Source organism: Allomesorhizobium aridi, assembly GCF_043769475.1.
Classification (GTDB): Bacteria; Pseudomonadota; Alphaproteobacteria; order Rhizobiales; family Rhizobiaceae; genus Allomesorhizobium.
Window position 1 is genome coordinate 5,048,081 of sequence record NZ_CP171729.1, and the last position, 57,027, is coordinate 5,105,107.

The following is a 57,027-nucleotide window of genomic DNA, read 5'->3' on the forward strand; positions in this document are numbered from 1 at the left end:
CCGCCCCGGACCGCATTGTTGCTTGAGCCGATCAACCTCGACGAGCAGAATTGCAGCCTCGCCGGCCTGACCGGCCGTTCGTTACTGCGCCCGGCACGGGCATTATGCTTTGGAATTTTCAAAAGGAGAGCGACGATGGAAGACAGTGGCGTGGGTTGGATAGCCGCCATCATCATTGGCGGCATTGCCGGGTGGCTGGCCGAACAGTTCATGAAGAGCAATATGGGGCTCCTCATGAACATCGTTCTGGGCATTGTGGGCGCGATCGTCGCAAACGCGATTCTGGCTGCGGTGGGTGTCAGTCTGGGCGGCTGGATCGGCTATCTGATCGCCGGCTTCATCGGCGCCTGCATACTGATCGCCATCGGGCGTATGTTCAGACGCTGAGAGGCCGTCGAGGCTGATCCCGGAAGATTGCCAATACCGGGGTCATGCTTCCGGTAATCCAGAAAGCTGTGTCACCGCGCAAGCTCCGGGAGGAGGCGGCCGAGGGCTTGCGACGCACGCTCAGGCTGGCGTCTTGTCGCGGGTGGCCATAGCCTTGCGCTTGTCGAACATGCGCACGATGTTATGTCCCAGCCGCTGTGGCGGGTTTTCGGTCACCTGCTGGATGCTGTTGCGCTTGCGCAGTCGCGCGGCGTCTTGCAGCATGCTTCCGGCCCAGCGGTAGATGTTGTTGTCGCGCACGATCTCGCGCATCCGCCGCATGCGCTCGCGCTGCTCGTCCTCGGGCATGGTCAGCGCGCGCAGCATGGCCTCGCCCATGGCGGTCGCGTCGTAAGGATTGACGATGACCGCTTCGAGCAGTTCGCGCGCAGCGCCCGCGAAGGTGCTCAGGATGAGCACGCCGTGCTCGTCGTCCCTCGACGCCACGAATTCCTTGGCTACCAGGTTCATACCGTCATGCAGGCTGCTGACCACGCAGGCGTCGGCGGCGCGATAGACGTTGTAGATTTCCTCCTGGGTGTGGTGCTCAGCCAGCATGATGATCGGCTTGTAGCCGTCGCTTCCGTAGCGCCGGTTGAAGGCGTCGACGAAGTCGAGGCACTCCTGGTGAAGGTGCTGGTAGGCCGGCAGCGTGCCGCGGCTGGGCGCGGCGATCTGCAGGAACACCAGCCGGCCGATCCATTCCGGATGGTTTGTGAACAGCTCCTCGATGGCTTGGAAGCGGTCGACGATACCCTTGGTATAGTCCATGCGCTCGACGCCGACGAACAGCTTGGTGTCCGGCGACAGGCCGAAGCGCTCGAAAACCCTGCGCCGGCACTCTTCCACCGGCGGCTGCGCGGCGAGCGCCGCAGGCGGCCATTCGATGGAGATCGGATAGGAATGCACCAGCGACGTCTGGCCGCCATAGGAAATCGCCGAATGCTCGCGCTCGATCCGGCTTTCCATGAACCGGTCGACGCTTTCCATGAAATTGTTGCAGTGGAATTGGATGTGGAAGCCCACGATCGAACTGCCGAGCAGGCCGTCCAGGATCTGCTCCCGCCACGGGCAGATGCTGAACACCTCCGAATTGGGCCACGGGATGTGCCAGAAGGTGATGATGATCGCTTCCGGAAGTCGTCGGCGGATCATGCGCGGCAGGAGCGCGAAGTGATAGTCCTGTATCAGCACGATCGGCCGCTCGTTGCGGGCCTCCTCGACCACGATGTCGGCGAATTTCTGGTTGACGGCTTCGTAGGTCTCCCAATCCGAAGCCCGGAACAGCGGACGGGTGAATGCGATATGGCAGAGCGGCCACAGGCCGTCATTGGCGAAGCCGTAGTAGTAGCCCTGCAACTCCTCGTCGCTCAGCCACACCCTGCGCAGCGTGTAGGCGGGGTTGCCGGGCGGCACCTGCACGTGATCGTGCTCGTCGACCGTGATCTTGTCGGCCGAGCCGCCGCCATGAGCGATCCAGGTGCCGGCGCAGGCGCGCGTCACCGGCTCCAGAGCTGACACCAGTCCGCTCGCAGGCACGATAAGATCGACCCCTCCGTCCTTCATATTATGGATGTAAGGCTCGCGGTTCGACACGACGATGACCTGCGCGCCGGGCAACTCGGTTCGCAATATCCGGCGCAGCGTGTCCGGCGACCACGAGACGAGCGGGTCGTCGACGGTTCCGCTGTTTTTCTCGAATTCGCGCAGTAACTGGCGCGCCGTCTCGGCCATAGGGCCGGTATCCTGGAAGAGCGGTTCGGACGATCCGTTGAGCGTCGGACGCCATCTCCAAAGCAAGGTTGCGGACAGGGCGATGGCGAGGCCGGAAAGCAGAAGGCTGGTGGCGAGCAGCCCCCACATTCCACCGGGGTATGCTTGCAGAAAACTCGGATCCAGGTCTGTCATAATGGGCGATGGGGTAAGCTTGATGAAAAAGACATGGGTTGATGCTCTCGCGGGGAGAAACAGGTCGCCACGGAGCACCCGGCGCGAACCGGTTCGCGGCATCCTGCAGGACGGGGAACTCCCGGGCAGCCGATCCGTTCCGGAAAAATTTTCTCTCAGGCAGGCCTGCTCAGGTGCGCACAACGAGCGGCGCCAGACCCTCGTGGCGCGTATCGAGATACGCCACCACGCGGTCTCCGACGCGCTGGAACGAAAGGTCCACCTGGTTGGAACCGACACTCAGCCGACGAATGGTGAGATGGTCGATGCCGATCGGCAGGCGCGGCCGGGTGACCTGGATTTCACCGTGCACGCCGTCAATTTCGAGACCTAGGCATGATTGCATCGTCATGAAGACGGAACCCGACGACCAGGCCTGCGGCAGGCAGGCCACGGGATAGGCGATCGGCGCCTCGCTGGGCGCGCGGGTGAAGCCGCAGAAGAGTTCCGGCAGCCGCATGTTGAAATGCACCGCCGCCTCGAAGGTGCCGCTCAACAGCCTGACCAGGCTTTCTCGGACCCCGTAGCGCGCCAGTCCGGCGGCACAGATCGCGGTGTCGTGCGGCCAGATCGAGCCATTGTGATACGACATCGGATTGAAAAGGATCTCGTCGTCGGCCAGCGTCCTCACGCCCCACCCGGAATGGAACGACGCAGACAGGAGTTGATCGCTTACGCGCTGCGCCCGTTCGGGCGACGGCAGGCCGACAAAGAGAAGATGGCCCGCGTTCGACGTCCTGACCCTGCAGGGGCGGCCGTCGCCGTCGAGTGCCAGCGCATAGAACTCCTTGTCCGGCATCCAGAAATGCGTCTCGACCGCTTGGCGCATCTGCTCGGCGCATTGCGTCCAATGCACCGCCCTGCCGACATCCTCTCGCTGCACGGCAAGTTCGGCCAGTCCGCGGTAGGCCGCGAAGACGTAGCCTTGCACCTCGACCAGTGAAATAGGACCCTTGGGTATCGTTCCGTCGGCATGGAAGACCGAATCGAAACTGTCCTTCCAGCCCTGGTTGGCCAGGCCGGATTCAGCGGCCCTCTGATAGGCGACGAAGCCGTTCCCGTTCTGCTGGCCGGCCTCTTCCATCCAGGTGGCCGCCGCGCAAAGCGAAGGCCAGAGAGCGTCGATGAACTCCATGTCGCCGGTTCGGGCCGCATAGGCGCAGGCGAGGTAGATGTAGAGTGGTGTCGTGTCGACGCCGCCATAGTAGCGGCCAAACGGCAGTTCGCGCAGCACGGCCATCTCGCCCTTGCGCGTCTCGTGCATGATCTTTCCCGGCTGCGAGTCGCTGAACGGCGACGTCTCGGTCGCCTGGTGCTGCGCCAGGAACGACAGCACGCCCCGCGCCAGGCCCGGGTTGAGCCACAGCATCTGCAGCGCCGAGATCACGCCGTCGCGGCCGAAGGCGGTCGAAAACCACGGTATACCCGCATAGGGGTAGGGCCCGGTCGGCAGGTCGGTGGTAAGCAGCGCAATATCCGCGCGGGCGCGCGAGAGCCAATCGTTGAACACGCGGCCCGAACTGAATACCGAGGCGCCGTGACGTCTCTTGCCCCGCATGCCGAAGCGCGCCCGGGCGGCGGCGGCGCGGAAACGCTCGCGGCTCGGCGCGGCAGGCCTGTCGGCGCCGACCTCGATGAACAGGGATTCTGCTGCCCCGCTTGGACAGTCGCATCGTGAAATCGGCGCGATCGCCGAGGATCTGCTCCGGCAGCAACGAGAAGGCGATGGTCGAGTGGCGATCGACCTTATCCAGCCCCTCATAGCGCATGCTGACGCTATCTTCGGTGATTTCCACGTCATAGTTCCGACCGCGCTTGCTTCGGATCGAGCCGCGCACCTCGAACATGTCGCGAAAATCGGCGGCGAAGCGCAGCGTCATCGGCACCAGCGCCTCGCGTTCGCTGTAGTTCCAGAGCGTGATGCGCTCGTACATCCGATCCTCCCAGAGGAGGCGCGAGCGCTCGATGTAGATGACGCCTTGCGGGGTGGCGCTGCCGTCCAGCGTGGTCAGCGGCAGGTTCGTCAGGTTGGCGGTGAAAACCATGTTGTCCTGGCTGAGCGAGGCGCCCAGCAGCGAGGGAACGCGCTCGCCGACGAGCAGTCTGAAATGCGACAGCACGCGCGTGTCGTCGCGAAACAGGCCGTCGCCGCTGCCGCGTATATCACCATAGGCGTCGGCCACGATGAAGCAGTCGCCATGCTTCAGCGCGAACTGCCGGTGCGGTTCGCGGGGTGCGGTGTCGTCCAACGACGACAGGGCGATAGCCGGATCGAGTTTGCGCTCGTCGAGCAGGGTCATTGCGCTTCCACCATTTCCATCCGCGCCGCTCTGGCGACTTGCTTGTCTCGGAATCAGACGGCCGCCACGGCCCCAATTCTAGGCCCATCGGACGATCTGTCGAGCAGTCGCGCGTAGATGGCGACATAGTCGCTGGCCATTCGCATGGCCGAGAAGCGCTTTTCGAAAGCCGCACGCACCAGGCTCCGGTCGAGTTTTACCGCCTTGTCCACTGCGGCGACGGCCTCGTCGACCGTATCCACGATGTACCCGGTCACGCCTTGATCGACGATCTCGTGCATTGCGCCGCTGTTCCAGGCCACGACCGGAGTGCCGAACGCCATTGCCTCGATTACCACCAGCCCGAACGGTTCCGGCCAGTCGATCGGAAACAGCAGCGCCGAAGCGTTGCCGAGGAAATCCGCCTTCTGGTCCTCGCCGATCTCGCCCAGATATTCGATCGAGACGCCGTCGATCAGCGGCTCGACCATGTCGTGGAAATAGGCGCGGTCGTCATCTCCTACCTTGGCCGCCATCCTGAGCTTCATGCCGGAGCGGCGGGCGATCTCGATGGCCCGGTCGGGCCGCTTGTCGCGCGAAAGTCGGCCAAGGAATGCGAGATAGCCGCTCTCCGCCTCGCGTCGTGGGATCGGTTTGTAGAGATCGAGCGGCAGGCCGTGATGAACCGTTCCGACCCAGTTGGCTTCCGCCAGCGGCACCCGCTGGCGGTGCGAGATCGAGATCATCGGAAAGCGTGGCCAGCGGCGGTAGGCTCCGGGAAGGTCCTTGTAGTCGAGCCTTCCGTGCGGCGTGGTGACTGTTCTTTCCGGCATATGCTCGAAGAACGGGAAATGCAGGAAATGGCTCAGATGGAAATGGATGATGTCGAATTCGTCGGCCCGCCGGCGAACCTCGTCCAGCATGGCTAGGTGCGCCGCGATCTGCGATTTCAGCGGATACGGATCGAGCCGCAGCGCCTGGTCCCTGACGGGCACGAGCGTCGCGGTGGTCCTTGAATCGCCGCTGGCAAACAGCGTCACCTCGTGTCCGAGTTCCACCAGTCCGTCGATGAGGTATGTGATGATGCGCTCGGTTCCGCCATAATAACGCGGAGGCACGCTTTCAAACAGCGGCGCGACATGCGCAATTCTCATAAAACATTTCCTTTGAAATCCATCCTGTCCGCAGGGCGCGGTTCATCGCCCCACCAGACAGAAAGCCGGTTTCGCGGGGAAAGTTCCATGCCCGGCGCGTCGCATGCGGGCGGGCGACGAGACGCCGCGGGTCGCGACGCGTTGCTGGTTGGGGAGGAAGGCGACCGGCCGCATCTCGTCGGCGCCAAACCAGTGCGGGCGGACTTATGTTCCATCGCAGGCGCGCTCGCATGCCGGGCATTGCGAAAATCCGCGCCAGAAACCAAACTCATTCCATGGCGTTAGGTCATGCGGAGAGCTTGATGGCAGAGACGAAGCTTTCGAAATACCGGTCGAAGCGCGACTTCACCAAGACCGCCGAGCCGAGCGACGCGGCGGACGCGTCTCCGTCTCCGCGTCTCCGCTTCGTCATCCAGAAGCACGCCGCGACGCGGCTGCATTACGATCTGCGCCTCGAACTGGACGGCGTTTTCAAGTCCTGGGCGATCACACGCGGACCGTCGCTTGATCCGCATGACAAGCGCCTTGCGGTCGAGACGGAGGACCATCCGCTCGCCTATGGCGATTTCGAGGGCACTATCCCCAAAGGCCAGTATGGCGGCGGCACGGTGCAACTCTGGGATCGCGGCTACTGGAGCGTCGAAGGCCGCAAGACACCGGAGAAGGCGCTGGAATCCGGCGATCTGAAGTTCACGCTCGAAGGCAAGCGCCTGCATGGAAGCTGGGTTCTGGTGCGAATGAAGAGCGACCGCGACGGCGGTAAGCGCACCAACTGGCTGCTCATCAAGCATCGCGACGCTTTCGCGCGCGAAGGTGACGGCGAAGCGATCCTGAAGGAAGACCGTTCGGTCGCCTCGGGCCGCACCTTGGCGGAAATAGCCAAGGGCAAGGGCAAAGCGCCAAAGCCCTTCATGCTGGCCGGCGATGGCGCCGCGAGCCCGGACGCTGTCTGGAATTCCAACAGGGGCGATGACGAAAAACTTTCGCTCAAGCAGGAATTGCGAAAGCCGGTTACGCGCAAGCGCGGCAAGTCGGCCGCCATGCCCGATTTCATCGCGCCGCAGCTCTGCGAAACCGTAAGCCGCGCGCCGAGCGGGTCCGATTGGCTGCATGAGATAAAATTCGATGGCTATCGCATGCAGTTGCGCGTCGAAGACGGCCGCGCGGTGCTGAAGACGCGCAAGGGCCTCGACTGGAGCGGCAAGTTCGGCGCGATCGCCGCCGAAGGAGATGCGCTTCCCGACTGCATCATCGACGGCGAGATCGTCGCGCTGGACAGCTCCGGCAGGCCGGATTTCAGCGCGCTTCAGGCCGCCCTGTCCGAGCAGGATACAGGCGAACTGGTGTTCTTCGCCTTCGACCTTTTGTTTGAGGGATCGGAAGATTTGCGGCCGCTGCCGCTGACCGAGCGCAAGGCTCGGCTGCAGGAACTCTTGGACGGCAGCGCGGACGAGACGCCGCACATCCGCTTCGTCGAGCATTTCGAAGGCGACGGCGAGGCGGTGCTGCGCTCGGCGAGCAGCCTCGGCCTGGAAGGCATCATCTCCAAGAGGGCGGGCGCGCCTTACCAATCCGGGCGGACTACGAGCTGGACCAAGGCGAAAAGCCGGGAGGGTCAGGAAATCGTGATCGGCGGCTGGACGACGACCAACGGCAAGTTCCGGTCGCTGCTCGCCGGTGTTTTTCACGACGGCCATTTCGTCCATGTCGGCCGCGTCGGAACCGGCTTCGGCCGCGAGAAGGTCGAGAAGCTTTTGCCGAAACTGAAGGCTGTGGCGACGAAGAAATCCCCATTCACCGGCGCCAACGCGCCCGGCAAGGCCCCGAACATCAACTGGGCCAGGCCCGAACTGGTGGCCGAGATCCAGTTCGCAGGATGGACCGATGGTGGCCAGATCAGGCAGGCGGCGTTCAAGGGATTGCGCGAGGACAAGCCCGCCCGCGAGGTGAGGGCCGAAATGCCCGTGCCGGTCGAGCAGACGCAAGCCGCCGAACCGGAGACTAGCGCCAGGCAAGCGGCAAAGCCTGCCGGAGCGCGCGGCAAGGGAGGAAAGCCGATGGTGATGGGTGTCGCGATATCGAACCCGGACAAGGAGATGTGGCCCGACGCTGGCGACGGCGAGCCGGTGACCAAGCTCGACCTCGCCAACTATTTCGAAACTGTCGGGCCCTGGCTGATCGAGCACATCAGGGGGCGGCCGTGCTCCATCATCCGTGCGCCGGACGGGATCGGCGGCGAGCAGTTCTTCCAGCGCCACGCAATGCCCGGCACGTCGAAACTGCTCGAACTGGTCCCGGTCTTCGGTGACAAGAAGCCCTATCTGCAGATCGACCGCGTCGAAGGCCTCGCGGCCGTCGCCCAGATTGGTGCGCTGGAACTGCACCCGTGGAATTGCGAGCCCGGGAAACCCGAAGTGCCGGGCCGGCTGGTTTTCGACCTCGATCCGGGACCGGAGGTCGAATTCGCGGCCATCATAGAGGCGGCTCGCGAGATGCGCGAGCGCCTGGAAGCGCTCGGTATGGTCTCGTTCTGCAAGACCACCGGCGGCAAGGGCCTGCATGTGGTGACGCCGCTGAAGGCGCCGGCCAGGGGCGGCCCCGACTGGAAGGAAGCAAAAGCCTTCGCGCAAGAGGTCTGCAAGCAGATGGCGCGCGACAGCCCCGACCGTTATCTGGTCAACATGGCCAAGAAGCTGCGCACCGGCCGCATCTTCCTCGACTATCTCCGCAACGACCGCATGGCGACGGCTGTCGCGCCGCTGTCGCCGCGCGCGCGGCCCGGCGCCACCGTGTCGATGCCGCTGAACTGGGAGGAGGTGAAGCCGGGCCTCGACCCGAAGCGCTACACGCTACGCACCGCGCCGACGCTGCTCGCCAAGACCGCCGCCTGGAAGGATTACGGCGACGGCGAAAGGCCGCTGAAACCGGCCATCAAGCGGCTCGGCAAGGCGAAGGCGGCCGCATAAGGGCCGGCTGCCGTGCTCTCAGTGGGCGTTGCGTCAACGCCCGCTGGCAAAACCGGTCGTCAATCGCTATTTGCTGGAGAAATGACATCGCTTGCGCGCCGTGCGAAAATTCGGCGGCGCGTCGAAGGAACCGGAAGCATCATGGCAGGCAGGGACACGTTGACGAAAAACCAGTTGCGGGTGCTCGAAAAGCTCGAGGCCGCGACCGGGCCGCTCAGCGCCTATACGCTGCTCGACCAATTGCGCGAAAACGGCTTTCGCGCGCCGCTGCAGGTCTATCGCGCGCTCGACGGGCTGATGAATGCCGGCTTCGTGCACCGCCTCGAAAGCATGAACGCCTTCGTCGCCTGCGCCGAGCCTCACGATCACAGCCATCGCATGATCGCTTTCGCCATCTGCGACAAATGCGGCCAGGTGGCCGAGTTTTCGGACGAGACCGTTGGCAAGAGCCTCGACGCCTGGGTCGGCTCGACCGGCTTCGCCGCCAAGAAGGCGGTGATCGAGTTCCGCGGCACCTGCGCCGCCTGCGCGGCGGTGGCGGCTTAGCAGCTTAGTTCACGCCCAGGGCGCCGAGATTCAGGTCAGGCCGATCCGGAATCGAAGATGGGCACGCCGCGACCATTTGCAGGCCGGCAACCTGAATCCTAGCTAATGCGCCTCGTCCCAATTGTCGGCCGCCCTTGCATCCACCTGCAGCGGCACGGCCAGATTGACGGCCGGCATCGCGGCGCCCGCCATTACCTCGCGCACCACCGGCAGCGTCGCCTCGACCTCTGCCTCCGGCGCCTCGAAGATCAGTTCGTCGTGGACTTGCAGGAGCATGCGGGCCGAGAGCTTTGCTTCGGTGAGGGCGGCGTCCATGCGGATCATGGCGCGGCGGATGATGTCGGCGGCCGAGCCCTGGATCGGCGCGTTGATGGCGGCGCGTTCGTTGAAGGCGCGGTGCTGGGGGTTGGATGAGCGGATTTCCGGGTAGTGCGCCCGCCGCCCGAAGATCGTCTCGACATAGCCTTTTTCGCGGCAGGAGGCCTTCGTCGATTCCATATAGTCCCGGATGCCGGGAAAGCGCTCGAAATAGCGCTTGATGTAATCGCCAGCCTCCTCTCGCGGAATGGAAAGCTGGTTCGCAAGGCCGAAGGCCGAGATGCCGTAGATGATGCCGAAATTGATCGCCTTCGCGCGGCGGCGCACTTCGGAAGGCATACCGGCCACCGGCACGCCAAACATCTCGGAGGCCGTCATCGCGTGGATGTCGACACCGTCGGCAAAAGCCTGCGTGAGTTGCGGGATGTCGGCTATATGGGCGAGTACCCTGAGTTCGATCTGGCTGTAGTCCGCCGAAACCAGCTTGTTGCCCTTTTCGGCGATGAAGGCCGTCCTGATCCGGCGGCCCTCGGCCGTGCGGATCGGGATGTTCTGCAGGTTGGGTTCGGACGAGGAGATGCGCCCGGTCGGCGTCGAGGCCAGAGCATAGGAGGTATGGACGCGCCTGGTGGTGGGGTGGATGTAGTCGGGCAGGGCGTCCGTATAGGTCGACTTCAGCTTGGTCAGTTGCCGCCAGTCGACGATCTTTCGCGGCAGCTCGTAGCCTTCGGCGGCCAGCTCCTCAAGCAGTTGCGCGGTCGTCGACCATTGGCCGGACTTGGTCTTCGAACCGCGCGGCAGGCCCATGCGGCCGAACAGAATGTCGCCGAGCTGCTTTGGCGAGCCGATGGTGAAGCGTTCGCCGGCGACTGCGTATATCTCGTCCTCGAGTGCGGCTGCGCGCTGCGCCAGCTCGCCCGAAAGCCGGCTAAGCATCTGGCGGTCGACGGAAATGCCGCGCTGCTCCATCTTTGCCAGCACCGGCACCAGCGGCCGCTCCAGCCGCTCATAGACCGAGACCAGCCCGTTGGCGACAAGACGCGGCTTCAGCACGCGCCAGAGCCGCATCGCAAGGTCGGAGCCCTCGGTGGCATAGGTTGTCGCGCGCTCGATCTCGACGAAATCGAAGGTGACGAGGTTGCGGCCGGAGCCGACGACGTCCTTGAACGGGATCATGGCATGGCCGAGCCAGCGCTCAGCCAGCGCTTCGATACCGTGGCCGCCATTGCCCGCGTCGAGCACGTAGGAGATCAGCATCGTATCGTCGAAGGGCGCGATGTCGATGCCCAGCCGGTGCATCAGCAGCCAGTCATATTTGACGTTGTGACCGATCTTGAGCACCGACCTGTCGGCCAGCAGCGGATGCAGCGCCGCGAGGGCCTCGTCGAAGGATACCTGGTTCGGCGATCGGCCGCCGCCCAGCAAATCGCCTTCGCTGGAGCGGTGCGCTATCGGCACATAGGCGGCGCGGCCCGGCCGGATGGCGAGCGAGAAGCCGACCAGTCCTGCCTGCATCGGGTCGAGCGACGTGGTTTCCGTGCGAAACGCCGCGGCGCCTGCCTCGCGCGCCTCGGCGATCCAGGCCTGCAAGGTCGCGATGTCGCGGATGCACTCGTATTTCGCCCGGTCGATCTTGGCCGCCATGGCGGCCTCCGCGCGCGATTTGGCGAGCGCGGCGGGGGTAGCGCCCTCCCCCCTTGCGGGGGAGGTGGCGGAGGGGCCTGCCGAAGGTTGCGCGCCCTCGGTGCGCTGCGCAGCCTCCGCCTCCACAGGTAAGAGAACGCCCGCACCCACATCCGGCCCGTGCGCTTCGGCGCCTGTCTGCACGATGATCCGCGCCGCCTCGATCTCGTTCGGCTCCGCTCCTGTCGCCTCGGCAACGCGCCGCGTTAGCGATGAGAATTCCAATGCTTTCAGGAAGGAGATCAGTTTTGGCCCGTTCGGAGGCTGCAGCGCGAAATCGTCCAGCCCGTCGACCAGCGGCACGTCGTTCTTTAGCCGCACCAGTTCGCGCGAGATACGCGCCTTCTCGGCATTGTCGATGATCGACTGGCGGCGCTTGTCCTGCTTGATTTCGCCGGCTCGAGCCAGAAGCGTGTCGAGGTCTCCGAACTGTTCGATGAGCTGGGCGGCCGTCTTGGGACCGATACCCGGCACGCCGGGCACATTGTCGACCGAATCGCCGGTCAGCGCTTGCAGGTCGATCATCTTTGCGGGCGGCACGCCCCATTTCTCGATGACTTCGGGAACGCCGATCTGGCGGTCTTTCATCGGGTCGTACATGGACACGGTCGGGCCGACCAGTTGCATCAGGTCCTTGTCGGAGGAGATGATCGTCGTGTCGGCGCCCACCTCGCAGGCGAGCCGCGCATAGGTAGCGATCAGGTCGTCGGCCTCAAAACCGTCCATCTCGATGCAGGGCAGGTTGAAAGCCCTTGTCGCTTGCCGGATCAGGCCGAATTGCGGGATCAGGTCATCCGGCGGCGCCGTGCGGTTGGCCTTGTACTCGGCGTAAAGCTCGTTGCGGAAGGTTTTGGACGAATAATCGAAGATCACGGCGATATGCGTCGGCACGATGCCTACATCGGTGTTGCGCGCGTCCTGGGTGAGCTTCCAGACCATGTTGCAGAAGCCCAGCACCGCGCCGATCGGCAGCCCGTCCGATTTGCGGTTCAATGGAGGGAGCGCGTGGTAGGCTCGAAAGATGTAGCCGGAGCCGTCTACGAGGAAGAGGTGATCGCCTTTTTGCATGGCGCTAGCCCTAGCGCGGAGGTCCGAAACTGTCCACTTCGAAACATTCGGGCGCATGAATCCGGGTGCACGAAACTGACATTCCGCATCGATCACGCGTTTGTTACGAAACTGTAATGTTGTTGCCCTTGAATCACCACTTTCCGGTTTCCAAATGGTACGCATCGGCGATTTAGCCGAGTCCGGAGTAAGGCCCGTCCCCCGCCTAGACCGGACATAGCGGCAGCCTCATCCCCCTCTCCGGGCTGCCGCTCCATTTTGAAGCAAGCGCCGCCGTGGTTTCCCCCTCCGCCACGGCGGCATTTTTTTTGCCCGCCGGCAACTGCTGCACCAATCTTTCCGGGCTTTTCCTCTCCGTTCCGACACATTAGGGTGCGGCCAGATTCGAAAGGCCCTTGAATGCTGCCGCTATCCCCCGTCCTTGACCGCCTCGACCAGAACCTCCACGAGAGCATTGAACGCCTGTTCGGCCTGCTCCGCATCAAGTCGATCTCCACCGACCCTGCCCTACGCCGCTGAATGCCGCCGCGCCGCCGAATGGCTGGTCGCGGACCTGACTTCGATCGGCTTCGACGCCAGCGTGCGCTCCACGCCCGGCCACCCGATGGTCGTCGCCCATCATGACGGACCGACGCCGGATGCGCCGCATGTGCTTTTCTACGGCCATTACGACGTCCAGCCCGTCGATCCGCTCGAGCTTTGGGAGAGCGACCCCTTCGCCCCCGCGTTGAAGGACATCGGCGGCGGCCGCAAGATCATCACCGGCCGCGGCTCCTCGGACGACAAGGGCCAGCTGATGCTCTTCGTCGAGGCTTGCCGCGCCTACAAGCAGGTCCACGGCAAGCTGCCCTGCAAGGTCTCCATCCTGTTCGAAGGCGAGGAGGAATCGGGCTCGATCTCGCTAAAACCGTTCCTCGAGGCCAATGCGAACGAGCTGAAGGCGGATTTCGCGCTCGTCTGCGACACCGATATGCTGAACGAAGAGACGCCCTCGATCTGCACGTCGCTCCGCGGACTGGTTGGCGAAGAGATCACCGTGAAGGCAGCCAGCCGAGATCTCCATTCGGGAATGTACGGCGGGCCCGCAGCCAACCCGATCCGGGTGCTGGCAAAAATCCTTGCCGACATTCACGACGAGAACGGCAGAATCACCATTCCGGGCTTCTACGACGGGGTCGAAGAGACACCGTCCCAGGTGCTCAAGGCCTGGGAATTGCTGGGGACGACCGCCGAGAATTTCCTCGGGCCCGTCGGCCTGTCGCAACCGGCCGGCGAGAAGGGCCGTTCGGTACTCGAATTGGTGTGGGCGCGACCAACGGCGGAATTCAACGGCATAATCGGCGGCTACACCGGCAAGGGATTCAAGACCGTGATCGCGGCGGAAGCCTCGGCGAAAGTATCCTTCCGCCTCGTCCACAAGCAGGATCCGAAGAAAATACGCGCCGCTTTCAGGGCTTTCGTAGAAGAGCGCATCCCGGCCGACTGCTCGGTCAAATTCCACGAGCATGGCGGCTCGCCGGCGATACAGTTCTCATATGACTCGCCATTCCTGGCCAAAGCCAGGAACGCGCTGTCCGACGAATGGCCCAAGCCTGCCGTGATGATCGGCGGCGGCGGTTCGATCCCGGTGGTCGGCGATTTCCAGAACTATCTCGGCATGGAGTCGCTGCTCGTCGGCTTCGCATTGCCAGACGACCGCATCCACTCGCCCAACGAGAAATACGACCTGTCCTCCTTCCACAAGGGCCAGCGCTCCTGGGCCCGCATCCTCGACGCGCTGACCCAGTGAGGCCTTGATGACCATCCGCTTCCACAGAAACGACCTGCCTGACCTCGCGCATTACAATGTCGACGCCGTAGCCATCGACACCGAAACGCTGGGCCTCAAGCCGCACCGCGACCGGCTCTGCGTCGTGCAGATATCGCCCGGCGACGGTACCGCCGATGTGATCCAGATCGCCCCCGGCCAGACCCAGGCGCCCAATCTGGTCGCCCTCTTGCGCGACGCGAAGGTGACAAAGCTGTTCCACTACGGCCGTTTCGACCTGGCAGTGCTCTATCATGCCTTCGGCGCAATGGCCGAGCCGGTGTTCTGCACCAAGATCGCCTCGCGCCTTACCCGCACCTATACGGATCGGCACGGGCTGAAGGATATCTGCGCCGAACTCATCGGCGTGACCCTTTCCAAGGCGCAGCAATCCTCCGACTGGGCCGCCGAGACGCTGTCCCAGGAGCAGCTCGAATATGCCGCGTCGGACGTGCTCTATTTGCACCGGCTGCGCGACGTGCTGGCGGGAAGGCTCGCGCGGGAAAATCGCATCGAGGAAGCTGACGCCTGCTTCCGCTTCCTGGCGACGCGCGCGAAGCTCGACCTGCTCGGCTGGGACGAGGAAGACATCTTCGCGCACAGTTAGCGGTACGGGCAACCTAGGTTCACCTTAGGTCACGCAGCAATCAAGCAATGTCGACACCATCACCGACTTCACGGTCCTGGACGACACGATCAGGCTGGACGACGCGATCTTCGCCAGCATTGCCGGAACCGGCGTGCTGACCGCGGCGCAGTTCGCCGCCAACGCCACGGGCATGGCACAGGATGCCTCGGACCGCATCATCTACGAGACCGACACCGGCAGTTTGATCTACGACGAGAACAAAAGAGCGGCGCCCACGCGTGCCAAGGAAAAATGCCGTTGTTCATGGGGTTGCCTCGATCTGCCCGCCGCGTGAGCCGTATTGCAGCACCTGGACCTTTTCCAGCGTGATCAGGCCGCTGGTCATCATCGTGTCGAGCGTCGGCAGGAAAGCATTGATCTTGTCCTCGCTGTCGACGATCTCGATCACCAGCGGCAGGTCCTCCGATAGGCGGAGGATCTTTGTCGTGTGCAATCGGCTGGAATGGCCGAAGCCCATGCCTCCCCGCAGCACCGTTGCTCCGGCGAGGTGCATCTCGCGGGCCTTGAGCACGATCGCCTCGTAAAGCGGGCGGCCATCATTCCTGTCGTCCTCGCCGATGAGTATGCGCAGAAGCACCGCCTGCCTTGGTATTTGCATGGGTCAGACTCCTCCCAATCGGTTGAGACGCGACGCGAACATATGGCCGAGCCAGACGGCCCCGAGCCATGTGACGATGGAGACACCGATATTCAGTCCTGCCGCCGGCCAATTGCCGCTCTGCATGAGGAAAAGGGTTTCCAGACTGAACATCGAGAAGGTGGTAAAGCCGCCGAAGATCCCCGTCATGACGAACTGGCGCTGGCGCGTCCCGGCGAAGACGCGTCCGCCTGGTTCTGTAAGGGTGGCATAAAAGCCGATGGCGAAGGAGCCGAGAACGTTCACGAACAAGGTGCCCCAGGGAAAACCCGGGCCAAGATAGGCAAGCGCGGCCATCGAGGCGACAGCCCGCAGGACGCTGCCGATTACGGACCCGATAGAGACGGCCAGATAAAGGATGAAGGTATCGCGGGCCGCCCGCCGTCTGGCCCCGCCTTTCTGCTTCGCCTCCTTGTCAGGCAGCGCCCGCCTGCTAGGCCGCGCTTGGTCCAGTGGCTTCATGGCGCCCCGACCCCCAAAGCGACGAAGCCGGACACATATCCGAGGGCCACCGCGGCCAGGCAGAGGGCAAGGGACAGGATCACGTTTCCACCGGCACGCATGATCTGACCGTCGCGGACGAGCATGAGCGTCTGCAAGCTGAAGGAGGAGACGGTCGTGTAGCTGCCGAGGAACCCGGTGACGGCGAACTGCCATGCGACAGGCATCGGAAAAAAGTCTTCGCCGACCGTACCGGCTGAAATCAAACCGACTGCAAAGGCGCCAGTGATGTTGACGACCATCGTGCCCCAGGGAAAGGTCTCGCCGATGTGGCGACCGACGAAGCCGGACACGAAATAGCGTGCCGGGCCTCCCAGGATGCTGCCGAGCGCGACCCACGCCAAGCCCTGAAGGACGTCCTGCATGCCCGTCTGCCTCCAAGCAATCTTTTAAGGTCATCTTGCCCGAGGGCCGGCGAGGTCCCTTGACCGTATTTCCAAGTCGATGCCTGCGAGCAGCGCATGCACGCGAGCGGCCCCGAGCCGGATGGCCGCAGCCAGCACCATTGCTGCCAGGCTCATCGGGAGTGCCGTGCGCATATAAAGCCCGTCCATCGTCGATCTACCGGTCGCATCCATTCGTTTTGTTGGCGCCGCAATCATTGCTGGCCGTACTGCGACCAGCATGCCCGACAGGCACAGTTGCACCCAGCGCCCCAACGTGACTGGCGTAGTTATCCCGCGTATTTTGGTCGAGTACGGCGACAGGAGCGGCAATAACCAGCCCCGCCGTGGTGCCGGCCGCAGCCGCGACGCCCGCCGTCGCGGTCACGATGTGGTCGCCGAGGCCCAGACGATTGTCGGTCAAAGTCTGGCCGCTCGATAGGCGGGTGCCGATGAGCTGGACGATCTCGGGGGACTCGGCGAATTTGCTATGATGGAGATCGCCGCCCGCCTCGATCTTGGTGAGATCGATGACGGATATGTTGTTGGACGCGAGCTCGGTCTTGTATGGCTCCTGTTCCGGGTCGATTGATCCCAACCGGGCGACATTGCCCCAAACGCGTCGAGACACCGCCAAAGCGCGGTCGTCGCGCGAGACAAAAAGCGTGAATTGCGGGCGAGGTGTTCCCATGTCGGCGATCTGCGATCGGAAGACATCGACATCGACGTCAGGCGCTGCGAGCATCACGTTCTTGAATTTGGGCGGAAGATTGCCGTTGCGAATCGCCATCTGACGCAGCGATTCAAGTGCAAGCCAGTTTCCCATCGAGTGGGCCAGAACCGAAACCTCTTTGACGTCGGGATCACGCGCCAGATACTGAAACAGGTTCTCCAATGCGTTGCGCGTGTAGTTGGTGCTTTCGCGGTCGTAGCCATAGGCGAGCAGACTGCCCCGCGACGGCCAGGTGACCAGCACGGGAACACTGTTCGCTCCTGAATCATGGACAATTTGCGCGAAGCGATAGACCGCGTCCTCGAACCGGTTGTTGAAGCCGTGAACGAAGACGAGCACGCTGCGGCCGGAACTCTTCGCAACGGACTTGCTGAGCCAGCTTTCCGCTCTTTCCCGGCTGACTTCCTCGGCTCTCAGCGTCGCGAAATCGGTCGCCGGATCGGGCGGCAGTTTCCGCGGCCAGGCGACCTCGCCCACCTTGCGAACATTGTCAGGCGGTATCGACACAGTGATTTCAGCGAAGGCCGGCGCGGCCCCGCGTTCGCCGCTGAACATTTCGCCGGGGTTCGACGCACGGCCGCGGGTCGTGGCGACGAGCATTTCGACGCTGCTGGCGGATGGTGACGTATCCGCCACCGGCGACAGCACGCCGGTCGGCCGGCTGGCGCATCCGGCGAGAATGACCAGCGCCGACATGGCGAGAAACCAGAACAAATGCGGCGGCCGTTTTAGGCGAGCGGTAAAGCTTTCAATCGACATAGACGACGACATAGCTGGCCCCCGATGGCTGGTAGTTGTCCCGCCGCATCGCCAGACAAGCGTGCCGTAGACCGTCACCCGCGCGCACCCGGCAGGCAACGCTGAAGCTGGCGCCGTTGAGCGACGGCGCCGTGTCCAGTTTCCGAACTCTACCGAATAACCCCGGCCTTGTCTGCCGATTCGTCGCGAGGCGCTGGATATCCCACGACGCATGATCGCGGCGCGCCCCCGATAATATCGGTATTCGGCAAGGCAACAAATTATGCGGCAGCAGCAAACCAGCTGCAATCCCAAGTGATTGTCAGGCTTGTTGATCTATGCAATGTTTTTGGGGTCTTGAGGCAGACTGGCAGACCCTATTCTCGGTGCCGGAAATCTCAAATAATGCAACCGCCCGCGACGTAGTGTCTGGCCACTCGAGGTGCCTCAATTGGCCACTTGGGAGGAGGATACCGTGATCAAGAAACTTGCTTTCGTTTTGTCATGCGCTGGCGTCTTTTGCGTAGCGTCCGCCTTTGCGCAGGACACCAATCTCGAGAAACTTGGCGGCTTCAAGACTACCGGCACGCCGATGATGGAGCCAATTCCGCAGACCGGCGAAAACGCCGAAGCCCTCAAAGCCATCGCTGCGAAAATCAAGGTTCCGGACGGCTTCAAGATCGGCCTTTATGCCATCGTTCCCGATGCGCGCCATATGGCGGTGGGGCCACAGGGTGTGGTGACGTTCGTCGGCACCCGCAAAGAGCTGGTCTATTCGATGACCGACCGCAACAAGGATCGCGTCGCCGATGATGTGAAGGTTTTCGCGCCTTCGATCAAAATGGCAGTGCCGAACGGCGTTTGTTTCTCGCGAGATGGCCACCTCTATCTCGCCGAACAAAACCGCGTGCTATGGTTCCCGGCCGCCGAATTCTTCTATGAAGGCCCGGATGTCGCGGCGTTCGACATCGTGAAGCAGGGCGAGCTTATCCCGGCATCCGACGAGAGCTTCAATCACACGGCCAGAACCTGCCGCGTTGGGCCGGATGGCCGCATCTATATTACCATCGGCCAGCCCTTCAACGTGCCGGCGCCCGAAATACTCCCTGAATTCGAGAAGCTGGGTATCGGCGGCATCATCAGCATGAAGCAGGACGGTACCGATCGGAAGATCCATTCGCGAGGAATGCGCAACCCGCTCGGTCTCGATTTCAATCCAAAGGACAAGACGCTCTGGGTGAACGACAACCAGGTCGACGGCATGGGCGACACCATCCCGCCGGGCGAAATGAACCGTGTAACCGGGCCGGACCAGAATTTTGGCTTCCCCTGGTATGGCGGCGGCAAGACCCGTACCGTCGAGTACAAGGATGCCACGGTGCCCGAAGGCGTGATCTTCCCTGAGGTCGAGCAGGACGCTCACGCGGCCGACCTCGGCCTGTCGTTCTATACCGGCAAGCAATTCCCCGAGAAATACCGGGGTGGAATCTTCTCGACCCAGCACGGTTCCTGGAATCGCGTGGACCCGGTGGGCGCTCGGGTAATGTTCACCGCGCTCAAGGAGGACGGCACGGCGGCCAAGACGGAAGTGTTCGCAGAAGGCTGGCTGAACGAGAACGGCGAGTATCTCGGCCGTCCCGTCGACGTGCAGATGCTCAATGACGGTTCGTTGCTGGTGTCCGACGATCTGGCTGGGGCGGTCTGGCGTATTTCCTACGGCGATTAAATGGACTTCGCCATGCGGCGGGCTTCTGCCTGCCGCATGCTCATTTCCCTATGGACAAGGAGTTTGAGGTGCGGGGCTTTGTCGTAAGTCTGGCTGCTTTCTTTGCCTGTTCGACCGCTGCGGAAGCGGCAGGTGATGCCGTTTCCGGCAAAAAGGTCATGCTGAAGTGCCAGGTTTGCCATGGCAAGGATGGCCTCGCCAAGCTGCCCGATGCGCCGAACATAGCTGGCCAGAAGGAGGCTTATCTCTTCAAGGCGCTGATGGCCTTCAAGGCCGGCGAGCGCAAGAACGAGCAGATGACGATCGTGGTCAAGGGCCTGAGCGACGAGGATATAGCGAACGTCGCCGCCTACTACTCATCGATCAAGATCACCGTTCAGGTTCCGCCATAAGTCAATCCTTGCCATTGCCTAGACCGCGACCGTATCCCACCGTTCACCCGAAAGTTTCGCGTGACATCGCAAGCGGTGCGCAATCCGAAACGTCGCCATTCCCCGCACGGCTGCGATAAATGCCGCGGGACAGAAATGCTGCGTCCCTGTTTTTAAGCGGGATTTTTCACTGCAACCGCCGTAGCATGGTGCAAGTTGTGGACGAGATGCCCAGACAGCTCTCCCATCCAGGCGCGAGTCGCTAAGTGAATACCGCGGGAGGACGGCATGAGCGCGAATATATTCAGGTTGAAGCTGCCCTTATCCGCGATGCGCTGGATAGCGGCGCTGTCATTGGTCTGGCTGACGGTGCTGGGCGGCGCGTCATTTGCGCAGAGCGAACAGCCCGCGGCGGCTCCGCCCAGCGAGAAGATCCAGGAACTGATCCGGCTTCTGGACGATCCCGAGGTCCGCGCTACGCTGGAAGCCGCACGAGCACCAGCCGCCGCCAATCCGGACGCGCCGGCTGCGGAGGAGATCGCAGCCTGGGAAAGCGGCATACGCAAGCATTTCGTCGACATGCGAAACGCACTTCCGCGCATACCAGTCGAGGTCGCCAACGCGATGCTGATCGTGCGGACGCAGATCAACAACGATGGCTACGGCACCGTCCTCGTCCTGTTCGCCGGTTTGCTTGCGCTCGGCTTCGGCGCGGAATGGCTGTTCAGGCGGACGGTATTGGGAAGGCGGCAAAGCGGCGATGGGAAACCGTACAGGGCGGAGCCGGCGCGCCGTGTAAACCTTGCCGCCAGCCTGCTTTCAGAGATCGCGCCGGTATTCGTGTTCGCCCTCGTCAGCGTCGGCGTCTTCCTGGCCTTCTCCTGGGCTCCCTTGCTGCGCCTCGTCGTTCTTACATTTCTGGTCGCATTCATAATCGCGCGGCTGGTCATCGCGATCGGTCGCATCCTGCTTCGCCCCCATGCCGCTGCCGGCGAGGCAGAGCCCGGCGAGTCCGCCAGACTGATTTCAATGAACGATGCCGAGGCGCACTTCTGGTTCCGGCGCCTTGTTGTCTTCATCGGTTACGTCATGGCTGGCTGGGCCGTACTCAGCCTTCTTCCGATGCTGGGTTTTTCGCCGGATGTGAAAACGCTTCTCTCCTATCTGGCCGGGATCGGCCTGCTGCTGCTTGCGATCGAAGTGGTATGGCGTCGCCCGGGCGGCCTGCCGGCGACACAGGGCGTCCACACGCGAAACTGGCTGCTCAGCATCTACCTGATCGTTCTGTGGGGGCTTTGGGCCGCCGGCCTGAACGGCCTCTTGTGGCTTGGCGTTTACGCCCTGCTGCTGCCCCTCCTGTTGTCCGTGACGGGCCAGGCGGCGCAGTCCGTCGCGGAACGGCAGGGCGCCGCCGGCACGGCGAATTCGTTCCGGACCGTGCTGATGGTGCGCGGCGCGCGTGCGCTGGTGATCCTGCTCGCCGTGCTATGGCTCGGCCTGATCTGGCGCCTTAACCCCAATGCCCTGACCGAAGGCGATTCGCCCACCAGCCGGATCCTGCGCGGCCTGCTGCACGGCGTCGTGATCCTCCTCGTCGCCGATCTCCTCTGGCACCTTGCAAAAGCCTATATCGCCCGAAAGCTCGAAGGGGCGACCGTGGACGGAACGGTCAGCCCGGAGGAGGCGGCGCGCCGGGGCCGCCTGCGCACATTACTGCCCATCTTCCGCAACCTTCTGGGAGCCGTGCTCGGAACTGTGGCGGTGCTCACCGTCCTGTCCGGGCTCGGGGTGCAGATAGGGCCGCTGATCGCCGGCGCCGGTATATTCGGCGTGGCGCTCGGATTCGGCTCGCAGACGTTGGTCAAGGACGTTCTCAGCGGCGTATTCTACATGCTGGACGATGCGTTCCGCGTCGGAGAATACATCGAAAGCGGCAGCTACAAGGGGACAGTGGAATCGTTCAGCCTGCGCTCTGTCAAGCTGCGCCACCACCGCGGTCCGGTGTTCACGGTGCCGTTCGGCTCGCTCGGCGCGGTGCAGAACATGAGCCGCGACTGGGTCATCGACAAGTTCAGGATACGCGTGCCGTTCGACACCGACATCGCCAAGGTGAAAAAGCTGCTCAAGGGCATCGGGGCCGAGTTGAAGGCGGATCCGGAACTGGGGCCCGAAATCCTCGAGACGGTGAAGATGAAGGGCGTCGAGGAGATCGGCGATTTCGGCATCCAGCTGAGCTTCGCCTTCATGGCCAAGCCCGGGCACCAGTCAGTCGTGCGGCGGCGTGCTTACACCATGATCCAGCAGGCATTCGCTGCGAACGGCATCCAGTTCGCACAGCCGACCGTCCAGGTGGGAGGCGACGACAAGCAGGCCGCCGCTGCCGCGGCGACCGCCAGCGCGCTGGCGCGCAAACCCCCGGTCGAGGTCGTGGCGGATAGGTGATGCGGCGACCGATACCGGCGCCTGCGGGGATGGCCCAGCATGCCCGCGCCAGCAGGGCGCGGGTATCTTCGGCGGGCTAGAAGTCCATGCCGCCGCCGGCAGGCATCGGCGGAGCCGAGGCTTCCTTCTTCGGCTTCTCGGCGACCATCGCCTCCGTGGTCACCAGCAGGCCGGCGATGGAAGCCGCATCCTGCAGCGCCGTGCGGACCACCTTGGCCGGATCGATGACGCCCTGGCTATAGAGGTCTCCGAACTCATTGGTCTGCGCATTCCAGCCGTAAGAGAACTCGGCGTTCTCGCGCAGTTTGCCGACGATGATAGAGCCTTCGGCCCCGGCATTCTCGGCGATCTGGCGGACAGGCGATTCGATCGCCTTCCGCACGATCTCGACGCCGGTCTTCTGGTCGGGATTGTCCACAGTCACGCTGTCCAGTGCTTTGGCCGCGCGCAGCAGCGCCACGCCGCCGCCAGGCAGCACGCCTTCCTCGACGGCCGCGCGGGTGGCATGCAGCGCGTCGTCGACACGGTCCTTTCGCTCCTTGACCTCAATCTCGGTCGAGCCGCCCACGCGGATCACGGCAACGCCGCCCGCAAGCTTGGCGAGCCGCTCCTGCAGCTTTTCGCGGTCGTAATCCGAGGTCGTCTCCTCGACCTGCGCCCTGATCTGGCTAACCCGGCCCTGGATTTCGGTCTTGGAGCCGGCGCCGTCGACGATCGTGGTGTTTTCCTTCTCGACGACGACTTTCTTGGCGCGGCCGAGCATCTCCAGCGTCACGTTCTCGAGCTTGATGCCCAAATCCTCGCTGATCGCCGTGCCGCCGGTGAGGATGGCAATGTCCTCGAGCATGGCCTTGCGACGGTCACCGAAGCCCGGCGCCTTGACGGCCGCGACCTTGAGGCCGCCGCGCAGCTTGTTGACGACCAGCGTGGCCAGAGCCTCGCCCTCGACATCCTCGGCGATGATCAGCAGCGGCTTGCTGGACTGGACCACCGCCTCCAGCACGGGAAGCAGCGCCTGCAAATTCGACAATTTCTTCTCATGGATCAGCACATATGGCTCTTCCAGATCGACGCGCATCTTGTCCTGGTTGGTGATGAAGTAGGGCGAGAGGTAGCCGCGGTCGAACTGCATGCCTTCCACGATTTCGAGCTCGGTCTCGGCGGTCTTGGCTTCCTCGACGGTGATGACGCCTTCATTGCCGACCTTCTGCATCGCCTCGGCAAGGAACCGGCCGATTTCGGTATCGCCATTGGCCGAAATGGTGCCGACCTGCGCGATCTCGTCATTCTTGGTGACTTTGCGGGCGTTGGCCTTGAGCTCGGCGACCACGGCCTCCACGGCCTTGTCGATGCCGCGTTTCAGATCCATAGGGTTCATGCCGGCGGCAACGGCCTTCGCGCCTTCCCTGACGATCGCTTGAGCCAGTATGGTCGCGGTGGTCGTTCCGTCGCCGGCGATGTCGCTGGTCTTTGAAGCGACTTCGCGGACCAGTTGCGCGCCCATGTTCTCGAACTTGTCCTCAAGCTCGATTTCCTTGGCGACGGTGACGCCGTCCTTGGTGATGCGCGGGGCGCCGAACGACTTGTCCATGACGACATTGCGGCCCTTCGGGCCAAGCGTCACCTTGACGGCGTTGGCAAGAATGTCGACGCCGCGCAGCATTTTCTCGCGCGCGTCGGTGTGGAATTTCACTTCCTTGGCAGCCATTGGATCACTCCTTCAATTAGGCAGCTTTCATTGACTGGTTGGTTCGCCGTCAGAGACCGTCAGGCGGCGCTCTTCATTTCAGCTGTCTTTTCGATCACCCCCATCACGTCGCTTTCCTTCATGATGAGCAGATCCTCGCCATTCAGCTTGATCTCGGTGCCGGACCATTTGCCGAACAGGATACGGTCTCCGACCTTCACATCGAGCGGCTGAAGCTGCCCAGCTTCGTTGCGCGCGCCGGGTCCGGCGGCGATGACTTCGCCTTCCTGCGGCTTTTCCTTGGCGGTGTCGGGAATGATGATGCCTCCAGCCGTCTTTTCGTCGACCTCGACGCGGCGGACCAGGATACGGTCATGCAATGGACGGAACGTCATGTTGTTCTCCTCATGGACAAACAGACCGAGATTCCTGCGCCAGACCGGCAATATCGGTCGGCGCGAGGAGCTGCGACCCTTATTCAGGCATCGCGCAAATATCGAATTAGTTTGGAAATTTTCAGGTTCAATAGGGACAAACAGAAATTTTGGCACTCGCACCGTGCGAGTGCCAACGCACCATCGCAGCGCCCCGAAATCAAAGGGAGCCGGTTAGCCATTGCGGGGCCAACCGCTTCCGCACCGGCGGAATTCAACGGACTTATTCGGCCTTATTCGGCGGCCTCGCGCACGGGGATCAGGCGCCGCCCAACCTGCTGCAGATGCAAGCGCATGGCCGCGGCCGCGCCGCCGAGGTCGCGGTCGGCGATAGCCTCTACGATGCGCTCATGGTCGGCGAAGCTGTGGTGGTCGGCCGGCGGCCGCGCGCCATCGGAGCGAAGCCGGCCCCACACGACGGTGCGGCGCACTGCGTTCAGGACGTCGAACAGGCCGAGCAGCACATTGTTGCGGCTCGCCTGCGCGATCTGCCGGTGGAGCAGGTTGTCGAAATTCTCGTACTGCCGCCAGGTGGCGGCTTCGCGCGTCTGCGCCAGCGATTGCCGCATCGCGGCGATATCGGAGAGCGTGGCGTGAAGTGCGGCCTCGCGCGCGATCTCCGGCTCGATGATCAGGCGCGCGCGCATCACGTCGGCCGGGTTGGTGCGGCCGGCGATCTCGGAAATGCCGATCGTCTCCTCGACCGGGCCGCTGCCGACGAAGGTGCCTTTGCCGACGTGGCGCCAGATGCGGCCGTCCTTCTCCAGCACTGCCAGCGCCTTGCGCAGATCGCCGCGCGACACGCCGAGGCTCTCGCACAGTTCCCGCTCCGAAGGCAGCCGGCTTTCGCCCGAAAGGTCCATCTGCGCGAGATAAGCCTGAAGCTGCACCAACGCGGCATGGCCGCCATTCCCGCCAACATCCATCGATTTAACCAATTCGCGCATTGATTCCCATTGCTGGTGTTAAGACGATTGGTCCAAGGCGTCAATATCCAGAACTTGCGTTGTTGCAGGCGGATTACGACAGATTCATCCTTGACCAATTCCCGCCGGAGGCTTAACCAATACCAATATTGGTTACAAAACGGGAGGAATAAAAATGGCCAGCCTGTCCAGACGTACCATCCTTGCAACGGTCTTCGCCGCGGCCCTGGGAAGCGCGGCGCCGCTGTCGGCGGCAAGCGCCGGCGACATGCGCATCGCGTTCGGCGATCTGCCCGGCATAGAATCCATCCAGACGCTGGCCGCGATCGAGCGCGCCAAGGAGCGCGGCGTCAACGTCGAACTGATCATCCTCAACGACGAAGATCTGGCGACCCAGGCGATCGTTGGCGGCCAAGCCGATGTCGGCATCGGTGCGCCCTATACGCTGATCCAGAAGGTCGGCGTTCCGATCCGCATCTTCGCGCAGATTTCCACGCAGCGCTTCTTCCCGGTGGTCAACGCCGAATTCTACAAGACGTGGAAGGACCTGGACGGACAGGAAGTCGCAGTGCAGGGACGCGGCTCCGGCACCGAGGCCGTCATGAAGCTGATGGCGAAGAACAACGGCATCACGCTCGGCGCGATCAGCTACGTTCCCGGCTCGGAGGTGCGGCGCAACGCGCTGCTGCAAGGAACGCTGAAAGCCTCGATCGTCGATGCGGCCAACCGGCGCGCGCTCGAAGCGGAGGCGCCCGGCAAGTTCATCGTGCTGCCGGTCGAAAACGTCAGCGCATCGGACGAGACGGTGTTCGCCACGGCCGAGTATCTCAAGAACGGCGCCGCAGACGTTGACATTCTGGTCGAGGAGCTGATCAAGACCGGACGCGAGATCACCGAAAATCCCGCCGTCGCGGTGGAACTTCGCAACAAGTACAAGCTTCTGCCGGATCTTGGGGCGGAAGCCGATACGGAAATCACCGAATACTACAAGGAGACGGCGGAGGCCGGCGCGCTCGCGCTTAACGGCGGCGGCGCAGAGGCGGCGGCCGGCGACTTCGCCTTCTTCACCGCGGCAGGCCAGATCGAGGGCGATCCCGCCACCCTCAAGATCGAGGATTTCTGGGACCTCGGGCCAGTCGATCGCGCCGTCGCCAAGCTTGGCAAGAAATAGGCGGCCGGCCTGATGGCAAGCAGCATCAGAACAGAGGGCGAGGCCGTTGGCCTCGCTCCCCCTTCCGGGCGGCGCGGCGAAGCGGCAGGATGGCAAGATCGTCCGATCCTGCTCCGCCTCGTGTCGATCGCGCTTTTTGCAGGCCTGTGGGAGATCGCCGGGCACATCCCCGTCAGCTTCGCTTTTCCGACCTTTTCCGACACGATCATCGCATTCTTCGGGCTGATGGCCGACGGCAGCATGCCGAGCGCTTATCTCTCTACGCTGCAGCCGCTGGTGCTCGGCGTCGTGCTGTCGGCCTTCATTGGCGTCGGGCTCGGCACGCTCTGCGGCTTATGGCGCACCGGCGAATGGCTGGCGATCCCGATCTTCGTCGTGCTGCAGGCGGCGCCGGTCGCGGCCTTCATCCCGATGGTCACCTTCGTCTACGGCATCGGCCTGACCTCCAAGATACTTGCCGTGATGATCCTGGCGCTGCCGGTAATCGTGCTCAACACCTACAAGGCAGTGCGCAACGTCAACGAGTCGCTGCTCGTCATGTGCCGTTCGTTCCTGGGCACACGCTGGCAGACGGTCGCCAAGATCATCCTTCCCGACGCCAGCCCGGTGATCTTCGCCGGCCTGCGCCTCGGCGTGGCGGCCGGCTTCGTCGGCGTCGTGCTCGCCGAGCTGCTGATCACGCCGACCGGAATCGGCGATCTCATCACTTTCCACCGCTCGCGCGCCGATTACGCCGAGATGTATGCAACAATCGGCTCGATCATCGCGCTTTCGACCCTCACGCTGGTTTTCCTGCAGTGGGTGGAAGTCCGCATTTTCAGGCCCGAGAAGAGAGGAGCCTGACATGCGCAGCGCTGTCTTGCGAAAGGAACCATCGTCTATGCCGGCGCCAGTCGACTCGATCGTGGAGGTCAGGGGTATCTCCAAGACCTACGGGGATGTCGAGGCGCTGCGCGGCGTCGATCTCGACTTTCCCCGCGGCAAGCTGACCAGCCTTCTCGGGCCGAGCGGCTGCGGAAAAACGACGCTGCTGAAGATCATCGCCGGCCTCATCGAAGCCAATTCCGGGAAGGTCACGGTCAATGGCAAGCCGGTCAGCGGGCCGGGGCCGGAACGGGCCTTCGTCTTCCAGGATTTTGCCCTGATGCCCTGGGCGACGGTGATGCGCAACGTGGCTTTCGGCCTCGAATTGCGCGGCGCCAACAAGACCGAACGCGAGGACAAGGCGCGCCACTATATCGGCGAAGTCGGCCTTGCCGGTTTCGAGAACAAATACCCCCACGAGCTGTCGGGCGGCATGCGCCAGCGCGTCGGCCTGGCGCGGGCGCTGTCGGTGGATGCAGAGGTGTTGCTCCTCGACGAGCCGTTCTCGGCGGTGGACGAGCAGAACCGGCGGAAGTTCCAGGAGGACCTGATCCGGCTGCGCACCAACCAGAACAAGACCTTCATCTTCGTGACGCACTCGATCGAAGAGGCGGTCTACATTTCCGACCGGATTGTCTTGCTGTCGCCGCGGCCGGGCCGCGTGTCGCAGATCATCGAGCCCGAAATCGACCGCACCGGCGACCCGGAACGCATCCACCGCGACAAGCACTACCTCGATACGGTCGACGAGATCTGGCAGGGGCTTAAGCAATATGTGGAGTGACTTGCCATGACTTTTTACGGCTACCGCGTGCCGATGATGGCGTCGCTCCTCGTCTGGTGCGTCGTCTGGGAGATTGTCGGCCGGCTCGGCATCATGTTCATCCTGCCGCCCTTCAGCGACGTTCTCGCCGCCGCTCTCGAACTCGTGCAGACGCCGTCCTGGCAGAGCGCGACCCTCACCACGCTGCGCGCCTTCGCCATAGGCATGGCGCTGGCGATCGTCGTCGGTATACCGCTCGGCATCCTGATGGGCCGGGTTAGGATCGCCGATGACCTGCTCGGCATGTGGGTCAACATCTTCTCCAGCGCGCCGCTATCGGCGATCGTGCCGGTGCTGATGATCCTGTTCGGCTTCGGCGAGAAGACGATCGTCGCGGCGGTGTTCCTGTTCGCGATCTGGATCATCGTTCTCGATACGAGGGCAGGCGTCCGCCACATCTCGCCGTCGCTGATCGAGATGGCGCGCTCCTATGGCGCGTCGAAACCGGCGCTCTATTCAAAGATCATCCTTTGGGCCGCGTTACCGGAAATCCTTGCCGGCATCCGCCTTGGCCTCATCCGCGGCGTCAAAGGGGTCGTCATCGGCCAGTTGCTCGTCGCCATCGTCGGCTACGGCGCGCTGTTCGAAACCTTCTCTAGAAACTTCCGAATGGCCGAATTTTGGGCCCTCACCATCATCCTTTTTGCCTTCGCCCTGGTGCTCTCCGATCTGATCGAACGGGCCGAAGCCAAAGTCGAATATTACGCAGGAGCAAGACAGTGAACATGCACGGCGCCACTTCGAACTACGTCATCCAGCCGACCGCCATCCCGGCACTGCCGGTTCAGGGAACCGACAAGCTGTTCCCGGTGCACCGGGTCTACTGCGTCGGCCGGAACTACGCCGCGCATGCTGTCGAAATGGGCCACGACCCGAACAAGGAACCGCCCTTCTTCTTCCAGAAGAACCCAGACAACCTCGATACATCAGGCGAATTCCCCTATCCGCCTGCGTCCAACGACGTCCATCACGAAATCGAGATGGTCGTGGCGCTGAAAAGCGGTGGAACCGACATTCCGGTCGAGAAGGCGCTGGATTGCGTTTACGGCTATGGCGTCGCCCTAGACATGACTAGACGCGACCTGCAGGGCAAGGCAAAGGACATGGGCCGCCCCTGGGAGGTCGGCAAGGCGTTCGAGGCGTCAGGGCCATGCACGCCGCTGGTGCCGGCAAGCGCTATCGGCCACCCTACGCAGGGAGCCATCTGGCTGGACGTCAATGGCCAGCGCAAGCAGACTGGCGACCTGAATCAGATGATCTGGAAGGTTCCTGAGATGATCAGTTATCTGTCGGGCCTGTTTACGCTGATGCCGGGCGACATCATTCTTTCGGGAACGCCGGCCGGCGTAGGTGCCGTCAACCGCGGTGATGTGCTGCGCGGCCACGTCGAGGGCGTCGGCGACATCGAGGTCCGCGTTGTCTGAGGCGATTGTCGAGCGGATCGCAGCCGGCGCTGAAGACGCGCCGGCGATTTCCGCGCCCGACCGGGCAACGCTCACCCATGGAGCGCTCCGCCGCCAGATCGCGGATGCCGCGCGGCAGTTGAACGCACACGGCATCGGCCGCGGCGACCGCGTCGCCATAGTCCTGCCGAACGGGCCGGAGATGGCGACGGCCTTCCTCTCGGCCGCGTCGGCGGCTTCGACCGCGCCGCTCAATCCCGCCTACCGCGCCGATGAGCTCGAATTCTACTTAACCGATATCGGCGCAAAGGCGATCCTTGTCGGCGAAGACGAGGCCGGCCCGGCCGTTGCGGTCGCCGAGCGTCTCGGCATCGGCGTTCTGAGGCTTCATGCATTGTCCGATGCGCCCGCCGGCAGCTTCCGGATCGAGGGCAATAATGTCGGCCAGCCGGCAACACCCGCTTTCGCCGAGGCCGACGACATCGCGCTGCTGCTCCACACATCCGGCACGACATCGCGCCCGAAACTGGTGCCGCTGAGCCACCCCAATCTCGCCGCTTCCGCCCGCCATATCGGCGCGACGCTCGGCCTGACCGCGGACGACCGCTGCCTCAACATCATGCCGCTCTTCCACATCCACGGGTTGATCGCGGCAGTGCTGTCGTCGCTCGCCGCCGGCGGCAGCGTCTTCTGCACGCCGGGCTTCAATGCGCTGCGCTTCTTCCAGTGGCTCTCCGAGGCTCGGCCGACCTGGTACACGGCGGTGCCGACCATGCATCAGGCGATCCTGGCGCGCGCCGCGCGCAATCCGGAAGCGCTGCAAGCAGCGACGCTGCGCTTCATCCGGTCATCGTCGGCCTCTCTGCCAGCGCAGGTCATGGCCGAGCTGGAATCGGTGTTCGGCTGCCCGGTGATCAGATCCTACGGCATGACGGAAGCCGCTCATCAGATGGCGTCCAACCGCCTGCCGCCGGGTCTGCGCAAGCCCGGCAGCGTCGGCGCCGCCGCGGGACCGGAGGTCGCGATCATGGCGCCCGACGGCCGGCTGCTGGAGCCGGGGCAAACGGGCGAGATCGTCATTCGCGGACCGAACGTGACCGCCGGCTACGAGAAGAACCCGGAAGCGAACGGCTCGGCCTTCGCCCATGGCTGGTTCCACACCGGCGATCAAGGCGTATTGGACGACGACCGCTACCTGCGCGTCACCGGCCGGCTGAAGGAAATCATCAACCGCGGCGGGGAGAAGATCTCGCCGCTGGAAGTCGACGAGGTGCTGATGGACCATCCGGCCGTCGCTCAGGTCGTCACCTTCGCGATGCCGCACGACAAGCTCGGCGAGGAGGTCGCCGCCGCGATCGTGCTGCGCGAGGGCGTCATCGCCAGCGAGAATGAAATCCGCAGCTTCGCCTCCGGTCGACTCGCCGACTTCAAGGTACCGCGCAAGATCGTCATCCTCGACGAAATCCCGAAAGGCGCCACGGGCAAGTTGCAACGCATCGGGCTTGCGGCGAAACTCGGCCTGGGATGATGCGGATTACTGTCTTCGGCGCCGGCGCGATCGGCGGCTACCTCGCGGCGAAGCTTGGCCTCGCCGGCAGGACCGACCTGTCGATCGTGGCGCGCGGCGCGCATCTGGAAGCGATCCGGTCCGGCGGGCTCCGCCTGATCGAGGATGGCAAGGAAACCGCCGTCCCAGTGCGGGCTGCCGCGCAGGCGGATGAGCTGGGCATCCAGGACTATGTCGTGCTCGCGCTGAAAGCCCACTCGCTCGGACCGGCGCTCGACCAGATCGCGCCGCTTCTGGGCGAGCGGACCGCCGTCGTCACCATGCAGAACGGCGTGCCCTGGTGGTACTTCCACAAGATCGGCGGGCCGCTCGAAGGAAGTCGCATAGCCTCGGTCGACCCCGGCGGAGCAATCTGGGAAAGGCTCGGCCCCGAGCGGGTGATCGGTGCCGTGGTCTATCCGGCAGCCGAAGTGGATGCACCGGGCCTGATCCGCCACGTCGAGGGCAAGCGCTTCTCACTCGGCGAGCCGTCGGGTGAAAAAAGCGACCGTGTCGCACGCCTCGCCGAGGAGTTGATCGCGGCCGGGCTCCAGGCGCCCGTCCGCGACGACATACGCGGCGAGATTTGGGTGAAGCTCTGGGGCAATCTGTCGTTCAATCCGATCTCGGCGCTCACCGGCAGCACGCTTGCCGACATCGTGGCCGACGAGAGCACGCGCACCGTTGCCCGCGCGATGATGCTGGAAGCGCAGGCGATCGGCGAAAGACTGGGTGTCCGCTTCCCGATCGATGTCGACCGGCGCATCAAGGGCGCTGGGGCCGTCGGCGCGCACAAGACCTCAATGCTGCAGGATCGCGAGCGCGGGCGGCCGATGGAGATCGACGCGCTGGTGACGGCGGTGCAGGAGCTTGGGCAACTCACTGGCCAGCCTACGCCGGCGATCGATCTGGTGCTGGCATTGGTGCGCCGCCTCGCCATCGAGCGCGGCTGCTATCCGGCCTAGCGGATTTCCGGTCAAGGACGTCGAAAGCGGCAAGCTCGCGAGCATTCTCGACGGTCGCAGCTGTTGTGCGACTTCCCTCTTTCAGTCTAGCATCCGGACGCCATCAAGGCTCCAGATGGGTGGGATCCATGCAGATCGGCAAAGCGCGCGCGGCCACATCCGACATCTGCATCGCGACGGCGGATGCCGTCGAAGTGCGCGGAAAAGACCTCTGCGGCGATCTCATGGGAAGGCTGAGCTTCACCGCATATTTCTACCTGCTCCTGACCGGGCGCGAGCCGACCGAGGACCAGCGCTATTTTCTCGATCTCCTGCTCGTCGCCATTGCCGAGCACGGCATGATGCCCACCGTCCAGGCGGCGCGGATGACGCTCGCCGCGGACCCGAATGCGCTGCAGGGCGCGCTTGCCGCAGGCATCCTTGGCTGCGGGCCTGTGCTGCTCGGCACCTCCGAGCTCTGCGGCGCGCTGCTGTCCAAGGCCCGCAAGCGGCTGGCCGACGGCGAGGACGCCGACACGGTCGTGCTGGAAATGGCCCGGGAAATCCGTGAAGCGGGCGGCAAGGCGCCGGGCTTCGGCCACCCCGTGCACCGGCCGCTCGATCCGCGCGCCGAACGCATCCTGGAGCTTGCCGGCCAGCGCGGCGTCGCCGGTCCGCATGTCGATCTGGCCCGGCGAATGCGCGAGGCGGTGGCCCAGGTCTGGGGCAAGCCGCTGGTCATGAACGTGTCGATGCCGATCGCCGCGGTGCTCCTCGACCTCGACTTTCCGCCGGCGATGATCAAGGCGATACCGCTGCTCGCACGCGCCGGCGGCATCCTCGCCCATCTCGCCGAAGAGCAGCAGAACCCCATCGGCTTTGTGCTTGCCGGCCAAGCGGAAGCAGCCGTTGCCTACCGCGGCAGGAACGGAACCTGACCATGTTCGATCCGGAGGTGGAGACCCGCCCCTGGCGCGATCAGGCCAGACAGGACGACGTTTTGTACCGCCGCCAGGTCGCATACCTTCTCGCCCGCTCGGCCTTTTACCAAAGCAAGCTGGGAGAGGCCGGCTTCGCCACCGCCGATGAGATCGGCGGTCTGGATCGATCGAGAGACTGCCTTTCACCGAGAAGGACGAGATCAGGGCGTCGTGCAGCGCCGACCATCCGATCGGAACGCATCTTGCGGTGCCGCGGGAAGAGATCGTGCGCATCTTCTCCACCAGCGGCACCACCGGCACGCCCAGCTACATTCCCCTGACGGCGCAGGACCTCGACAACTGGGTCGTGACGTCGGCCCGAAGCTATTCGGCCTCTGGCATCCGCCCGGGCGAAGCAGTCGTCTCGACCTACAATGCCGGACCCTTCGTTGCGGGCGCGGCGCTCGGCGCGTTCGACAGGATAGGAATGACCCACATTCCGGTCGGCACCGGCAATACCGAGCGTCTGATGGCCGCGATCCGCCTCCTGAAGCCGGTGGCGGTGGTGATGACGCCGTCCTACGCGGCCCACCTCGCGGAGTGGGCGGAGGAGCGCGGCTTCGATCTCAAGGGCTCCAGCGTGAAGCGCGTACTGGTCGCCGGCGAGCCCGGCGGCGGCGAGCCGGCATTGCGGGCGCATCTAGAACAGGCCTGGGGCGCCAGAGTGACGGAGGCGATGGGCATCGGCGACATCGGCGTCTCGCTGTGGGGCGAGTGCGAGGAGCAATGCGGCATGCATCTTGGCGGCCGCGGTTTCGTCCACCCCGAACTGATCGATCCCGAAACCGGCGCATCCATCCCGATGGAAGACGGCGCGCGCGGCGAACTCGTCCTGACCCATCTCAGCCATCAGGCGGCGCCGCTGCTGCGCTTCCGCACCCGCGACCATGTCCAGGTCTGGACCTCGCCCTGCCGGTGCGGGCGCACCGCGCCGCGGATCCGCTGCGTCGGACGGACCGACGACATGCTTCTCGTGCGCGGCGTCAACGTCTTTCCCTCGGCCATCCGCGAAATCGTCAACCAGTTCATGCCCGATGTGACCGGCATGATCCTGGTCAAGCCGCGGGATCCGGGCGTGCGGCAGGAACCGCCTTTGCCGGTGGTGGTCGAACTGGCGAAGGATTATGCTGGCGGTCCGGAACTTGCCGCCCGGATCCAGAAGCGCATCCGCGACGTGCTCGTCTTTGCGGCGCGGGTCGATCTGGCGCCGTGGGGCACGCTCCAGCGCAGCGAATACAAGTCGAAGCTGGTGCAGCGCTAACCGCGCCGGCCCGTGGGAGGAGGAATACAATGCGAAAACTTCAATCGCAGGGAGTTCATCACATCACGCTGGTCGGGGCCGACAGGCAGACCTCGATCGATTTCTGGGAAGGGGTGCTGGGCATGCCTTTCATCTTCGAGCAGCCCAATCTTGACCGCGCCTCCGAAAGCCATCTCTACTTCGACCCCGGCGACGGACGGCTGATCACGGTGTTCACCAATGACGACCGCAAGCCTGATCCGACACGGACCTCGACCGACATGGGCTGCGTCCACCACATCGCTTTCTCGGTTTCGCGCGTGTCGTTCCTGCAGGCGGTGGAACGGCTCGACGAGCGCAAGATCAAGCACAGCGGCGTCAAGGACCGCGGCTTCATGGATTCCATCTATTTCGAGGACCCGCTCGGCCTTCTGGTCGAGCTCGCCTCCTACCGTTTCGAGCCGCCGCACGGCTTCGCCCATGCAGACGTCCTGATGGAAGCGCACAAGATCAGGGTGCAGCGGAACGAATACGCCATCGCCGAAATCCATCTCGCCGATGCGATAGAGGCGCTGACGGCGCGCTCCCGGCCGACGCTGTCGCCGGACCGCGAACCCAAGAACCCGTATTGAAACCACCAAGGGAGGAGTTGAAATGTCCGAGATCAAGCTCAACGTGATCAAGCCCAGCGTCAACAATCTGACGGTCCGGGTTTTCCTTCGCGCCGCGGGGCTGGAGTTCAGCGAGCACGATGTCTTTGGCCAGACGCGGCAGGCGGAGTTCCTTGCGCGCAATCCGGCGCACCTGACGCCGATGATCGAGGAGACCGGCCTGCCCAGGGGGGCGTTGTGGGAGAGCTGCGCCATCATGCAGTATCTCTGCAACAAGCACGGCCTGGAGGATTTTTATCCCACGGACCCCGCCCGCCGGGCGATGATCGACAGCGCCATGTTCTATTTGGTCGGCACTTTCTATCCCTATCTCGCGCGATCCACCTATCCGCTGCTCGGCTTCCCGCAATATCCGGGTGAAGTCGGCCACAGCGAGGCGGACGTTCCGACCAAGGAAGCCGCCCGCAAGGCCGCCGTCGAGGCTCTTGCCGAGCCGCTCGGTGTGTTTCAGAGCTTCTACATCGGCGATGCGCCCTTCATCGGCGGGAACAAGCCGTCCATCGCCGACATCCGGCTTGCCGCCACGCTCGAGTTCCTGGCCGTCATCGACTATCCGCTGCCGGATTGGGCGAAGAAATACATGGCCAATATCGAGGAAACGCTGGGTACGGCATACAGCGAGCCTGCCGCCGATGTGCGCGGCTACATCGCTTATGTGAGGTCGAAAGCCGCTTAGAAGGAGCCTGCTTGCAAATGTCCGGATTTGGACTATATTCAAATCCGGACAAGGAGAACCTGCATGGCGCGCCTGCTCAAGACCCAAACCGAAATTGTGGAGCCGGGGCCGCAGGTGCTCGACCGGACGCGTTTCGCGCCGGCCAATCGCAGGCGGCTGAGTGCCCCGGCCTTCCGGACTTTCCTCGCCATCGCCGACCTCTGGGGCCTTGGCGAGGAGGAGCGCCGGCTCGTGCTCGGCTACCCGTCGCGGTCCACCTACCATAACTGGGCAAAACTCGCCCGCGAACATGGCGAATTCACCCTCGATGTCGACGTGCTGACACGCATATCGGCCATGCTCGGCATCCATCAGGCGCTCGGCGTGCTTTATGGTTCCGAGAAGGGCGGCGTGGCGTGGCTGCGCGGCCCGCATGGAGCCGCCGTCTTCGGCGGTCGGCCGCCACTCGCGCTGGTGACCTCCGGCTCGCAGGACGGCCTGCTCACCGTACGCCGTTTCCTCGATGCGGCGCGCGGCGGGCTCTACATGGAGCCGAACGCGGCCGACGCCACATTCGAGCCCTACAGGGAAGCGGATATCGTCTTCACGTGACCGAAAAGCTTTCGCCGGCGCCGCAGCCGTCGCACCGGCTGATCCCGTCGCAATTCCCACCTATCGGGCTGTTCGACACCGTGGCCACTGCATCTGACCTGGAGGCGGTGATGGACCTCGCCGGATGGACCAACGACCGGCTTGTGGCCGAGCGCATCGGCCGCCTGCCGGAACATGAATGGGTATTCGGCCGCGCCAATGCCAGCATCGTCATGGCGGCGTTCCTGCACGTCGCGCCGGCCGGCATGCGCTTCAACGGCCCCGAACTCGGCGCATGGTATGCCGCGGCGGAGATCCAAACGGCAATCGCCGAGGTCGGCCATCATCTGCGCCGCGAAGCGATCGCCCGCAATGCACCGGCAATGCAGCGCACCTACCGCGCCTATTCCGCCGGCCTCCAAGGCGATTATGTCGACATTCACAGCCTGCAGGCCGAAAGGCCGGAACTCTACGCGCCGGACAGCTATGCCGCCTCTCAAGCCTTCGGCGAGGCTATCAGGGCTTCCGGCGGCGACGGCATTCTCTACGACAGCGTCAGGCTCAGCGGCGGCGTCAATGTCGCGGCCTACCGGCCAAGCAAAGTGCTCGACGTGACGCAGACCGACCACTTCGAGATTTCTATCTCCGCAGCCGAGCGCCGGATCGAAGCGCGTAAATTGAAAGCGGCGTAGCGGCGGCTACGGCTGAGCCGGCCGGTTGCCGAGCGCCTCTCCCATCTCGCGGACGGCAGCAATCTTCGCTTCGAATACGGACCAGTCGTCGCTTGCGGCGATCGGATCCCACAGCGCCTCGACCTCGTCGATCAAAATGGTGCATGGCCGCTGACGCGAAAAATAGCGATGCTTGAGAGCGTCCCCGTTCGCAGGCTCCAGGGCGGCAAAGGCGGCGCGGACCGGAGCGAAAGCTTCCATTGCATAGAATTCGGCGGATGGGCCGGCCTCGGCCCGGGCGCTGCTCGCCAGCCCGCCATACCAGTCGAAAAAGGCCCGTTCGAAGGGCGCCTTGCTTGCATGCAGGAACTGCCACCAGGCCTGCGCCAGGGCGGCGGCGTTCTCTTCCGAAGCCGGAGCGAGCCCGAGCCGGCGAAGCAGGTTTTTCGAGAACTCGGCCTGGAACATCCTGCCGAAGCCGCCAAGCACCCTTTCCAGTTCACTTTGTTGCGCGAGCGGCAAAAGCACTCGGCAAGCCGCGTCATGTTCCAGAGCAGCGTGTCGGGCTGCCGTCCATAGGCGTAGAGGCCCTGATGGTCGAAATAGGCGGCGGTAAACCCCGGCTCCAGCACCGGCAGGAAGCGCCATGGGCCGTAGTCGAAGCTTTCGCCGGTGATGTTGATGTTGTCGGTGTTGAGCACGCCGTGCACGAAGCCTGCGACCATCCATTCGGCGCCCGTCCGCGCCACCAGCCTGCCGACATTCTCGACGAAGGCGACGGCCCGGCCGGCAAGATCGTCGCGCCAGATCTCCGGCATGTAGGTGCTGATCGAATAGTCGAGCAGTTTTGCGATATCGTCCTTGCGGTCGAAATAGAGCAGGCGCTGGAAACTGCCGATGCGGATATGCGAATGGCTGAGCCTGACCAGCACCGAAGACCGCGTCGGCGAAGGCTCGTCGCCGCGCATCAGTTCCTCGCCGGTCTCTATCAGGCTGAAGGTCTTCGAAGTGTTGACGCCGAGTGCTTCCAGCATCTCGGTGGCCAATATCTCCCGTACGCCGCCTTTCAGCGTCAGCCTGCCGTCGGCGGTTCGCGACCAGGGCGTGCGGCCGCTGCCCTTGGTGCCGAGATCGAGCAACCGGCCGTCCACCCGATCATGCAGTTGCGCGAACAGGAAGCCGCGACCGTCGCCGATCTCGGGATTGTAAACGCGGAACTGATGGCCGTGATAGCGCAGCGACAGCGGCTGCCGGTAGGTGCCGGGCAACGGCCGGAAGCGGCCGAAATGGTCGATCCACTCATCCTCGCCGAGTTCCCCAAGCCCGACGCGTTCGGCCCAGCGCTGGTTGCGCCATCTGAGCACATGCTTGGGGAATGAGGCGGGGGCGACAACGTCGTAGAATTCGTCGCCAAGCGCCGCATGGCTGGTCGAGGGCCGATAGCCGGCCGGCAGGTTCTGGCTATCCATCGGGCCTCCGCTCTTCCAGTCAGACCTAAGCCAGGCAGCCGCTATGTCAACCGTGACGGCGGGTGGACCAGGGCCCGCGGACATCCAGGATCAATGCCGATTTACCGGCCGTTCACCAATCGGAGGCGATGTTGCCGCGTCGCTCAGTATCTGCGTACGCGACAGCACCGACGGTCCCGGCCCTGGCTTTCCCCAGGCCGGGACCGTTTGCTGTCGGAGACCGCCTGAGAATTCGTTCCGGCGAGGCAGATGGCGTGGGCTTCTTAGCTGACCGCCAGAAGCAGCAGCAGATAGGAAAGCACCATGACGATCAGCGAGCGGAAGGCCATCGTCACGTAGCGGTATTTGACCCTGGCGATCAGCGACAGGCTGTCGATGTTGGCCAGATATTCCTGGAAGATGAAATCCGGGTCGTTACGGCAGCCGGCTTCGAGCACCATCGCCCGATGCGCCTCCCAACCGCCCCAGAACAGCGAGGTTGATCCCACACCCCGTCTCGGCAGCACCACAAGGATGGCCGCAACCAGCGCGCACGATGCTGCAAGCGCCATGCCCCCCGAAAATATCACCAGAGGAAATTCGGCATCGACGTAGCGCTGCCATTTGAACGCCGCCCGGCCTTCCGAGGAGGTTATCAGGAACGCCAGCATGAAGGTGAAGATGTAGGCGGCCTTCTGGTCGGCGATCTTGATCTGGTCGTAAAAGACATCGTTTATTTTTTTAAGATGATCGACATAGTCTTTGCCGATCGGCAATGCCTTCACTTCGGCGCCTAAAACGGCGCTCTTCGTCTTTTCCATCACGCCCATGATCTTTTGCCTGCTTCCCGCCCCTGTGTCTTGCCTGCAACGTTTGCCGCATTACACGGATTGCTGCAACGGAATGTTTGACAGTTTCATCGCAGTATCGTCATAAACGCCGTTCCAGGCGGGGGCTCAGGACTGCATGCGGGGGACTATTCGTGTTTCGCTGGCGTTGGCGACGTTCGCCTGCGCGCAGCAGGCGGCGGCCGATCCTGTGCCGCGCACTTTGCCGGCTGCGGGGTCTGTCATCGCCCGCAAGAGCGGCGAAGAGGTGCGCTTCATCGACGTGTCGTCGTGGCAGGCCGTCGACCTCAGGCAGGACGTGGTCCCCGGCGATTACCTGCGCACCAACGCCAATGGCAGCCTGGCCGTGCTGTTTTCCGACCGCACGCAGATGCGGCTTGGCCGCAACACCACGCTTCTGGTCAAGGCGATAGGCGCGGCCGCGGACACCCGTTTCGCGCTGGAATCCGGCTCGATCTGGGCGCGCGCCGAACGCGGCGGCGAAGGCCTGACCATCGAAACGCCCGCCGCCGCCGCCGCCATCCGCGGCACGGACTGGACGATGACCGTCGACGGCAATGGCAGGACATCCCTGACCGTGCTCGAAGGCACGGTCGAACTCGCCAACGAATTCGGCTCGGTCAGCGTCGCCCAAGGCGAGGCGGCTGCCGCCAGCATCGGCTCGGCGCCGACGAAGGTGGTCATCGTCGATTCGGACGATCGCGAGCAGATGCTGTTTTATCTGTCGCTGCGCGACCTCGTTCGGCTGGATGCCCGTGTCATCGCTGTCGAGCCCCGACATGCGGGCGGAGCGGGCGCGCATCGGCGCGAAGCCGGAGCAGGCGCGCAGCGCGGAAGAGTGGCTGACGCTCGCCGAAGTCTCGATGAGTTATGACGGCGAGACGGCCGCACTCAAGGCGGCAGCGCAGGCTCGGGCCTTCCGCCTCACGGCCGTCCAGAAGGCGCGGCTTGACCTGATCGACGCGCTCGCCGCCGGAGCGGCGCAGGAGTACGCGCAAGCGGCGCTGCTTTTCCAGCGCGCGGCGCCCCGCCTCGATGCACAACGCCGGGCAATCGCGCTTTATGGTGCCTATTTCGCACGGTCGCTCGCCAACCCGGATCATGTCGAGCAGCCGCCCGTCGTGCATGGCGGCGGCCCCTACGCCGCGCTCGTCGAGGCGTGGACCGCTGGCTTCCTGAAGGACATCCCGGCGGCGATCGAGATCATCAGGCGAGCCGAAACCCGGTACCCGGACGACCCGTCGCTGCCCGGTTACAGAGCCCTGCTCGCCGTCCTCGTTGATGATCGCGCGCAGGTGAAGGAAGCGATTGCACGCGCTCTGGCGCTCGATCCCGACGATCCGATCGCGCTCGAGGCGCGCGTCAAGTACAAGGCCGGCATCGAGGGCGACATCGAAGGCGCGATGGTGGACGCGATGCGTGCCTCTGAAATCGCACCCGGTTCCCCTAGGATCCTGAATGCGATCGGAAATCTGCAGAGCACGCGCGGCGGCGAGCGCGAGGCGGAGGCCGCCTACCTGCGCTCCATTGATCTCGCCCCGAACGATCCTGTGGCCCACGCCAATCTTGCGATCCTCTATCTCGACCAGGGCCGGGTGAAGGAAGCCAAGCCGCTGATCGACAAGGCGATGGCCGCCGACCCCTCATTCGATCTCTTGCTGGTCGCGCGCGGGCGCTATTATCTGCAGACCGGCGAACTGGACAAGGCGCGCGACGACCTGCTTGCCGGTACGACCGCCAATCCGGCCTATTCTAACGGGCTGCTGCTGCTTGCCGTTGCTTACTACGAGGCCGGCGAGCGCGCGCCCGCCGAACAGGCGATCGAGAACGCGGACCGCCTTGATCCGAACGATCCGGTGATTTCATCCGTCCGCACGACACTCGCAATCGACGAGTACGAGGCCGACAAGGCGATCACCTACGCTCAGGAGGCGTTGCGGCGCACCCGCGCACGCGGTAGCGACTACGCGGCGCTCAGTGCCAACAAGGATGCGGGTTCGACCCTGAACGATGCATTCCGCCTACAAGGCCTGGACGCCTGGGGGCGCTACTATGCACAGGCGGTGTTTGATCCCTTCGCCGGCGCGGGTTACGTCGATCAAGCGCTTGCCGGCAGCGTCAACCCCTTCGCCAACAATCTGCGCTTTGGCGATGTCCCAACTGAACCCGGCACCAACACCACGAGCTTTTCGTCGCTCTTCCAGGGGCTGATGCTCGATCCGCAGATGCTCGCCAGCCGTTCGCGCACCGCCAACCTGCTTCGACGGCCCTTTGTCGAAACCTCCGTCGGCGGGGGTTTTGTGGCGGATGATGGCGATCCGGGCTGGAACAGCGAAATCGAGGTCCAAGGGTATCAGACAGCCCCGATTCCGTGGAGCTTCTACGGTAGGATAGCTGGTCTCGAAACTGATACGAGACGCGGTGACGATCCGATTGCCGGCCAGTTCGACCTGGAGGACAAGTCGATTACGGGCATCGGCTACGTAGCCATGAAGCCGACGCCCAATGACAGCGTGGTGGCCTATGCCAACGTGACCGATTTCGAGTTCGGGCTGGACGCAATCGTGCCCACAGACTTGGTTCCGTTTTTGGGCGACACTCTTGTCGGGGCCGGCGACACTCGAACAAGCAATGCTGGTGCCGCGTGGAGCCATACTTTTGGGTACCACAATGTCGCTAGCGCTGCGGTTTTCACCACCGCGATCCATGACGACAGCGTCAACGATCAGCCGATCGAAATAGACGAATTTCCCTTGGTCCTCAGGACTGCGGCCGAATTGGAGCAGCAGTCGTATATTGGGGCAATCAGCCACGCTTACGAGGCCGGCGATTTCACTTTCCGGTACGGTGGCGAAGGCGGAATGCTGGACATTTCAAGCGATGAAACGCTGACTCTCGTTTCCCCCTTTATTTCAGATACGATCGTTTCTGAAACGTCCACATCCGTCGATGTCGCTATCGGGCGCGCTTATTTTGACGCCGTCTACGAGTTCAATCCCAATCTCAAAGTGGAGGGGGCCATTTTTGGCACTTACCTCGATGGAGGCACAATCGACGAACAGCGCTTCGAGCCACGTCTCGGCGTGGCGTGGACACCGTTCGAAGGTCATTATCTGCGTGCCGGCTTCCTACGCGAAGGTTCGTTTATAACCTCCGCCACGCTTGCTCCGGTCGGCATACTCGGCCTGCAATCAAACCAGAGTTCGCTCGCTACGGACGGCTTTTCCGACACCTTCGCGGCGCGCTGGGACGCCGAATGGAACAGCCGCCTGTTTACTGCGCTCGACTATCAGCATCAGGAATTCGAGAAACTGTCGATCGGCGTCCCCGCATCAGCCACCACGATCGACCTCTCCGATGGACGTCTGGACCGCGTCAGCGTCACGGCAAATGTCTGGATCGGCGGTGGTTTCGGCGCATTCGCGACCTTTGCCTACGCCGATTCCGAAAACGAGGATCCCGACAGCTCCGGCTTTGGCGGTCCGCTGCCCTTCGTTCCCGAAACTTCAACGCGGCTGGGCCTGACATGGGTCCACCCGTCCAATCTCAAAGTCACGCTCGCCGGCACCTACGTCGGCTCACGCACCGGCGACCAAACGGGAACTGAACTGGAACCTTATTGGTCGACGGACGCGTTCCTGACCTGGGAGCCTTTCGACAAGCGATTCGCGCTCGACATCGCCGCTTACAACCTGTTCGATGAAGACTTCGAAGTCGCTACCAGCACACCCGGCTGGGGACGCAGCATCGTCGGGACGCTGAAGGTCCGCTTCTGATGTTTTCCGGCGGTCCGTGGTGGAAGGGCCTTGGCGCTTCCGAGCCCGGCTCGCCGCGCCGTAACGGCGTTCTGGCGATCGCGCTCGCTGCCGCGCTGCTCGCCGCCGGGCTGTCCTTCCTCACGCCATGGCGGCTCGTCGAGGCGCGCGCCTTCGATTACCTCTCGACGATCGCGCCGCCGGCGCGGCCGGTCGACGGGCCGGTCGTCGTCGCCATCGACGAGCCTTCGCTCGCCGAAATCGGCCTGCAATGGCCGTGGCCGCGCGACCTGCACGCAAGGCTGATAGAGGCGCTGCGCCGCGCCGGGGCCAAGGCGATCGGCGTCGACATCATCTTCGCCGAACCCTCCATTCCCGCCGCCGACGAGGCGCTGGCGGCAGCGCTCGGACCGGATGTGGTGCTGGCCGGCGACGAGACCTTCATCGAGACCGAGCAGGCGGCGCAGCATGTTCGGGTGGAGCCACTGGCCATGTTCACCGCGACAGGCGCTGCAACCGGCATCGCCTCGATCTCGCCCGACGGCGACGGCATATTGCGGCGCGTGCCGGGTTACCGCGATGGCTTCGCGGCGCAACTCGCCGAGGCGGCGGGCCGCCCTGCCACGGTTCCAGATGGCGCGCTTATCCAGACGTTCGGGCCTTCGCGCACCTACCCGACCGTCTCCTACTACCAGGCGCTCGATCCGGACAATTTCCTGCCCGAAAACTATTTCCGCGACCGCGTCGTCATGGTCGGGCTCAGCCTGCAGAACGCGCCGACGCTTTCCGAAGCCGGGGCCGACGTGCATGCGACGCCCTTCACCATCCGCACCGGCAGGCTGGTCGCAGGCGTCGAGATCCAGGCGACGGTCTTCGACAATCTCGCCGGGCGGCTGTCCATCGGCCGCGCCGCCACCGCGACGGCGATGCTGTCCGTCGTGCTCGGCGCATTGGCCGGCGCTCTGCTGGTGTGGCGGCAGACAGGATGGCGGACGCTCGCGGGCTTCATCATCGCGACGGCCGCGCTGCTGGCCGGCAGCTATCTGCTTCTGCGCTTCGGCCGCGTCTTCGTCCCGCCGCTGGCGCCGGTTTTAGCGACGGGGCTGGTGGCGAGCGCCCAGAGCGCGCGCGATTTCGCCGCCGAGCGCAGGATGCGCCAGGGCATCACCCGCGCCTTCTCGCAATATCTGTCGCCCGCCCTGGTCGAGCGGCTGGCGCGCGATCCGTCACAGCTTCGCCTAGGCGGCGAGGTCCGGGCGCTGACCATCCTGTTTTGCGACATCCGCGGCTTCACCACCATCGCGGAAGGCATGAAGGGCGATCCGGAGCGGCTGACCACGCTGATCAACCGGCTCCTGACGCCGCTTTCGGAGGTGGTCATGGCGCATAGTGGCACCATCGACAAATATATCGGCGACTGCCTGATGGCGTTCTGGAACGCGCCGCTCGACGATCCCGACCATGCCACCCACGCGGTGGAGGCCGCACTTGGCATGATGCTGGCGCTCGAAGACTTGAACGGGGAACTGCGGGCCGAAGCCGAGGCGCGCGGCGAGACGCCGATTTCGCTGCGCATCGGCATCGGCATCAACACCGGCCATTGCGTGGTCGGCAATGTCGGCTCCGAGCGGCGGTTCGACTATTCGGCGCTCGGCGACGCGGTCAATCTGGCGTCGCGGCTGGAAGGCGCATCGAAGGATCTCGGCGTGCCGCTGGTCATCGGGCAGGCGACCGCCGAGCAGGTTTCGGAGCGCATCCCGCTCCGGAAACTCAAGGAGATCACCGTGAAAGGCCGCGCCGAGCCCGTTCTGGTCTATGCGCCGACGGCGCTGGACTGACGTTCAGCAACGCGTTCGAACATGATCGTCGGCTTGTCGTGATAGGTTGTCCGCGCGATTTTGCGATAGCCGCATTTCTGCGCGACATTGATCGAGCCGGCATTGTCGGGATCGATGATGCAGACGGTTTTCGCGCCGCCGAAGCGGCTGTCGCTCCACGCGGCCGCTGCGCCGACGATCTCGGTGGCGAAGCCCTGGCCATGCGCGGCAGCGATCAGCCCCCAGCCGGCCTCCGCTCTTCCCTCGAGTGATGGCTGGATGTCCCGCTTCAGGTCGTGGAACCCCGCTTCGCCGATGAAGCGCCCGGTTGCCTTTTCCTCGACCGCCCAGAAGCCGTAGCCGATCATCGCCCACATACCGGGATGGCGCAGGAAGCGCAGCCAACTCTCCTCGCGTGTCCGCGGCTTCCCCCCGGCTATAAAGCGCGTGACTGCGGGATCGGCCCACATGGCGGCATAGTCCTCGAAATCGTCGAGCCGGTGCGCGCGCAATATGGTGCGCGCCGTTTCGATGACGGGAATGTCGATGGCGACAGGCATTGGCTTCTCCGCATGCAGGTTCCTGCACGCTACTCCTTCCGATGCGCGCCGGATGATGCCAGCGGCCCGTTCTGTTTCCTCCAGCAATTCCGGTGGAAGTCAGCGGCCGTCGCCGCGCCATGCCATCCTCATATAGACATCGCCGCGCTCGAGCTCGTCCAGCATCTGGTCGAGCCGCTTGCGGCGGGTCTCCTCGCGCTTGGCCCGCGCGATCCAGCCGAGATAGTCGTTGCGCTGGTAGTCGGGACGCGCCTCATAGGCGGGAATCAAACCGCGCGCCTGAAGCTCCTCGCGGATGTGGTCCGGCATTGGGTTGATGTCGCGCGTGAGTGCCATTCCCGGAACTTAGTTTGATGCCGCCGACGATCAAGCCGGCCAACCGGCGGTTGCCAAAGCCGGATTTACGAGGCCTATTCCCCGGCGATTCCAACACTGCGGAGAATACGCATGGCGACCGATCTCGTTCTGGCGATATTCCATCATTTCCTGGCCTTCCTGCTTGCTTCCGTGCTCGCCACCGAATGGGCGCTGGTCCGCCCCGGGCTCGGCGGACGCAATCTGGCGCTGCTCGGACGCCTCGACGCCGCCTATGGCGGGATCGCCGGGACGCTGATCGCGATTGGGGTCCTGCGCGTCTTCTTTGGCCTGAAGGGCTGGGAATATTATGTCTACAACACGATGTTCTGGGCCAAGATGGCGTCGCTCGCCGCCGTCGGCATGCTTTCGATGGGGCCTACAGCGCGCATCGTCAGATGGCGCAAGGCGGCATCCGACCCGGCCTATGTCGTGCCCGACGCCGAGATCGAGACGGCGCGTTCCTACATCAAGGTGCAGATCATCGGTTTCGCGCTGATCCTCACCTTCGCCGCCACCATGGCCCGCGGCGTATTCTACTGAGCCTCGGCCAGTTCGACCGGTTCGAGCGGCTTCAGTTCGACCAGCGGCGCGGGCACGCTGTTGGTCTTTTCCGGCGCCTTGCACAGATCGGCGATGACGCAGACCTCGCAGTCCGGCTTGCGCGCCTTGCAGACGTAGCGGCCGTGCAGGATCAGCCAGTGATGGGCGTGGCGCATATATTCGTCGGGGATGATCGCCACCAGTCCGGCCTCCACCTCCTCCGGCGTCCTGCCGGGGGCCAGGCCTAGCCGATTGCCTATGCGGAAAATATGCGTGTCGACCGCCATGGTCGGCTGGCCGAAGGCCATGTTGAGCACGACATTGGCGGTCTTCCGTCCCACGCCCGGCAGCTTCACCAGAAGGTCGCGATCGCCGGGCACCTCGCCGCCAAAGTCGCGGATCAGCGCCTCGGACAGCGCGATCACGTTTTTCGCCTTGTTGCGCCACAGGCCGATGGTGCGGATATAGTCGCCGACCCGCTCCTCCCCCAGTTCCAGCATCTTTTGTGGCGTGTCGGCGACGGCAAACAGAGCCCGCGTCGCCTTGTTGACGCCGACATCGGTGGCCTGCGCCGACAGCACCACGGCAACCAGAAGAGTGAAGGGGTTGATATGCTCCAGTTCGCCCTTCGGCTCCGGCCGCTGAATTGAAAAGCGGCGGAAAATCTCGCGCACTTCGGCCGGTGTATAGCGCGCCCGCGCACGGAAGCTGCGCGGGCGCGGCTTGGCTTTGGCAGCGGCGGCCGGCTCGTTTTTGGCCTTGGGCTTTTTCATGCGACCTCTATATTCTGTCGGCATGAGCGAGACAAACGCCGCCTCTCCCGACGAGCCGTTTTTCAGGGCGTTGCTGACGCCGCACCGCTCGCTCGGCCGCACCGGCTTCATGGTGCTGATGGGCGCGCTGATATTCGGCTGGCTCGCCACGGGCGCTGTCTTCCTAAGCCAGGGCGCATGGCCGGTTTTCGGCTTCTTCGGGCTAGACGTGCTCCTCATCTATGTAGCCTTCCGGCTGAACTATCGGGCCGCGCGGGCTCGCGAAGAGGTGTCGCTGTCACGCACCAGCCTCGACATCCGCAAGACCGCGCCTTCCGGCCGGGCCGAGGCGCATCATTTCAACCCGTTCTGGGCAAACCTTTCCGTGGCCCGGCACGAAGAGATCGGCATCACCAAAATGGCCGTCGAAGGTCAGGGTCGCGCCGTGCCGATCGGCGACTTCCTCAACCCCGACGACCGCGAGAGCTTCGCGGCCGCGTTTTCACGGGCGCTGGCCAGGGCGAAAACGGGCTGAGAAATCATGTCTGGACGCATGAATCGGGTGGAGAAACGCCTTCCAAACCACGATATTCGCGTTCAAGGAGATTTGCCATGAACGCACAGACCGCAATCCTGCAAAAGGACATCACGCCCCAGGGCGGCGACTACGAGACCGTCCGCCGCGTGATCGAGAAGATCAGCCTCGACTACCGCGACCAGCCCTCGCTCGAGACGCTGGCCGCCGAGGTCGGAGAGACACCGACGAACCTGCAGAAGCTTTTCACTCGCTGGGCCGGGCTTTCGCCCAAGGGCTTCCTGCAGGCGGTGACGCTCGACCATGCAAGAAAGCTGCTCGATAGCGGCATGCCGCTGCTCGAAACCTCGTTCGAAGTCGGCATGTCGGGCCCGGGCCGGCTGCACGACCTCTTCGTCACCCACGAAGCGATGTCGCCCGGCGACTACAAGACCCGCGGCGCCGGGCTCACCATCCGCTACGGCTATCACATCTCGCCCTTCGGCATTGCCTTGATCATGGTCACCGACCGTGGGCTCGCCGGCCTATCCTTCAACGATGCCGGCGGCGAGCGGGCGGCCTTCGCCGACATGTCGAGCCGCTGGCCGAATGCGAACTATATCGAGGACATGGCGGCGACCGCCCCTTACGCGGCGCGCATCTTCGACCCGGCCAGATGGCGCTCGGAGCAGCCGCTGCGCGTCGTCATGATCGGCACGGATTTCCAGCTCCGCGTCTGGGAGGCGTTGCTGAAGATCCCGATGGGCAAGGCGCGCAGCTATTCGTCGATCGCCGCCGAGATCGGCGCGCCGCAGGCGAGCCGCGCGGTGGGCGCTGCGATCGGGGCGAACCCGCTCTCCTTCGTGGTTCCATGTCATCGGGCGCTGGGGAAATCCGGCCAGCTGACCGGCTATCACTGGGGCCTCACCCGCAAGCGAGCGATCCTCGGCTGGGAAGCCGGCCAGGTCTGCGCGCGCGCTTGATTACGACACTGCCGGCGATCATTTTCGCCGGCAGCGTCTTTCCATAGGCCGGCGAAATCCGTAGCTTCCCGGAAAATCACCGGGAGGCTTTCCTTGATCATCGTCATCGGCTCGATCAATCTCGACCTTATCGCAACCGTCGAGCGCTTGCCCGATCCGGGCGAGACGGTTGCGGGCGACGCGTTCAAGACCGCGCCTGGCGGCAAGGGCGCCAACCAGGCGCTGGCGGCGGCGCGCGCCGGCGCTCAGGTCCGGATGATCGGCGCGGTCGGCAAGGACGCTTTCGCGGCCGAGGCGCTGGGCTGCCTCAGGGAAGGCAAGGTCGAGCTTTCCGGCGTCGAAGAAGTCGAGACGGCCACCGGGACGGCGCACATACTTGTCGACAGCCACGGAGAAAACGTGATCGTGGTAGTGCCTGGCGCCAATGGCGCCGTCATGCCAGGCAACCTTGCGAAAGCGAATCCCAAACAGGGCGACATTCTGCTCCTGCAGCATGAGATCCCGCAGGCGACGGTCGAAGCGGCCCTCGACGCCGCCCGGGCAGCCGCGGCCACCACCATCCTCAACACCGCGCCGTTCCGCACCGAAGCCGCCTCATGCCTCGGCAAGGCCGACTATGTCGTCGCCAACGAGACCGAGTTCGATCTTTACGGCGAACTGCTGCAACTGCGCGGCCGCGACCGCCCCGCCCGGATGAAGAGCTTTGCCGAAACCACCGGCCGCACGATCATCGTCACGCTCGGTGGCGAAGGCGTACTGGCCGCGACGCCTGAGGATTTCTTCGAAGCCCCGGCACTGAAGATCACGCCGGTCGACACAGTCGGGGCCGGCGACACATTTTGCGGCTATCTCGCGGCCGGGCTCGCATCGGGCCTCCGCCTGGAAGATGCCTTGCGTCGCGCCGCAGCCGCCGGCTCGCTGGCCTGCCTCAAGCCCGGCGCGCAGCCTGCCATACCCTTGGCCGAGGAGGTCGACGCGGCGCTGGCGGGCGGCTGACCACCCTTGACGAGCGCCCCGCAAAATGCAGCCCTGATACTCGCAACCATCAGGGGCAAAAGATGTCGCTCGAAGTCTATGTCGCCTACACGCTCGCCTGCATTGTCATCATCCTGGTACCCGGGCCGACCGTAACCCTGGTCATCGCCTCGAGCATGCGCCACGGCACGCGTGCCGGCCTGCTCAACGTTGCCGGAACCCAGGCCGGCATCGCCATGATGATCGCCATCGTCGGCATCGGACTCAACTCGATGATCGAGGCGATGGGACACTGGTTCGAATGGGTGCGATTGCTTGGCGCCGCCTACCTCATCTATATCGGCTGGCAGATGATCCGTTCGAGCGGCAAGCTCGCCGAGGGCGAAGCGCCGGTCGCGCCGCGCGGCGGCTTTTTCCTGCAGGGGCTCCTGGTCGCCGTCAGCAACCCGAAGACGCTGATCTTCTTCGGCGCCTTCATCCCGCAGTTCATCGACCACAACCTCGCCTACATGCCGCAGATCGTCATCATGGGCGTCACCGCGCTGGTTTTCGCGGCGTTTTCGGACTCCGCCTACGCCATCGTCGCCGGCCGCGCCGGCAAGGCGCTGTCGGCCCGGAGGGTAAAACTGCTCTCCCGCGTCAGCGGCGGTTTTTTGATCGGCGGCGGGCTCTGGCTGGCGTTTTCGCGGGCGAAGTGACTTCCTTTACCTCCCCCTTGCGGGGAGGTCGCGCCGAAGGCGCGGTGGGGTCGATCGGCAGTGCTCGGCTCTCGCTGAACGACGCCAAAATTCTCGATAAGATCAGGCTGCCTTGACCAGCACGGCCGGAGGCAGGTGCTGGCGGGCATCAAGCACTTCCATGCCGACGATGCGTCCGTCCGTGTCGTAGTCCAGCACGATGCCCTCGGCGACCTCCTCGCTGTCGAGAACGGCCTCCGTTGAAAATCGGATATAGGCCGCGTTGGCGGCGGCGTCGTATTCCACTTTCAAGGTCATCGCGGCTTTCTCGCTCGGCGATCAAGAAATGCGGACAGTATACGAATTTCCTGTCCGGTTTCCACACATACAACGCGCAGGAAGCGGCCGCCGCGTTCCGGGACTGACCGAAAGCGGCGTTCAACCGCTAGGTCGCCGCCGGGATTCGGCTCGCGCCATTCCGGATTGCGAACCGTTCTCTCCACCCACGTTTTGTCGATCTCGCGCTCGGCAAGCACTGTTTCGGCGTGTGCTGTGTAGCGGATCGGCGGCATTGCGCTGGTCCGCTACAGCCTCCCCAACCGCTCCACCAGCAGCGCAAAAACCCCTCATGGTCGATGTCGCGCATGTAGGTGACGTTCTTTTCCCGCTTGGTAACGCCCCACCAGTCGGCAACCGTCATGCCCATGGTCAGTTCCGAACTGGTCTCGACCGTCACGTTGCAGCGGCGGCCCTTGAAGAATTCCGGCTTGAGCAGATAGGCGATGACGCACGGGTCGTGCAGCGGCCCGCCGTCGGTGCCGTATTTCTCTTCGTCGAAGCGCTCGAAGAATTCCAGCATCTCGGCGGTTGCGATGCCGACTTTCGTGCCGAGCGCGCGGAAGGCCGCGACGCGCTTTGCCGTGGTCAGCGCCTTGTGGGTGACGTCGAGTGGCATCATCACGATCGGGATGCCGGATTTCAGCACGATATCGGCGGCGTGCGGGTCGACATAGATGTTGAATTCCGCGGTTGGCGTGACATTGCCGCCTTCGAAGAAGCCGCCGCCCATCAGCACGATCTCGCGGATGCGCGGCGCGATCTGCGGCTCGCGGATAAGCGCCAGCGCGATGTTGGTCAGCGGCCCGAGCGGGCACAGCGTCACCGCGCCGCTTTCTTCCCGCATCAGCGTCTCGACGATGAAATCGACGGCATGCTGCTCCTGCAGTTTCATGCTGGGGTCCGGGAGCTGGGGCCCGTTGAGGCCGCTCTGGCCGTGCACCTCCTCGGCGGTCACCAGCGGACGCACCAGCGGACGCACGGCGCCGGCATAAACCTTCGTGTCCGGCTTTCCGGCCAGTTCGCAGATCTTGCGGGCGTTCTTCTCGGTCAGCTTCAGCGGAACATTGCCCGCGACCGCCGTGATCCCGAGGATTTCGAGCTCCGGGCTCGCCAGCGCCAGGAGCATCGCAACGGCGTCGTCCTGGCCGGGATCCGTGTCGATGATGATCTTGCGGGGTGCGGGCATTTCGTTTCCTCTTGATGCTGCCGTGCAGACTTGAACTTGTTTGCGGCGCGGACCATATCAGCATCGTCAGGAAAAATGCCATCCGGGTTTTTCCTTTTGAGGTCGCTCTTTGAGGACACGGAAATGAGCCGCATGACGCCCTTTTCGAGCCCGCTTCTGCTTGGGTTCGACGCAATGGAAAAGACGCTCGAGCCGCCTGGCGAAAACAGGCGACAGCTACCCCCCTACAACATCGAGCGCATCCGGAACGCCGAGGGGTCAGGTGAAAGACTTCGCATAACGCTGGCTGTCGCCGGCTTCTGCGACGAGAACCTGGAGGTCACGACCGAGGAGAACCAGCTCGTGGTGCGCGGCCGGCAGAATGACGAAACCGAGCACGAATTCCTGCATCGCGGAATAGCGGCGCGGCAATTCCAGCGGACCTTCGTTCTCGCCGACGGCATGCGGGTCATCACGGCTGAACTGAAGAACGGGCTTCTGGCGATCGACCTCGACCGGCCCGAGCCGGAAAAGCTCGTACGGAAAATAAACATTTCGGTGAAAGACTGAAACAATTCTCGCCGGAACCAAACAGCTCTATGGCGGGTTGGTCGTTAAGGACGCCCCGCGAGCAGGAGGCTAACATGGCATATCAAGGCACACGCCAAATCACCGTTTCGAAAGCCGATCTTGCACATCTCGGCGAGGGCTCGGTGGCGTATCTGCGCGAAATCGGCAGCGACGAATTGAGGGGCAAGTTCCCCGGCCTGCCGGAAATTGCGCCAAACACGACGCTTTGGGCGCTGTTCGCAGCGAACGGCCAGCCGATTCTGCTGTCCGATGAGCGCGACCGCGCGCTGGCCGGCGCCCTGGAAAACGACCTGATCCCGGTCGCGATCCACTAAAGCGGGCAGTAACCCCAAACGACAACGGGGCGGCCTGGAGCCGCCCGTCCAACGATTTATTCCAAAAGAAGAAGTCAGGCCGCGTGAGAGGCCTGCGTGTCCGACAGAAGCGCGTGAATGGCCGCCGCGTCCCTCGTGCCGCGCACCTTGGCGACGGTCTCGGCGTCGCGCAGCACGCGCGCGATGCGCGACAGCGCCTTCAAATGATCCGCGCCCGCGCCTTCGGGCGCCAGAAGCAGGAAAACCAGATCGACGGGCTGATCGTCCAGCGCCTCGAAGTCGACAGGTGCATCGAGGCGGGCGAACACGCCGGTGATCCGCTTGACGCCTGCCAGCTTGCCGTGCGGGATGGCGATGCCGTTGCCGACCCCGGTCGAGCCGAGGCGCTCGCGCTGCAATATGGTGTCGAACACTTCGCGTTCGGGAATCCCGGTGATCGCGGCCGCCCTTTCGGCCATGAGTTGCAACAATTGCTTCTTCGAATTCGCCTTCAGAGCCGGCAGTATGGCCGGCACTTCGATCAGATCGCTGAGATCCATTCCAAAATCCTTTGCTCGTCCCGTCCGCCGCAGGTCCCCCACCCGCGGTCGCCCGGTAGACGCCGTTTATCCCTGTGCGATTTTTGCTGTCGAGGGGTCGATCCAGCCGATATTTCCATCGGGCCGGCGGTATACGATATTGATGTGGTCGTTGCCCGCATGGCGGAACACGATGACCGGACTGTCTTTGGTGTCCAGTTCGATGACCGCGGAGGCGACCGACATGGTCTTCAGCGCCATGGTCGATTCGGCGACGATGGCCGGCGCATAGTCTGCTGGCAGTTCCTCCTCGTCGTCCGAGATCGGCGCCATGATCGTGTAGGCGATGTCGGTGGTTGTGCCGCCATTGCCCCCCGGACCGTGCGACTTGAGCCGGCGCTTATAGCGCCTGAGGCGCTTCTCGAAACGATCGGCGGCGACTTCGAAAGCCGCCGTCGGCTCCTGGGCATCGCCGGTGGCCTGCAAGGCCGCCCCGCTGTCCAGATGAATCATGCAGTCGGCGGTGTAGCGTGACCCGGACTTCACAACCGTTACGTGTCCGGAAAATCCGCCATCGAAATATTTCTCGATCGTTTCGCCGATGCGGGCCACGATGCGCGAACGGAACGCATCGCCGATATCCATGTGTTTTCCCGATATGCGCAGGGTCATATGAAAATCGACCTTCCTTGCTCAGACATCAACTTTTTCGAGTTTATACCCGTGGCCGGAGCGCACAAGCTTAACGGCGGTTCAGCCGCCGATATTAGGTCCGAACTTTCTGGTTAATCACAGGCCGTCTCCCGACGGGGTCATCTACGCGCGGGCATCAGCCCGTCCCATGCGGGCGGGCTTCTAGTCACTTCATTGCGGCTTGTCAATCAACGTTCAGGGCCCAAACCGGGTTCCGGCTTTACCGGCCGGCGCTGGTCATGGCGCGCTTTTCGCGCCGGCGCTGGACCGACGAGGGAATGTTCATTCCTTCCCGGTACTTGGCGACCGTGCGCCGGGCGATGTCGACGCCGTCCTTCTTCAGGATATCCACAATGGCGTCGTCGGACAGCACGTCGACCGGCTGCTCCTGATCGATCATCTGCCTGATGCGGTCGCGCACCGCTTCCGACGAATGCGCCTCCCCGCCGCCTGCCGCGGCGATCGCCGCGGTGAAGAAGTAGCGCAATTCGAACACGCCGCGCGGGGTCAGCATATACTTGTTGGCGGTGACGCGGCTTACGGTCGATTCTGTGCATGCCGATGGCGTCGGCGACGGTGCGCAGGTTGAGCGGCCGCAGATGGCGCACGCCGTGAAGCAGGAACGCATCCTGCTGGCGGACGATCTCGGAAGCGACCTTCAATATGGTCCTTGCGCGCTGGTCCAGGCTGCGCGTCAGCCAGTTGGCATTCTGCAGGCACTCGGAGAGAAAATCCCTGTCGGCCTGCTTCCGGGCGGTGCCGGAAACCTGCGTGAAATAGATGTGGTCGACGAGCACACGCGGCAGCGTCTCCGGGTTGAGCTCGACGGTCCAGGAGCCGTCGCTGGCGGCGCGGACCTCGACGTCGGCGACGATCGTGTCCGCCACGCCGCCGACGAAAGCCAGCCCGGGCCTCGGATCGAGAGCGCGAATCTCAGCCATCATGTCGAGCAGGTCTTCCTCGTCGACGCCGCAGATTTTTTTCAGGGTCTGGAAATCGCGCCGCGCGAGCAGTTCGAGATTGGCCACAAGCGCGCGCATCGCCGGGTCGAACCTGTCGCGGCGCTCAAGCTGCAGGGCAAGGCATTCGGCCAGGCTGCGCGCGAAAATGCCGGCCGGGTCGAAAGACTGGCAGACCGACAGCACGTCGGCGATCGCCGCTTCGTCCGTGCCCAAGCGTTCGGCAACCTCGGCCGGCTCGCTACGCAGATAGCCGGCGTCGTCGAGCGCATCGCCAAGCTCATGCGCGATCAGGCGCCGGGCCGGATCGACGAAGGCGAAGGCGATCTGCTCGCCCACATGGTCGCGTAGCGTAACGGCGGCTGCGGCCATGTCCTCCATATCGAAGACATCCGACGAGCCGCCGGCGCCCGCGCCCACCGACTTCCATTGCGCCGTGAGGTCCGGGCCCAGCCTCTGGATGGTTCCCGGATCGTCAGGGAAGACGTTCTCAAGCGACGAATCGAGCTTCTCAGCCATCGCCTCGGCGCTCCATGCAGTGTCGGCCGCGTACCACTCCCCTTCGGCCGCATCCGCCGTCTTCGGAGGCTGATCGGAGGCCGCATCCTCGCGCGATTCGGCGCGCTCGATCAGCGGATTGCGCTCGATCTCCTCCTCGACGAAGCGCTCCAGTTCGCCATGGGTCATCTGCAGCAGCTTGATCGACTGCATCAGCTGCGGCGTCATCACCAGCGACTGCGATTGTCTTAGCTGCAATTTGGCCGAAAGAGCCATGATCGAATTTACGCCCCGAACCACGCGCCGAAGCCGCGGGGGCGTCGGCAGGAACCAGGCTCCTATCAACTGGCCCGGCTTTTGCTTGTCAAGGGAACTGCTAGCAAAAGCGCCTTACCGGAGCGTTACGCAGGCAAAAACGCGGCGTTTTCGCACCGGATTCGTCGAAATGGCGCGTTAAATGCACGCCTAGAGGGTAAAGCCTTCGCCGAGGTAAAGCCGCCGTACATCGGGATCGGCGACGATATCGGCGGCGGAGCCATGCTTCAGGATCTCGCCGTCATGGATGATGTAGGCGCGGTCGATCAGGCCGAGCGTCTCGCGGACATTGTGGTCCGTGACCAGCACGCCGATGCCGCGCGTGGTGAGGTGACGCACCAGTTGCTGGATGTCGGCGACGGCGATCGGGTCGATGCCGGCGAAAGGCTCGTCGAGCAGCATGTAGCTGGGGCGGGTGGCCAGTGCGCGGGCGATTTCGAGGCGTCGGCGCTCGCCGCCCGACAGCGCCATGGACGGCGATTTGCGCAGATGCGAGATATGGAATTCCTCGAGCAGCGCATCGAGGCTGCGCTCGCGCTCCTTGCGGCTCTTCTCGACGACTTCGAGGACGGCGCGGATATTGTTTTCAACGGTCAGGCCGCGGAAGATCGACGCTTCCTGGGGCAGGTAGCCGACGCCGAGGCGGGCGCGGCGGTACATCGGCATCGACGTCACGTCGAAGCCGTCGATCTCGATCTTGCCCTGGTCCACCGGCACCAGCCCGGTGACCATGTAGAAGCACGTCGTCTTGCCGGCGCCGTTGGGTCCGAGCAGCCCGACCGCCTCGCCGGACCTGACGCCGATCGACACGCCGTTCACCACCTGCCTGCCCTTGTAGCTCTTGGACAGGCCGTGGGCGATCAAGGTGCCTTTGAACTTGTCGGCATCGGGACGCAGCGTCGGCGGCGCCGGCTTCGGCTGCAGCCGGCCAGACATGCGCGAAATCAGGGACATGCTGTGCTGCATTACGGGTTCTGGGATCCGGTGGTCTGCGATCCGGGCTGCTGCGATCCGGGCGTGATGGACATCATGACCCGGCCTTTGCCGCTCTCGCCCGTCTTGCAGCCGTCGACCTGCGCCTCGCCGGTCTTCATCTGCACAGTCAGCTTGCAGCCGACCAGCACGTTGGGACCTTCCGACAGCACCACTTCCTTGCCCGAGAGCACCAGCACCTCGGTCTTCATGTCGAACGTGCCACGATCGCCGGTTGCGACCTGCTTGTCGGACTTGACGTAAACCTTGTCCTCGACCTCCAGCCGGTCGATATTGGCCGAACCGGTCGCTGCCGAGCCGCCGTCCTTGGCGTAGTAGACCGTCATCTTCCCCGATTTCAGGAGCGTCGGCCCCTGGGTGACGCTGACATTGCCGCTGAAAATGGCGATGTTCTCGGATTCGCGGACCTCCAGCTTGTCGCTTTCGATCTGGATCG

General features: G+C 64.0%; 48 protein-coding genes and 7 pseudogenes (1 of these 55 running past the window's edge). 31 read left to right on the forward strand and 24 right to left on the reverse strand.

Going from position 1 to position 57,027, the window contains the following annotated elements; all coding sequences use genetic code 11:
- Positions 1–135: 135 nt before the first annotated feature.
- Complete coding sequence (locus ACG873_RS26930; RefSeq protein WP_394893724.1) at positions 136–387, forward strand: GlsB/YeaQ/YmgE family stress response membrane protein; 252 nt, start codon at positions 136–138, stop codon at positions 385–387.
- A gap of 120 nt (positions 388–507) precedes the next feature.
- Here ACG873_RS26930 and ACG873_RS26935 read toward each other — a convergent pair whose 3' ends face one another.
- The 3 genes and pseudogenes from ACG873_RS26935 to ACG873_RS26945 form a co-directional block, all read right to left on the reverse strand.
- Positions 508–2,160, reverse strand: a complete 1,653-nt coding sequence (locus ACG873_RS26935) for an alpha,alpha-trehalose-phosphate synthase (UDP-forming) (protein WP_394893725.1) — start codon at positions 2,158–2,160, stop codon at positions 508–510.
- A 343-nt stretch (positions 2,161–2,503) separates the two neighbouring features.
- Positions 2,504–4,673, reverse strand: a pseudogene (locus ACG873_RS26940) (glycogen debranching N-terminal domain-containing protein).
- 53 nt (positions 4,674–4,726) lie between these two features.
- A complete protein-coding gene (locus ACG873_RS26945; protein WP_394888807.1) occupies positions 4,727–5,806 on the reverse strand; it encodes a glycosyltransferase family 4 protein in 1,080 nt (359 codons plus the stop codon).
- Positions 5,807–6,108: 302 nt separating this feature from the next.
- Between ACG873_RS26945 and ligD the strand changes: the two genes are divergently transcribed.
- Positions 6,109–8,772 (forward strand): DNA ligase D, encoded by a 2,664-nt coding sequence (ligD, locus tag ACG873_RS26950; RefSeq protein ID WP_394888808.1) that lies wholly within the window; start codon positions 6,109–6,111, stop codon positions 8,770–8,772.
- Positions 8,773–8,913: 141 nt separating this feature from the next.
- Positions 8,914–9,318: a transcriptional repressor gene (locus tag ACG873_RS26955; protein ID WP_394888809.1), complete on the forward strand. Its 405-nt coding sequence runs from the start codon at positions 8,914–8,916 to the stop codon at positions 9,316–9,318.
- 102 nt (positions 9,319–9,420) lie between these two features.
- Here the strand turns inward: ACG873_RS26955 and polA are convergent, their stop codons facing one another.
- Positions 9,421–12,387, reverse strand: a complete 2,967-nt coding sequence (gene polA, locus ACG873_RS26960) for a DNA polymerase I (protein WP_394888810.1) — start codon at positions 12,385–12,387, stop codon at positions 9,421–9,423.
- 399 nt (positions 12,388–12,786) lie between these two features.
- Between polA and ACG873_RS26965 the strand changes: the two are divergent.
- The 3 genes and pseudogenes from ACG873_RS26965 to ACG873_RS26975 all read left to right on the forward strand — a co-directional run.
- Positions 12,787–14,176: pseudogene (locus ACG873_RS26965) on the forward strand (M20/M25/M40 family metallo-hydrolase).
- A 7-nt stretch (positions 14,177–14,183) separates the two neighbouring features.
- The gene (locus ACG873_RS26970) at positions 14,184–14,801 is read left to right on the forward strand and encodes a ribonuclease D (RefSeq protein WP_394888811.1); all 618 of its coding nucleotides are present in this window, start codon (positions 14,184–14,186) and stop codon (positions 14,799–14,801) included.
- Between the two features lie 40 nt (positions 14,802–14,841).
- A pseudogene (locus ACG873_RS26975) lies at positions 14,842–15,117 on the forward strand (hypothetical protein); the annotation flags it as partial.
- On the opposite strand, the gene ACG873_RS26980 reads toward ACG873_RS26975, so the two are convergent.
- The 4 genes from ACG873_RS26980 to ACG873_RS26995 all read right to left on the reverse strand — a co-directional run bounded on the left by ACG873_RS26980 (position 15,085) and on the right by ACG873_RS26995 (position 17,793).
- Positions 15,085–15,441: a DUF190 domain-containing protein gene (locus ACG873_RS26980; RefSeq protein ID WP_394888812.1), complete on the reverse strand. Its 357-nt coding sequence runs from the start codon at positions 15,439–15,441 to the stop codon at positions 15,085–15,087. The pseudogene ACG873_RS26975 and the gene ACG873_RS26980 sit on opposite strands and share 33 nt — an antisense overlap.
- Positions 15,442–15,444: 3 nt before the next feature.
- Positions 15,445–15,942, reverse strand: coding sequence for a fluoride efflux transporter CrcB (crcB, locus tag ACG873_RS26985; RefSeq protein WP_394888813.1), 498 nt, complete (start codon positions 15,940–15,942; stop codon positions 15,445–15,447).
- Complete coding sequence (gene crcB / locus ACG873_RS26990) at positions 15,939–16,346, reverse strand: fluoride efflux transporter CrcB (protein ID WP_394888814.1); 408 nt, start codon at positions 16,344–16,346, stop codon at positions 15,939–15,941. The genes crcB (ACG873_RS26985) and crcB (ACG873_RS26990) overlap by 4 nt, the downstream gene beginning before the upstream one ends.
- Positions 16,347–16,542: 196 nt before the next feature.
- The gene (locus ACG873_RS26995) at positions 16,543–17,793 is read right to left on the reverse strand and encodes an alpha/beta hydrolase (RefSeq protein WP_394893726.1); all 1,251 of its coding nucleotides are present in this window, start codon (positions 17,791–17,793) and stop codon (positions 16,543–16,545) included.
- A gap of 520 nt (positions 17,794–18,313) precedes the next feature.
- Here ACG873_RS26995 and ACG873_RS27000 point away from each other — a divergent pair.
- The 3 genes from ACG873_RS27000 (at position 18,314) to ACG873_RS27010 (ending at position 22,374) form a co-directional block, all read left to right on the forward strand.
- Entirely contained in the window at positions 18,314–19,561 is a 1,248-nt protein-coding gene (locus ACG873_RS27000; protein WP_394893727.1) for a PQQ-dependent sugar dehydrogenase, read from the forward strand.
- A 68-nt stretch (positions 19,562–19,629) separates the two neighbouring features.
- Positions 19,630–19,953 (forward strand): c-type cytochrome, encoded by a 324-nt coding sequence (locus tag ACG873_RS27005; RefSeq protein ID WP_394888815.1) that lies wholly within the window; start codon positions 19,630–19,632, stop codon positions 19,951–19,953.
- A gap of 267 nt (positions 19,954–20,220) precedes the next feature.
- Complete coding sequence (locus ACG873_RS27010) at positions 20,221–22,374, forward strand: mechanosensitive ion channel family protein (protein WP_394888816.1); 2,154 nt, start codon at positions 20,221–20,223, stop codon at positions 22,372–22,374.
- A 76-nt stretch (positions 22,375–22,450) separates the two neighbouring features.
- On the opposite strand, the gene groL is transcribed toward ACG873_RS27010, so the two are convergent.
- The 3 genes from groL to ACG873_RS27025 all read right to left on the reverse strand — a co-directional run bounded on the left by groL (position 22,451) and on the right by ACG873_RS27025 (position 25,421).
- Positions 22,451–24,082, reverse strand: a complete 1,632-nt coding sequence (groL, locus tag ACG873_RS27015) for a chaperonin GroEL (protein WP_394888817.1) — start codon at positions 24,080–24,082, stop codon at positions 22,451–22,453.
- Positions 24,083–24,141: 59 nt separating this feature from the next.
- On the reverse strand, positions 24,142–24,456 hold the full coding sequence (locus ACG873_RS27020) for a co-chaperone GroES (RefSeq protein WP_394888818.1): 315 nt from the start codon (positions 24,454–24,456) through the stop codon (positions 24,142–24,144).
- A 272-nt stretch (positions 24,457–24,728) separates the two neighbouring features.
- A complete protein-coding gene (locus tag ACG873_RS27025; RefSeq protein ID WP_394893729.1) occupies positions 24,729–25,421 on the reverse strand; it encodes a FadR/GntR family transcriptional regulator in 693 nt (230 codons plus the stop codon).
- Between the two features lie 175 nt (positions 25,422–25,596).
- Here ACG873_RS27025 and ACG873_RS27030 point away from each other — a divergent pair, with 175 nt between their 5' ends.
- The 13 genes from ACG873_RS27030 (at position 25,597) to ACG873_RS27090 (ending at position 37,001) form a co-directional block, all read left to right on the forward strand.
- Entirely contained in the window at positions 25,597–26,592 is a 996-nt protein-coding gene (locus tag ACG873_RS27030; protein ID WP_394888819.1) for an ABC transporter substrate-binding protein, read from the forward strand.
- Between the two features lie 12 nt (positions 26,593–26,604).
- A complete protein-coding gene (locus ACG873_RS27035; protein WP_394888820.1) occupies positions 26,605–27,435 on the forward strand; it encodes an ABC transporter permease in 831 nt (276 codons plus the stop codon).
- Between the two features lie 37 nt (positions 27,436–27,472).
- The gene (locus ACG873_RS27040) at positions 27,473–28,240 is read left to right on the forward strand and encodes an ABC transporter ATP-binding protein (protein WP_394888821.1); all 768 of its coding nucleotides are present in this window, start codon (positions 27,473–27,475) and stop codon (positions 28,238–28,240) included.
- A gap of 6 nt (positions 28,241–28,246) precedes the next feature.
- Positions 28,247–29,002, forward strand: coding sequence for an ABC transporter permease (locus ACG873_RS27045; RefSeq protein WP_394888822.1), 756 nt, complete (start codon positions 28,247–28,249; stop codon positions 29,000–29,002).
- 2 nt (positions 29,003–29,004) lie between these two features.
- A complete protein-coding gene (locus tag ACG873_RS27050) occupies positions 29,005–29,703 on the forward strand; it encodes a fumarylacetoacetate hydrolase family protein (protein WP_394893731.1) in 699 nt (232 codons plus the stop codon).
- The gene (locus ACG873_RS27055) at positions 29,696–31,210 is read left to right on the forward strand and encodes an acyl--CoA ligase (protein WP_394888823.1); all 1,515 of its coding nucleotides are present in this window, start codon (positions 29,696–29,698) and stop codon (positions 31,208–31,210) included. Before ACG873_RS27050 ends, ACG873_RS27055 begins: the two co-directional genes overlap by 8 nt.
- Positions 31,210–32,193 carry a 2-dehydropantoate 2-reductase gene (locus ACG873_RS27060; RefSeq protein ID WP_394893733.1) on the forward strand — a complete coding sequence of 328 codons (984 nt, stop codon included), beginning with the start codon at positions 31,210–31,212 and terminating at the stop codon, positions 32,191–32,193. The genes ACG873_RS27055 and ACG873_RS27060 overlap by 1 nt, the downstream gene beginning before the upstream one ends.
- A gap of 128 nt (positions 32,194–32,321) precedes the next feature.
- The gene (locus ACG873_RS27065; protein ID WP_394888824.1) at positions 32,322–33,110 is read left to right on the forward strand and encodes a citryl-CoA lyase; all 789 of its coding nucleotides are present in this window, start codon (positions 32,322–32,324) and stop codon (positions 33,108–33,110) included.
- A gap of 232 nt (positions 33,111–33,342) precedes the next feature.
- Entirely contained in the window at positions 33,343–34,413 is a 1,071-nt protein-coding gene (locus tag ACG873_RS27070) for a phenylacetate--CoA ligase family protein (RefSeq protein ID WP_394893734.1), read from the forward strand.
- A 29-nt stretch (positions 34,414–34,442) separates the two neighbouring features.
- Entirely contained in the window at positions 34,443–35,024 is a 582-nt protein-coding gene (locus tag ACG873_RS27075; protein ID WP_394888825.1) for a VOC family protein, read from the forward strand.
- 22 nt (positions 35,025–35,046) lie between these two features.
- Positions 35,047–35,739 (forward strand): glutathione S-transferase family protein, encoded by a 693-nt coding sequence (locus ACG873_RS27080; RefSeq protein ID WP_394888826.1) that lies wholly within the window; start codon positions 35,047–35,049, stop codon positions 35,737–35,739.
- Between the two features lie 63 nt (positions 35,740–35,802).
- Positions 35,803–36,330 (forward strand): MbcA/ParS/Xre antitoxin family protein, encoded by a 528-nt coding sequence (locus ACG873_RS27085; RefSeq protein WP_394888827.1) that lies wholly within the window; start codon positions 35,803–35,805, stop codon positions 36,328–36,330.
- Positions 36,327–37,001 (forward strand): RES family NAD+ phosphorylase, encoded by a 675-nt coding sequence (locus tag ACG873_RS27090; RefSeq protein WP_394888828.1) that lies wholly within the window; start codon positions 36,327–36,329, stop codon positions 36,999–37,001. The genes ACG873_RS27085 and ACG873_RS27090 overlap by 4 nt, the downstream gene beginning before the upstream one ends.
- A gap of 6 nt (positions 37,002–37,007) precedes the next feature.
- Here ACG873_RS27090 and ACG873_RS27095 read toward each other — a convergent pair.
- Positions 37,008–38,449 (reverse strand): annotated as a pseudogene (locus ACG873_RS27095) (protein adenylyltransferase SelO).
- A gap of 263 nt (positions 38,450–38,712) precedes the next feature.
- Positions 38,713–39,258, reverse strand: a complete 546-nt coding sequence (locus ACG873_RS27100; protein ID WP_394888829.1) for a Pycsar system effector family protein — start codon at positions 39,256–39,258, stop codon at positions 38,713–38,715.
- 136 nt (positions 39,259–39,394) lie between these two features.
- Between ACG873_RS27100 and ACG873_RS27105 the strand changes: the two are divergent.
- A pseudogene (locus ACG873_RS27105) lies at positions 39,395–43,052 on the forward strand (FecR domain-containing protein).
- The gene (locus ACG873_RS27110) at positions 43,052–44,869 is read left to right on the forward strand and encodes a CHASE2 domain-containing protein (protein ID WP_394888830.1); all 1,818 of its coding nucleotides are present in this window, start codon (positions 43,052–43,054) and stop codon (positions 44,867–44,869) included. The pseudogene ACG873_RS27105 and the gene ACG873_RS27110 overlap by 1 nt, the downstream one beginning before the upstream one ends.
- Here ACG873_RS27110 and ACG873_RS27115 read toward each other — a convergent pair.
- The gene (locus tag ACG873_RS27115) at positions 44,845–45,408 is read right to left on the reverse strand and encodes a GNAT family N-acetyltransferase (protein ID WP_394888831.1); all 564 of its coding nucleotides are present in this window, start codon (positions 45,406–45,408) and stop codon (positions 44,845–44,847) included. The genes ACG873_RS27110 and ACG873_RS27115 overlap by 25 nt on opposite strands.
- Before the next feature lie 99 nt (positions 45,409–45,507).
- Positions 45,508–45,744, reverse strand: a complete 237-nt coding sequence (locus tag ACG873_RS27120) for a YdeI/OmpD-associated family protein (protein WP_394888832.1) — start codon at positions 45,742–45,744, stop codon at positions 45,508–45,510.
- Positions 45,745–45,855: 111 nt separating this feature from the next.
- Between ACG873_RS27120 and ACG873_RS27125 the strand changes: the two genes are divergently transcribed.
- The gene (locus ACG873_RS27125; RefSeq protein WP_394888833.1) at positions 45,856–46,305 is read left to right on the forward strand and encodes a DUF2214 family protein; all 450 of its coding nucleotides are present in this window, start codon (positions 45,856–45,858) and stop codon (positions 46,303–46,305) included.
- Here ACG873_RS27125 and nth read toward each other — a convergent pair.
- Positions 46,299–47,078: an endonuclease III gene (gene nth, locus ACG873_RS27130; RefSeq protein WP_394888834.1), complete on the reverse strand. Its 780-nt coding sequence runs from the start codon at positions 47,076–47,078 to the stop codon at positions 46,299–46,301. The two genes, ACG873_RS27125 and nth, sit on opposite strands and share 7 nt — an antisense overlap.
- A 22-nt stretch (positions 47,079–47,100) precedes the next feature.
- On the opposite strand from nth, the gene ACG873_RS27135 reads away from it, so the two are divergent.
- The 4 genes from ACG873_RS27135 to ACG873_RS27150 all read left to right on the forward strand — a co-directional run bounded on the left by ACG873_RS27135 (position 47,101) and on the right by ACG873_RS27150 (position 50,227).
- A complete protein-coding gene (locus tag ACG873_RS27135) occupies positions 47,101–47,592 on the forward strand; it encodes a DUF2244 domain-containing protein (RefSeq protein ID WP_394888835.1) in 492 nt (163 codons plus the stop codon).
- 77 nt (positions 47,593–47,669) lie between these two features.
- A complete protein-coding gene (locus ACG873_RS27140) occupies positions 47,670–48,554 on the forward strand; it encodes a methylated-DNA--[protein]-cysteine S-methyltransferase (RefSeq protein WP_394888836.1) in 885 nt (294 codons plus the stop codon).
- A gap of 93 nt (positions 48,555–48,647) precedes the next feature.
- Positions 48,648–49,550 carry a ribokinase gene (locus ACG873_RS27145; RefSeq protein WP_394888837.1) on the forward strand — a complete coding sequence of 301 codons (903 nt, stop codon included), beginning with the start codon at positions 48,648–48,650 and terminating at the stop codon, positions 49,548–49,550.
- Positions 49,551–49,612: 62 nt separating this feature from the next.
- Positions 49,613–50,227 (forward strand): LysE family translocator, encoded by a 615-nt coding sequence (locus tag ACG873_RS27150; RefSeq protein WP_394888838.1) that lies wholly within the window; start codon positions 49,613–49,615, stop codon positions 50,225–50,227.
- Between the two features lie 102 nt (positions 50,228–50,329).
- On the opposite strand, the gene ACG873_RS27155 is transcribed toward ACG873_RS27150, so the two are convergent.
- The 3 genes and pseudogenes from ACG873_RS27155 to ACG873_RS27165 all read right to left on the reverse strand — a co-directional run bounded on the left by ACG873_RS27155 (position 50,330) and on the right by ACG873_RS27165 (position 51,731).
- Complete coding sequence (locus ACG873_RS27155; RefSeq protein ID WP_394888839.1) at positions 50,330–50,524, reverse strand: DUF2283 domain-containing protein; 195 nt, start codon at positions 50,522–50,524, stop codon at positions 50,330–50,332.
- Positions 50,521–50,778, reverse strand: coding sequence for a DUF4258 domain-containing protein (locus ACG873_RS27160; protein WP_394888840.1), 258 nt, complete (start codon positions 50,776–50,778; stop codon positions 50,521–50,523). The genes ACG873_RS27155 and ACG873_RS27160 overlap by 4 nt, the downstream gene beginning before the upstream one ends.
- A 12-nt stretch (positions 50,779–50,790) precedes the next feature.
- Positions 50,791–51,731: pseudogene (locus tag ACG873_RS27165) on the reverse strand (nucleoside hydrolase).
- Positions 51,732–51,854: 123 nt separating this feature from the next.
- On the opposite strand from ACG873_RS27165, the gene ACG873_RS27170 reads away from it, so the two are divergent.
- Together ACG873_RS27170 and ACG873_RS27175 are read left to right on the forward strand one after the other, a co-directional pair.
- Entirely contained in the window at positions 51,855–52,280 is a 426-nt protein-coding gene (locus tag ACG873_RS27170; protein WP_394888841.1) for an Hsp20 family protein, read from the forward strand.
- 74 nt (positions 52,281–52,354) lie between these two features.
- The gene (locus ACG873_RS27175) at positions 52,355–52,615 is read left to right on the forward strand and encodes a DUF1150 family protein (RefSeq protein WP_394888842.1); all 261 of its coding nucleotides are present in this window, start codon (positions 52,355–52,357) and stop codon (positions 52,613–52,615) included.
- Positions 52,616–52,689: 74 nt separating this feature from the next.
- Here ACG873_RS27175 and ptsN read toward each other — a convergent pair whose 3' ends face one another.
- The 5 genes and pseudogenes from ptsN to ACG873_RS27200 form a co-directional block, all read right to left on the reverse strand.
- Positions 52,690–53,154, reverse strand: coding sequence for a PTS IIA-like nitrogen regulatory protein PtsN (ptsN, locus tag ACG873_RS27180; protein ID WP_394888843.1), 465 nt, complete (start codon positions 53,152–53,154; stop codon positions 52,690–52,692).
- A gap of 66 nt (positions 53,155–53,220) precedes the next feature.
- On the reverse strand, positions 53,221–53,805 hold the full coding sequence (gene hpf / locus ACG873_RS27185; protein ID WP_394888844.1) for a ribosome hibernation-promoting factor, HPF/YfiA family: 585 nt from the start codon (positions 53,803–53,805) through the stop codon (positions 53,221–53,223).
- A 241-nt stretch (positions 53,806–54,046) separates the two neighbouring features.
- Positions 54,047–55,559 (reverse strand): annotated as a pseudogene (gene rpoN / locus ACG873_RS27190) (RNA polymerase factor sigma-54).
- Positions 55,560–55,748: 189 nt separating this feature from the next.
- Positions 55,749–56,564 carry an LPS export ABC transporter ATP-binding protein gene (gene lptB / locus ACG873_RS27195; RefSeq protein ID WP_394888845.1) on the reverse strand — a complete coding sequence of 272 codons (816 nt, stop codon included), beginning with the start codon at positions 56,562–56,564 and terminating at the stop codon, positions 55,749–55,751.
- On the reverse strand, positions 56,564–57,027 hold the 3' portion of the coding sequence (locus tag ACG873_RS27200) for an LptA/OstA family protein (protein WP_394888846.1). 133 nt of this gene lie beyond the right edge of the window; the window shows 464 of its 597 coding nt (coding positions 134–597); its start codon lies off the right edge, out of view; the stop codon is at positions 56,564–56,566. The genes lptB and ACG873_RS27200 overlap by 1 nt, the downstream gene beginning before the upstream one ends.

Coding starts and splice junctions, on each gene's coding strand:
- ACG873_RS27020 (WP_394888818.1), bottom strand. CDS start 24,456: ATGACGTTCCGTCCATTGCATGACCGTATCCTGGTCCGCCGCGTCGAG.
- ACG873_RS26935 (WP_394893725.1), bottom strand. CDS start 2,160: ATGGCCGAGACGGCGCGCCAGTTACTGCGCGAATTCGAGAAAAACAGC.
- ACG873_RS27135 (WP_394888835.1), top strand. CDS start 47,101: ATGAGCGAGACAAACGCCGCCTCTCCCGACGAGCCGTTTTTCAGGGCG.
- crcB (WP_394888813.1), bottom strand. CDS start 15,942: ATGAAGCCACTGGACCAAGCGCGGCCTAGCAGGCGGGCGCTGCCTGAC.
- ACG873_RS27150 (WP_394888838.1), top strand. CDS start 49,613: ATGTCGCTCGAAGTCTATGTCGCCTACACGCTCGCCTGCATTGTCATC.
- ACG873_RS26945 (WP_394888807.1), bottom strand. CDS start 5,806: ATGAGAATTGCGCATGTCGCGCCGCTGTTTGAAAGCGTGCCTCCGCGT.
- ACG873_RS27170 (WP_394888841.1), top strand. CDS start 51,855: ATGAGCCGCATGACGCCCTTTTCGAGCCCGCTTCTGCTTGGGTTCGAC.
- polA (WP_394888810.1), bottom strand. CDS start 12,387: ATGCAAAAAGGCGATCACCTCTTCCTCGTAGACGGCTCCGGCTACATC.
- ACG873_RS27045 (WP_394888822.1), top strand. CDS start 28,247: ATGACTTTTTACGGCTACCGCGTGCCGATGATGGCGTCGCTCCTCGTC.
- ACG873_RS27040 (WP_394888821.1), top strand. CDS start 27,473: ATGCCGGCGCCAGTCGACTCGATCGTGGAGGTCAGGGGTATCTCCAAG.
- nth (WP_394888834.1), bottom strand. CDS start 47,078: ATGAAAAAGCCCAAGGCCAAAAACGAGCCGGCCGCCGCTGCCAAAGCC.
- ACG873_RS27025 (WP_394893729.1), bottom strand. CDS start 25,421: ATGGATGTTGGCGGGAATGGCGGCCATGCCGCGTTGGTGCAGCTTCAG.
- ACG873_RS26930 (WP_394893724.1), top strand. CDS start 136: ATGGAAGACAGTGGCGTGGGTTGGATAGCCGCCATCATCATTGGCGGC.
- crcB (WP_394888814.1), bottom strand. CDS start 16,346: ATGCAGGACGTCCTTCAGGGCTTGGCGTGGGTCGCGCTCGGCAGCATC.
- ACG873_RS27050 (WP_394893731.1), top strand. CDS start 29,005: ATGCACGGCGCCACTTCGAACTACGTCATCCAGCCGACCGCCATCCCG.
- ligD (WP_394888808.1), top strand. CDS start 6,109: ATGGCAGAGACGAAGCTTTCGAAATACCGGTCGAAGCGCGACTTCACC.
- ACG873_RS27125 (WP_394888833.1), top strand. CDS start 45,856: ATGGCGACCGATCTCGTTCTGGCGATATTCCATCATTTCCTGGCCTTC.
- hpf (WP_394888844.1), bottom strand. CDS start 53,805: ATGACCCTGCGCATATCGGGAAAACACATGGATATCGGCGATGCGTTC.
- groL (WP_394888817.1), bottom strand. CDS start 24,082: ATGGCTGCCAAGGAAGTGAAATTCCACACCGACGCGCGCGAGAAAATG.
- ACG873_RS27160 (WP_394888840.1), bottom strand. CDS start 50,778: ATGCCGCCGATCCGCTACACAGCACACGCCGAAACAGTGCTTGCCGAG.
- ACG873_RS27115 (WP_394888831.1), bottom strand. CDS start 45,408: ATGCCTGTCGCCATCGACATTCCCGTCATCGAAACGGCGCGCACCATA.
- ACG873_RS27110 (WP_394888830.1), top strand. CDS start 43,052: ATGTTTTCCGGCGGTCCGTGGTGGAAGGGCCTTGGCGCTTCCGAGCCC.
- ACG873_RS26980 (WP_394888812.1), bottom strand. CDS start 15,441: ATGCAAATACCAAGGCAGGCGGTGCTTCTGCGCATACTCATCGGCGAG.
- ptsN (WP_394888843.1), bottom strand. CDS start 53,154: ATGGATCTCAGCGATCTGATCGAAGTGCCGGCCATACTGCCGGCTCTG.
- ACG873_RS27065 (WP_394888824.1), top strand. CDS start 32,322: ATGCAGATCGGCAAAGCGCGCGCGGCCACATCCGACATCTGCATCGCG.
- ACG873_RS27140 (WP_394888836.1), top strand. CDS start 47,670: ATGAACGCACAGACCGCAATCCTGCAAAAGGACATCACGCCCCAGGGC.
- ACG873_RS27155 (WP_394888839.1), bottom strand. CDS start 50,524: ATGACCTTGAAAGTGGAATACGACGCCGCCGCCAACGCGGCCTATATC.
- ACG873_RS26955 (WP_394888809.1), top strand. CDS start 8,914: ATGGCAGGCAGGGACACGTTGACGAAAAACCAGTTGCGGGTGCTCGAA.
- ACG873_RS27035 (WP_394888820.1), top strand. CDS start 26,605: ATGGCAAGCAGCATCAGAACAGAGGGCGAGGCCGTTGGCCTCGCTCCC.
- ACG873_RS27100 (WP_394888829.1), bottom strand. CDS start 39,258: ATGGGCGTGATGGAAAAGACGAAGAGCGCCGTTTTAGGCGCCGAAGTG.
- ACG873_RS27075 (WP_394888825.1), top strand. CDS start 34,443: ATGCGAAAACTTCAATCGCAGGGAGTTCATCACATCACGCTGGTCGGG.
- ACG873_RS27080 (WP_394888826.1), top strand. CDS start 35,047: ATGTCCGAGATCAAGCTCAACGTGATCAAGCCCAGCGTCAACAATCTG.
- ACG873_RS27060 (WP_394893733.1), top strand. CDS start 31,210: ATGCGGATTACTGTCTTCGGCGCCGGCGCGATCGGCGGCTACCTCGCG.
- ACG873_RS27010 (WP_394888816.1), top strand. CDS start 20,221: ATGAGCGCGAATATATTCAGGTTGAAGCTGCCCTTATCCGCGATGCGC.
- ACG873_RS26995 (WP_394893726.1), bottom strand. CDS start 17,793: ATGTCGGCGCTGGTCATTCTCGCCGGATGCGCCAGCCGGCCGACCGGC.
- ACG873_RS27085 (WP_394888827.1), top strand. CDS start 35,803: ATGGCGCGCCTGCTCAAGACCCAAACCGAAATTGTGGAGCCGGGGCCG.
- ACG873_RS27030 (WP_394888819.1), top strand. CDS start 25,597: ATGGCCAGCCTGTCCAGACGTACCATCCTTGCAACGGTCTTCGCCGCG.
- ACG873_RS27175 (WP_394888842.1), top strand. CDS start 52,355: ATGGCATATCAAGGCACACGCCAAATCACCGTTTCGAAAGCCGATCTT.
- ACG873_RS27120 (WP_394888832.1), bottom strand. CDS start 45,744: ATGGCACTCACGCGCGACATCAACCCAATGCCGGACCACATCCGCGAG.
- ACG873_RS26970 (WP_394888811.1), top strand. CDS start 14,184: ATGACCATCCGCTTCCACAGAAACGACCTGCCTGACCTCGCGCATTAC.
- lptB (WP_394888845.1), bottom strand. CDS start 56,564: ATGCAGCACAGCATGTCCCTGATTTCGCGCATGTCTGGCCGGCTGCAG.